The organism is Bradyrhizobium sp. CCBAU 53340 (assembly GCF_015291645.1).
Taxonomy (GTDB): Bacteria; Pseudomonadota; Alphaproteobacteria; order Rhizobiales; family Xanthobacteraceae; genus Bradyrhizobium.
Map to the genome: position 1 here is coordinate 57,672 of NZ_CP030055.1, position 57,270 is coordinate 114,941.

Here is a 57,270-nt window from a genome sequence, read left to right on the forward strand (position 1 = left end):
CGCAGGCCGTTGCCGTGCTCAAGCGGCTGTTCAACGCCAAGCGCGCGGGCCATGCCGGCACGCTCGACCCGCTCGCCTCGGGCGGCCTGCCGATCGCGCTGGGCGAAGCCACCAAGACGGTTCCTTTCGTGATGGACGGCCGCAAGCGCTACCGCTTCACCGTGTGCTGGGGCGAGGAACGCGACACCGACGACATCGAGGGCCAGGTCACCGCGACCTCGGACCAGCGCCCGACCCGCGAGGCCATCGAAGCCCTGCTGCCCCGCTTCACCGGGGTGATCGAGCAGGTCCCGCCGCGTTATTCGGCGATCAAGGTCCAGGGCGAGCGGGCCTATGACCTCGCCCGCGACGGCGAGGTCGTGGAACTGGCGCCCCGGCCGGTCGAGATTCACCATTTAACCCTTGTAGATCAACCAGATAACGATCGGGCCGTGTTCGAGGCAGAATGCGGCAAGGGCACCTATGTCCGGGCGCTGGCCCGCGATATGGGCCGGATTCTCGGCACTTACGGCCATATCTGCGCGCTCCGGCGGACCCTGGTCGGCCCATTCAGCGAAAATGACATGATTCCGCTGGATCAGTTGGAGGCTTTGTGCGATAGAGCCGCGTCCGGCGAGGGAAGCCTCGCCGACGCGCTGATGCCCGTTGAGACCGCGCTGGACGACATCCCGGCACTGGCCGTCACTCGGGCTGATGCGGCAAGGCTCCATAGGGGCCAGGCCGTTTTGTTGCGCGGACGGGATGCGCCCACAAGTAGCGGCACAGTCTATGTCACGGTGGCAGGCCGTCTTTTGGCGCTTGCTGAAGTTGGCAATGGCGAAATCATCCCCAAGCGTGTGTTTAACCTGACCGGCTTGACTGCCTCAACCGGTCGCAACGAGAGAAATTGACGATGTCGATTGCCGCAGAACGCAAAGCGGAAGTCATCAAGACGAATGCCACCAAGGCCGGGGATACCGGCTCGCCAGAGGTTCAGGTCGCGATCCTGTCGGAACGCATCAACAACCTCACCAACCATTTCAAGACCCACGTGAAGGACAACCATTCGCGTCGTGGCCTCTTGAAGCTGGTCTCGACCCGCCGCTCGCTCCTCGACTACCTTAAGAAGAAGGACGAGGCGCGATACAAGGCGCTGCTCGAGAAGCACAACATTCGTCGTTAAGAGTTCTTGCGCGCGCCACTGGCGCGCGTTTTAGCGCGTGGTTTCGAGCGAAAGCGCTTATTTCAGGGTTTTTGATCGAGGCTCACGCGTACGTCCGGTGCGGGCCATGACGCTTCGCATCCGGGGGCATGAGGCGAGAAGACCGCGGTTCGGTGTTCGCGCTCGTGCCGACTGACAGTCCAGCAGCAATCCGGCGGCTGGGCGCAACGGGCAAGGTGCCCGTATGACCCGAAAGGATGGACGCCATCCGACATCCAAAAACCATGGCAGGATCGCAGGACGCTGATCGCCCGCTCCGATCAGCGTCCTGCAATCTTGACATGGTTTTTGTTTTTCGAGCCGTCCCTTCTTTCGAGAACCCATGAAAGAAGACCTCTATGTTCAATAAGCATTCAGTCGAGATCGACTGGGGCGGACGCCCTCTCAAGCTCGAAACCGGCAAGATCGCTCGCCAGGCCGACGGCGCCGTCATCGCCACCTATGGCGAGACCGTGGTGCTGGCCACCGTCGTCGCGGCGAAGGCGCCGCGTGAAGGCGTCGACTTCCTGCCGCTGACCGTCGACTACCAGGAAAAGACCTACGCAGCCGGCCGCATCCCCGGCGGCTATTTCAAGCGCGAGGGCCGTCCGACCGAGAAGGAGACGCTGGTCTCCCGCCTGATCGACCGTCCGATCCGTCCGCTGTTCGTCGACGGCTGGCGCAACGAAACCCAGGTGATCGCCACCGTGCTGTCGCACGACATGGAGAACGATCCTGACATCGTCGCTCTCGTGGCCTCCTCGGCTGCGCTGACCCTGTCCGGCGCGCCGTTCAAGGGCCCGATCGGCGCCGCCCGCGTCGGCTTCGCCAATGACGAGTTCATTCTCAACCCGACGCTCGACGAGATGGTCGACACCCAGCTCGACCTCGTCGTCGCCGGCACCGCCGACGCCGTGCTGATGGTGGAATCGGAAGCCAAGGAGCTGAACGAAGACATCATGCTCGGCGCCGTGATGTTCGGTCACCGCCACTTCCAGCCGGTGATCAACGCGATCATCGAGCTCGCCGAGAAGGCCGCCAAGGAGCCGCGCGAAGTCACCGTGATCGACAACGCCGCGCTCGAGAAGGAAATGCTCGGCCTCGTCGAGACGGAGCTGCGCGCCGCCTACGCCATTCCGGTCAAGCAGGATCGCTACGCCGCGGTCGGCAAGGTCAAGGAAAAGGTGATCGCCCACTACTTCCCCGAAGGGCAGGAGCCGAAATACGACAAGCTGCGCGTCGCCGCCGTGTTCAAGGAGCTCGAGGCGAAGATCGTTCGCTGGAACATCCTCGACACCGGCAAGCGCATCGACGGCCGTGACGTCAAGACCGTGCGCAACATCATCGCCGAAGTCGGCGTGCTGCCCCGCGCCCACGGCTCGGCGCTGTTCACCCGCGGCGAGACCCAGGCGATGGTCGTGACCACGCTCGGCACCGGCGAGGACGAGCAGTACATCGACGCGCTGTCGGGAACGTACAAGGAGACGTTCCTGCTGCACTACAACTTCCCTCCCTACTCGGTCGGTGAGACCGGTCGCCTCGGTGGCACCAAGCGTCGCGAGATCGGCCACGGCAAGCTCGCCTGGCGCGCGATCCACCCGGTGCTGCCGCCGCATCACGAGTTCCCCTACACCGTGCGCGTGGTCTCGGAGATCACCGAATCCAACGGCTCCTCGTCGATGGCTTCGGTCTGCGGCGCCTCGCTCGCGCTGATGGACGCCGGCGTGCCGATGAAGCGGCCGACCGCGGGCATCGCGATGGGCCTGATCCTCGAGGACAAGCGCTTCGCGGTTCTCTCGGATATCCTCGGTGACGAGGACCATCTCGGCGACATGGACTTCAAGGTCGCAGGTACCGAAGCGGGCATCACCTCGCTCCAGATGGACATCAAGATCGAGGGCATCACCGAAGAGATCATGAAGGTCGCTCTCGGCCAGGCCAAGGAAGGTCGTATCCACATCCTCGGCGAGATGGCCAAGGCGCTCACCAACGCCCGCGCCGAGCTCGGCGAATACGCGCCGCGCATCGAGACCTTCAAGATCGCCACCGACAAGATCCGCGAAGTGATCGGCACCGGCGGCAAGGTGATCCGCGAGATCGTCGAGAAGACCGGCGCCAAGGTCAACATCGAGGACGACGGCACCGTGAAGGTCGCCTCCAGCGACGGCGAGGCGATGAAGGCCGCGATCAAGTGGATCAAGTCGATCGCGTCCGATCCGGAAGTCGGCCAGATCTATGACGGCACCGTCGTCAAGGTGATGGAGTTCGGCGCCTTCGTGAACTTCTTCGGTTCGAAGGACGGTCTGGTTCACATCAGCCAGCTCGCGGCCAACCGCGTGCAGAAGACCTCCGACGTCGTCAAGGAAGGCGACAAGGTCAAGGTCAAGCTGCTCGGCTTCGACGATCGCGGCAAGACCCGCCTGTCGATGAAGGTGGTCGACCAGACCACCGGCGAAGACCTCGAAGGCAAGGACAAGGGCGGCGAAGGCGAGAAGGCCCCGCGCGAAGCGGCGGGCGAGTAATCGCTTTAAGCCACGTCAGAAACACGAAGGGCGGCCGAGAGGCCGCCCTTTTTGTTTGTCGCTTGCTTCGGGCGATCCGCGCCCCCTCTCCCGCTTGCGGGAGAGGGTTGGGGAGAGGGTGCTTCTGCGACGAAGATCCCCCAAGAGGAGAGAGCCCTCACCCGGATCACTGCGCGATCCGACCTCTCCCGCACGCGGGAGAGGTGGAGCAACACCGCGTCAGGACGCCGCGATGTCGAACCGGTCGAGATTCATCACCTTGGTCCAGGCCTTGGCGAAATCAGCCACGAACTGCTGCTTGGCATCCGACGAGGCATAGACCTCGGCGAAGGCACGGAGCTGCGAGTGCGAGCCGAAGATCAGATCGGCGCGCGTGGCGGTCCACTTCACCGCGTTGGTCTTGCGGTCGCGGCCCTCGTAGGAGCCGTCGGCCGCCGGCGTCCATGCCGTGCTCATGTCGAGCAGGTTGACGACGTAGTCGTTGGAGAGCGTGCCCACCTTGGAGGTGAAAACGCCGTGCTTCGACCCGTTCGCATTGGCGCCGAGCACGCGCAGACCGCCGACCAGCACGGTCAGCTCAGGCCCCGTGAGCTTGAGAAGCTGCGCGCGATCGACGAGCGCCTCTTCCTGCTGCAGGAACTGCTGCTTCTTGCCGACATAGTTGCGGAAGCCATCGGCCCGCGGCTCGAGCGGAGCAAAGGAGGCCGCATCAGTCTGCTCCTGCGAGGCATCCATGCGGCCCGGCGTGAAACCAACCTTGACGTCGACGCCGGCGTCCTTGGCGGCCTTCTCGACCGCGGCTGTGCCACCGAGAACGATCAGGTCGGCTAGCGAGACCTTCTTCGCACCGACGCTGAACTCCTTCTGGATCGCTTCCAGCTTGCCGAGCACCTTGGCGAGCTGGGCCGGCTGGTTGACCTCCCAGTCCTTCTGCGGGGCAAGACGGATGCGCGCACCGTTGGCGCCGCCGCGCTTGTCCGAACCACGGAACGTCGAGGCCGACGCCCACGCGGTCGAGACCAGCTCGGACACCGACAGGCCCGAGGCCAGGATCTTGCTCTTCAGCGCCGCGATGTCCTGATCAGAGACCAGCTCGTGATTCACGGCCGGGATCGGATCCTGCCAGATCAGCGTCTCCTTCGGCACCAGCGGACCGAGATAGCGCTGGATCGGGCCCATGTCGCGATGGGTGAGCTTGAACCAGGCGCGGGCGAATGCGTCCGCGAACTGATCCGGGTTTTCGAGGAAGCGACGCGAGATCTTCTCATAGGCCGGATCGAAGCGCAGCGAGAGATCGGTCGTCAGCATCGTCGGCCGATGCTTCTTCGACTTGTCGAACGGATCAGGAATGATCGCGTCGGCGCCCTTGGCGGTCCACTGGTTCGCGCCGCCCGGGCTCTTCGTCAGCTCCCATTCGTACTTGAACAGGTTCTCGAAGAAGTTGTTGCTCCACTTCGTCGGCGTCGTGGTCCAGGTCACTTCAAGACCGCTGGTGATGGAATCACCGGCAAGACCCGAGGCGTGCTTGCTCTTCCAGCCGAGGCCCTGATCTTCCAGCGCGCCCGCTTCCGGCTCCGGACCAACCAGCGACGGATCGCCCGCGCCATGGGTCTTGCCGAAGGTGTGGCCGCCCGCGATCAGCGCGACGGTCTCTTCGTCGTTCATCGCCATGCGGAAGAAGGTCTCGCGGATGTCCTTGGCCGCGGCGAGCGGATCCGGCTTGCCGTTCGGGCCTTCCGGATTGACGTAGATGAGGCCCATCTGCACGGCGCCGAGCGGCTCGGCGAGCTGGCGTTCGCCGCTGTAGCGCTCATCGCCCAGCCAGGTGCCTTCGGGACCCCAATAGAGCTCTTCCGGCTCCCAGACATCGGCACGACCACCGGCGAAGCCGAACGTCTTGAAGCCCATCGACTCCAGCGCGACGTTGCCGGCGAGCACCATCAGGTCGGCCCAGGAAATCTTGCGGCCATATTTCTGCTTGATCGGCCAGAGCAGCCGGCGCGCCTTGTCGAGGTTGGCGTTGTCGGGCCAGGAGTTGAGCGGAGCAAAACGCTGCTGACCGGCTCCGGCGCCGCCGCGGCCGTCGGTGATGCGATAGGTGCCGGCGCTGTGCCAGGCCATGCGGATCATGAGACCGCCATAGTGACCGAAATCGGCGGGCCACCATTCCTGCGAATCCGTCATCAGGGCGGTGAGGTCCTTGATGACCGCGTTCAGGTCGAGCGTCTTGAATTCCTTGGCGTAATCGAACGCCTCGCCCATCGGATCGGACAGGCTGGAATTCTTGTGCAGCATCTCGATGCTGAGGTTGGTGGGCCACCAGTCGCGGTTCGCTGGCACGCGTTTGCCGCCCGAAAACGGGCACTTCGAAGTGTCGTCCATGAATACCTCCTCTGGTGGCGTCGTACTCGCGCCTTTGACCAGGTGGAATCACTCTAGGCGCCGCCTTCGATCAGGGGAAGTTGACTTTAATGATCGCTGCGATAGGTTTTTCTGATGATCAATCTCACACTGCGCCAGCTCCGCTATTTCGACGCATTGGCGCGCCATGGTCATTTCGGCCGCGCCGCGGAGGCCTGTTCCATCTCGCAGCCGGCGCTGTCGATGCAGATCAAGGAACTGGAGGAAGCGCTGGGCGGGCTGCTGCTCGAGCGCAGCGCCCGGCAGGTCGCGCTGACGCGCTTCGGCGAGGAGCTCGCGCAGCGCGTCCGTGACATCCTGCGTTCGGTCGATGAGCTCGGCGATTTCGCCCGCGCCTCGCAGGACCGGTTTGCCGGGCGGTTGCGCATCGGCATGATCCCGACGATTGCGCCCTATCTGCTGCCCAAGATCACCAAGAATCTGACGCGCATGCACCCGGAGCTCGACATTCGCGTGCGCGAGACGATGACGCCGCGGCTGATCCAGGAGCTGGTCGAGGGCCGGCTCGACACCGCCATCGTGGCGCTGCCGGTATCCGAACCCTCGCTCACCGAGGTCGCCCTGTTCGAGGAGAAATTCCTGCTGGTGCGGCCGGGCACGGATGCGGGCACGCCAGCGCCCTCGCGCGAGATGATGCGCGAGATGCGGCTGTTGCTGCTCGAGGAGGGCCATTGTTTCCGCGACCAGGCGCTGTCGTTCTGCAACATGCAGTCGGCGCCGCCGCGCGAGATGCTGGATGCGAATTCGCTGTCGACGCTGGTGCAGATGGTCAGCGCAGGCATCGGCGTCACGCTGATTCCGGAAATGGCGGTGTCGGTGGAGACGCGATCGGCGTCCGTCTCGCTGTCGCGCTTCCGTGACCCCGAGCCCTCGCGCACCATCGGCATGGTCTGGCGCAAGACCAGCCCGCTGGCGCGGCAGCTGCTGCAAATCTCCGAAGTGGTCTGCCTGTCGGCCGGCAAGGCGCGCCCGCGACAGGCTGCGCGCAGCCAGAAGGTTTGAGGCCGCGGTGTCAGATCCCATCATCCGCCCCGCCCGCACCGACGAATATGACGAGATCGGCCGCGTCTGGATGGAGAGCTGGGTCTCGACCGGCCTCGCCGAGGCCAGCAACTTCCTGCTGGCGAATTTGCGTGCCCGCATCCGGCGCGAGATCGAGGACGGCTGGAGCCTGTTCGTCGCCGACGATCAGGGCGCCATCGCCGCGATGTTGGCGCTGCATCTGCCAAAGCTCTATCTAGATCAGCTCTTCGTCGCGCCCAGCTATCAAGGGCGATCGATCGGTCGGCAACTGCTCGCGTTCACGCGAACTCAATTGCCTGACGAGATAGAACTGCGCTGCGTCCGTGAGAACGAGAAGGCCTGGCGCTGGTACGAGCGCGAGGGATTTGAGTTCGAGCGGGAGGAGATTTCTCCGGTGACCGGCTTCACGATGAAGTGCTACCGGTGGCAGAGACGCTAGGCGCGATCACGCGCGAAGGCGGAGCAAAGCGACATTGACCGACATGTCGCCTCGAACGCTCTCGATCGCCTGGGCGTAGTGCGTTGCTTATCCGAGGAAGACGCGCAATAAATCCGATCTACGCTTCCTGGCAATGAAAGGTTCGCTCCCGTCATGATCAAGCTCTATTGGTCGCCTCGCTCGCGTTCGTTCTCGACGCTCTGGCTGATGGAAGAGAGCGGGCTGCCCTATGAGCGCGTGCTGACCGACATTTCGACGGGCGCGCAGAAGGCGCCGGACTATTTGAAGATCAATCCGATGGGCAAGGTGCCGGCGCTCGCCGACGGCGATGCGGCGCTCGGCGAGGCCGCTGCGATCTGCGCTTATGTCGCCGATCGCTATCCGGAGACGAAGCTGGCGCCTGATGTGACCGACCCGCGTCGCGCACGGTATCTGCAATGGCTGTTCTTCTCGCCGAGCTGTATCGAGCCCGCGATCATCCAGATCTTCACCAAGATCGAGGTGCCGACCTCGACCGCGGCCTGGGGCAGCGCGACGCAGGTGTTCGACGTGCTGGAGGCTGCGCTCGAAAAGGGGCCGTGGATTCTCGGCGAGGAATTTTCCGCAGCCGACATCACGATCGGCGCGGGGCTGAATTTCGCGGTGCGCCTGTTCAAGATGGTGCCGTCGCGCCCGGCCTTCGACGCCTATATCGCGCGCTGCATGGCGCGGCCGGCGTTTCAGCGCGCGGAGAAGATCGCGGCGGGTTGACTATTCCGGGGTCTTCAAATCGTCCGGCCGCGGCATCAGCACGATGTTGTAGCCGGAATCGACATAGTGGATCTCGCCGGTCACGCCGCCCGAGAGATCCGACAGCAGATACAGCGCCGAACCGCCGAGCTCGTCGAGCGTGACGCCGCGGCGCAGCGGCGAATGCTTCTGCATGAACGCGAACATCGCTCGCGCCTCGCCGATGCCGGAGCCGGCGAGCGTGCGGATGGGGCCGGCGGAGATGGCGTTGACGCGGATACCGCGCGGCCCGAAATCGGAGGCGAGATAGCGCACCGAGGCTTCCAGCGCCGCCTTGGCTACACCCATCACGTTGTAATTCGGCATCGAGCGTTCCGAGGCGCCGAAGGTCAGCGTGATCATGCTGCCGCCATCCGTCATCAACTCGGCCGCGCGCTTTGCGACCTCGGTAAAGGAGAAGCAGGAGATCACCATGGTGCGCGAAAAATTCTCGCGGCTGGTGTCGGCGTAGCGGCCCTTCAGCTCGTTCTTGTCGGCAAAGCCGATGGCGTGGATGACGAAGTCGAGTTTGCCCCATTTTTCGCGGAGCACATCGAAGGTCGCATCGACGCTGGCGATGTCCTCGACGTCGCACGGCAGCACCAGCTCGACGCCGAGCTGCTCCGCCAGCGGCTTGACGCGCTTGCCGAGCGCCTCGCCCTGGAAGGTGAAGGCAAGCTCGGCGCCGTGGGCATGCAGCGTCTTCGCCATGCCCCAGGCGATCGAATGATCATTGGCAATGCCCATGATCAGACCGCGCTTGCCCTTCATTAGACCTTCCATTGCAAGACTACCTTCCGCAAAACGTGGATGGCCGGGACAAGCCCGGCCATGACGAGAAATTCAATGGTGTGTCAACGACGCCGTCACACGTCCATCCGGCTGAACACCAGCGTGGCGTTGGTGCCGCCGAAGCCGAACGAGTTCGACAGCACGGTGCCGATTTTGACGTTATCGATGCGCTTGCGTACGATCGGCATGTCGGCGAATACGGGATCGAGTTCCTGGATGTGCGCGCTCTCGCAGATGAAGCCGTTGTTCATCATCAGCAGCGAGTAGATCGCCTCCTGCACGCCGGTCGCGCCCAGCGAGTGGCCGGTCAGCGCCTTGGTCGCCGAGATCGGCGGGCACTTCTCGCCGGTGCCGAACACCTTGCGGAGCGCCTCGATCTCGGGCGGATCGCCCGCCGGCGTTGAGGTGGCATGTGGATTGATGTAGTCGACCTTGGTCTTCACCGTCGACATCGCCATGCGCATGCAGCGCTCGGCGCCTTCGCCCGACGGCGCGACCATGTCGTAGCCGTCAGAGGTCGCGCCATAGCCGACGATCTCGCCATAGATGCGCGCGCCGCGCGCCTTGGCATGCTCGAGCTCTTCCAGGACGAGGACTCCCGCGCCACCGGCGATGACAAAACCGTCACGGTTGACGTCGTAGGGACGCGAGGCGGTGGCAGGCGTGTCGTTGTACTTGGAGGACATCGCGCCCATGGCATCGAACAGCACCGATAGCGACCAGTCGAGCTCCTCGCAGCCGCCGGCGAAGATCACATCCTGCTTGCCGATCTGGATCGTTTCATAGGCATTGCCGACGCAGTGGTTCGACGTCGCGCAGGCCGAGGAGATCGAATAGTTCACGCCCTTGATCTTGAACCAGGTCGCGAGCGTCGCGGAGGCCGTCGACGACATCGCCTTCGGCACTGCAAACGGACCGACGCGCTTCGGCCCCTTGGTGCGGGTGATGTCGGCGGCTTCAACGATGGTGCGCGCCGACGGGCCGCCGGAGCCCATGATGATGCCGGTGCGGATGTTGGAGACTTCGTCGGGCGAGAGACCGGAGTCCTGGATCGCCTGCTCCATCGCGACGTGATTCCACGCCGCGCCCTGACCGAGGAAACGCATCGCGCGCCGGTCGACCACCGTCGAAGGATCGAGCGTCGGCGCACCTTGCACCTGCGAACGGAAGCCGAGCTCGGCATATTTCTCCGCCCGCGAAATGCCCGACTTCGCCTCGTGAAGGCTCGCAAGCACTTCCTGGGTGTTGTTTCCGATCGACGAGACGATACCCATCCCGGTGACCACAACCCGCCTCATGACAGCCTCGCCTAAATCGTTGTCTTCTTGGTGATGCGCGTTAGCCCAGGTTCACGCCCTGCTTGAACAGGCCGACCTTCAGATCCTTGGCGCGATAAATAATCTGGTCGTCGACCGAAAGCCATCCGTCGGCAATGCCGAGCACCAGCTTTGAACGCATCACGCGCTTGATGTCGACGTTGTACACAACCTTGCGGGCCTCGGGCAGCACCTGGCCGCTGAACTTTAATTCGCTGAGGCCAAGCGCTCGGCCGCGACCCTCGCCACCGGTCCAGCCCAGATAGAAGCCGACCATCTGCCACAGCGCATCGAGGCCGAGGCAGCCGGGCATGACGGGGTCGTTCTTGAAGTGGCAGCCGAAGAACCAGAGGTCCGGCTTCACGTCGAGCTCGGCGCGCACCAGCCCCTTGCCGAATTCGCCGCCATGGTCGTTAATTTCCGTGATGCGGTCGAACATGAGCATCGGCGGCAGCGGCAGCTGGGCGTTGCCCGGGCCGAACATCTCGCCGCGGGCACATGCCAGCAGATCTTCGTATTCGTAACCATTGCGCCTGTTGAGCATGCGGAAGCCTCTGTTCTAACCCCGATTGAGCGGCGTTTCTGGCAAAAATGGGCTCCGTTTTCGTTCGGAAAGCAACGCCTTTTGCCTCGTCAGCAGGCGCGAATGCCGAGTGCCCGATGGACCTGCGAACATGGGCTTGAGGACAAGGGCTTGCGACCCTGGCCTCAATGCCCGGCCGCCACATCAGGGCTAAGCGGAACCGCGCGCTCTCTAACACAGGCCTTTTCGGTGGCAAAGCGATCTCATGAAGGTAAAATGACGTGGCCTCAGGCCGGGTTCCTCTGCTAATTAGAACCACTCTAGTTGCGAGAAACTTGCATCTGCATCTACCTGTCCATATATTGCAGGTAGATAGTGTCCACGCGTGCCCAAATTTTGGAAATGAGCGAGAACAACGCGCCCCGTCACGATGAAGACGTCCAAGCGGCCCTTCTGTCCGGCCGCCAGCCGGCCCTGACCGGCTGCCCCTGGCACGACGTCAACGAAATGCTCCAGTCCGCCGGCCTGCGCCCGACACGCCAGCGCATGGCGCTCGGCTGGCTGCTGTTCGGCAAGGGTGCACGCCATCTCACGGCTGAAATGCTCTACGAGGAAGCGACCCTGGCCAAGGTCCCGGTCTCGCTCGCGACCGTCTACAACACGCTGAATCAGCTGACCGATGCCGGCCTGCTGCGTCAGGTCAGCGTCGACGGCACCAAGACCTATTTCGACACCAACGTCACCACCCACCACCATTACTACCTCGAGAACAGCCATGAGCTGGTCGATATCGAGGATCCGCATCTGGCGCTGTCCAAGATGCCGGAGGTGCCGGAGGGGTACGAGATCGCCCGCATCGACATGGTCGTGCGGTTGCGCAAGAAGCGCTGAGATCAGTCCTCAATTGTCAACTTGATCGTCATGGCCGGGCCTGTCCCGGCCATCCACGTTCTTGCACCACGCTAGGAAGTTCGTGGAGCCCGGGACAAGCCCGGGCATGACGACTGGGCTTGCCTCCCTATCAGGCCGTCAGTTCACCTGCTCGTCGGCGTAGACGCCCCAAAGGCGCTCCTGCTGGATCCAGCCGTCAAAACCGTTGCCGGTGACGTGGCACCAGCTGGTGGTGCATTTTTTCACCTGCGTGACGACGCCGGCCTGGAGTTTTGCGGCCACCGCACTGTCGGGATCGGCACGATCGTAGATCGGCGCGAGGTCGTCCTTGTGCTTCATGGTGACCACCGCAGTGCGGCGGCCCGACAGCAGCGAGTGATAGACCCAGCCCTCGGCACCTTCGGAATCGCGCACGCGGCGCCAGTTCTCGAACTCGGCGGTGATTTCGACCGGCAGGCCGGCGCGGGTATAGACCCAGGCCACGTCATTGTCCTTGGTCGGGCCGGCGCGGACGTTCACGTGGTCCGATTTCAGGCTGACATAGCGCGGCACCGGCAGACCGCTGGCGGTCTGGGGGGTGGTGTCCTTGGCCGAATGCGAGGGGCCCACCGAGGCGCTCCACCAGGTGCAAACGAGCGCCATCACCGAACAAAAACGCCCCAACGCCATTAACCCGTCTCCTGTCGAAGGCCCGGCTAAACCGCGCCCCCACCCCAAATTCCAAAACGCTGCCGCACCCCCTGACCCGCCCCACGCGGGATGTTCCATCAGCCTTGGCCCTGGTTCTTGTCTTGGCCCGGCCTTCTGCTAGAGAGGACGGACGCTTGAACAACCAGTTTGCCCCGATTTTCCAGCCGGAAATTGGGGGGAAAGCTTGAAGGAAACGCCGGGGACGACGCGGCAAGGCCAGTGTCGAACAACCGGGTTAATGAGGCCTCAACGGCCGGCCTTTGGCGACAGAGGCGGCCTGCAGCGCCTCATGAGGGCAGGACATGTCGGTGAAGAAGAAGCCCCTCGTCGTCGTGACGCGCAAATTGCCGGACTCGATCGAAACCCGGATGCGCGAGCTGTTCGACGCACGCATCAATCTCGACGACACGCCGATGTCGCCCGAGCAGCTCGCCGAAGCCGCGCGCAGCGCCGACATCCTGGTTCCGACGGTGACCGATCACATCAGCGCCGACATCGTCAACCAGCCGGACTGCAAGCTGAAGCTGATCGCGAATTTCGGCAACGGCGTCGACAATATCGACGTCGCGGCGGCGCATGCCCGCGGCATCACCGTCACCAATACGCCGAAGGTCCTCACCGAAGACACCGCCGACATGACCATGGCGCTGATTCTGGCGGTGCCGCGCCGGATGATCGAAGGCGCCTCGGTGCTGACGGAAGGAAAACCCTGGGCCGGCTGGTCGCCAACCTGGATGCTCGGCCATCGCATCGGCGGCAAGCGCCTCGGCATCATCGGCATGGGCCGCATCGGCCAGGCGGTCGCACGCCGTGCCCGCGCCTTCGGCCTGCAGATCCACTATCACAACCGCCGTCCCGTCGCCCCGAAGATCGCCGAAGAGCTAGGGGCGACCTATTGGGAGAGCCTCGACCAGATGCTGGCGCGGATGGACATCATCTCGGTGAACTGTCCGCACACCCCGGCGACCTATCACCTGCTCTCGGCACGGCGGCTGAAGCTGATCCGCAAGGACGCCTACATCGTCAACACCGCGCGCGGCGAAGTCACCGACGAAGACACGCTGATCAAGCTGATCGAAGGCGGCGAGATCGGCGGCGCCGCCCTCGATGTCTACGAGCACGAGCCCGCGGTCAATCCGAAGCTGGTCCGGCTTGCGAAGGCCGGCAAGGTGATATTGATGCCGCATATGGGCTCGGCCACGATCGAGGGCCGCGTCGAGATGGGCGAGAAGGTCATCATCAACATTCGCACCTTCCTCGACGCCCACAAGCCGCCGGATCGCGTGCTGCCCAGCATGCTGTGAGGATTATTTCGCGCGGGTCTCGCGCTTGCGGCTGTCAGCGACGAAATCGATGAAGGCGCGCAAAGCGGGCGGCGTTTGGCGCCGGCTTGGATAGTACAAGAACGGGCCCGGGAAAGGCTCGCACCAGTCCTCCATCAAACTGACAAGCGCGCCGGATTTTAAGGCATCACCGACATAGCCATCGAGCGTGGCCCAGATGCCGACGCCGTCGAGCGCGGCGCGCATCGCAAGGGCCATATTGGTCGAGATCAGCTTTGCGGGCGGATCGACTTTCACGAGCTGGCCGGCTTTCTCGAACTCCAGATCATGCATGACGCCGCTCGAGTAGCGGGCGCGGATGCAATCATGATCGAGCAGATCCTTCGGATGTTTTGGCCGGCCGCGGCGCGCGACATAGGCAGGCGAAGCGACGACGACATAGCGCTGCGGACCGCTCAGCGGGATCGCGATCATGTCCTGCGCGAGATGTTCGCCATAGCGCACGCCGGCGTCATAGCCCCCACTGACGATGTCAACGAAGCCGCTCTCGGAGATGATTTCGAGATCGACCTGCGGATGCTCGCTGAGAAACGGACCGACCATTGGCGCCAGCACCAGATCCACCGCTGGCGGTGGCGCATTGATGCGTAGGCGACCTGAGGCGACTTCGCGCAAGCCCCGGACCTGATCCAGCGCATCGCCGACATCGCGCAGCGCCGGCGCCACCTTTGAGAGCAGCAGTTCGCCCGCCTCGGTCAGGGCGACGCTGCGGGTGGTGCGGTTCATCAGGCGGACGCCGAGACGCTCCTCGAGGTCCCGCAATCTCTGGCTAAGGCTCGACACCGACACGCGAATTTCAACCGCCGCGCGGCGAAAATTGCGGCTGCGGGCGATCGCCACGAAGGCGTCGAGATCGCGCAAATCGGGATCGGACATTGTTCGATATGATGAACAAGGCATTCCACATTGTCCAGCTTATCGCGGCAATGGAGCAGGCGCATATCAGGCCCGTCACGCGGCACCGTCTGCCGCCTTTTTAGGGAGAGCCATCATGGAACAGCGCAAACTCGGGTCGAGCGGCCCCAATGTCTCCGCCCTCGGCCTCGGTTGCATGGGCATGTCCGAGGTCTATGGGCCCGCCGATCGCGGCGAGGCCATCGCCACGGTTCACGCCGCGCTCGATGCCGGCATCACGCTGCTCGACACCGGCGATTTCTACGCCATGGGCCACAACGAGATGCTGCTGCGCGAGGCGCTGAAAGAAGTGTCGCGCGAAAAAGTGCAGATCAGCGTGAAGTATGGCGCGCTGCGTGGTCCGGCCGGCGACTTCATCGGAATGGACACGCGGCCAGCCGCGACGAAGAACTTCCTCGCCTATTCGCTGCAGCGGCTCGGCACCGACTACATCGACGTCTACCGCCCGGCGCGGCTCGATCCCAACGTGCCGATCGAAGAGACGATCGGTGGTCTCGCCGATCTCGTGAAGGCCGGCTACATCAGGCAGATCGGCCTGTCCGAGGTCCGCTCCGACACCATCCGTCGCGCACACGCCGCGCATCCGATCGTCGATCTCCAGATCGAATACTCGCTGATCGAGCGCGGCATCGAACGCGATATTTTGAAGACCTGCCGCGAGCTCGGCATCGCCATCACCGCCTATGGCGTGCTGGCGCGCGGCCTGATCAGCGGCCATTGGTCGAAGGAGTCAGGCAAGGTCGGCCGTGACTACCGTCTGATGACGCCACGCTTCCAGGGATCGAACCTCGATACGAATCTCGCGCTGGTGGAGCAGCTGCGCGCGATCGCCGGCGAGATCGGCGCAACGCCGGCACAGGTCGCGATCGCATGGGTCGCCGCGCAGGGCAAGGAGATCGTACCGCTGGTCGGCGCCCGCACGCGCAATCGCCTGACCGAAGCGCTCGGCGCGACCAGGGTGACGCTGACACCGGCGCATCTGGCCACGCTGGCAAAAGCCTTCCCGCCGAACGTTGCCGCCGGCACACGCTACGCGGCGGAACAGATGGCGCATCTCGACAGCGAGAAGCCGGCTATGACATAGCCGGCTTCCATCAGGTGCGATGGGCACTGAGATCGATGACCACCGGCCCGTCGCCATTGAGCGGATTGGCCGGATCGCGCGCGTAACGCAACGTCTCGAAGCGCATTGCGCGCGCATCGATCATCAGCAGGCGGCCGACCAAACCCTCGCCGAATCCGACGATCTCGCGGATCGCCTCCAGCGCCATCATCGAGCCCATCACGCCTGCAAGCGCGCCCATGACGCCGGCCTCGGCGCAAGCCGGCACGGTGCCCGGCGGCGGCGCCTCCGGAAACAGACAGCGATAGGTCGGATTGAATTCACCCTGCTCGTTCTTTTCGTGCGCGCGGATGGTGGTGAGCGAGCCGTCGAACGTGCCGAGCGCCGCCGTGATCAGCGGCCGCTTGGCGAAGAAGCAGGCATCGGAGGCCAGATAGCGCGTCGAGAAATTGTCGGAACCATCGAGCACGAGATCGTAATCGCCGATCAGCGAGAGCGCATTGTCGGCATTGAGCCAGGTCGCGTGACCGACGAAGGAGACGTGCGGATTGAGTTCTGCGATCCGCTCGGCTGCGCTCTCGACCTTGTGCCGGCCGATATCGGGCGTCGTATGGATTACCTGGCGCTGCAGATTGGATAACGACACCACGTCGTCATCGACCACACCGAGCGTGCCGACGCCGGCGGCCGCCAGATACATCAGGGCGGGCGCGCCGAGCCCGCCGGCGCCGATCACCAGCACCGAGGCCCGCTTCAGCGCGGCCTGGCCGGGACCACCGACATCGCGCAGCACGATATGGCGGGCATAGCGTTCGAGTTCGTCCGGGCTCAGCATCGTCGTACGTTCCTCTAAAACCTCATGGTGAGGAGGCGCGCAGCGCCGTCTCGAACCATGCAGGCCCCGTTGCGACAGCTCGGCCTTCAAGCTTCGAGACGCCGCTCCGCGGCTCCTCAGGATGAGGGTCAACACCTGAACCACCGCAACATTGTTCGCGACCAACGAGATGTGCTTCAATGGCAGCGCGTTCAATGGGCTGGCTGGATTTGTCATGAGATCGATGCTTGCGGCAACACTGATGTTGGCGTCTGCCACAGGCGCCAGCGCCCAGATGACGGCGCCACAGGTCCCCGGCGCCAGGCCGAAAGTGGTCCAGACTGTTCCGATCAAGCCGCCCGCCGTGCAAACGCCGTCGGAAACGGCCGATGCGGTGGCGCAGGCGGAACGGCTGTCACTGCAGTCCGACCTCGCCTGGGTCGGCGAATATAACGGTGCCATCACCGGCGACGTCAGTTCGCGCATGGTCGATGCCATCAAGGAATACCAGAAGGCCAAGGGCGGCAAGCCGACCGGCGTGCTCAATCCGCAGGAGCGCGCCGCGCTCGCCGAGACCGCACGGCGCAAGCAGGACAGCGTCGGCTGGAAAATCGTAACAGAAATGACCAGCGGCGCGCGGCTCGGCATCCCCTCAAAGCTGGTGCCAAATCAGGCCACCGACGCCAATGGCTCGAAATGGACCTCACCGACCGGAACCGTGCAGGTGGTGCTCAGCCGCCGCAAGGAGGCGAGCCCGACCACAGCGAAACTCGCTGATACGGAGAAGAAGGAGCCAGCCGGGCGCAAGGTGGACTACACCGTGGTGAAGCCCGACTTCTTCGTGCTTTCAGGGTTGCAGGGCCTGAAGAAGTTTTACGTGCGTGGCACGTTCAAGGGCGACGAAGTCCGCATCATGACGATCCTGTATGACCAGGCCATGGAGAACACGGTCGAGCCGGTCGTGATCGCGATGTCGAGCGCGTTCACTGCGTTTCCGGCGGGACCACAAGCGGGGCCGCCGCCGCGCAAGACCGTCGAATATGGCACCGGTGTTGTCGTCAGCGACGATGGCGCGATTCTCACTGACCGCCTCGTCACCGATTCCTGTCTTGCCATCACGATCGGCGGCTATGGCAACGCCGATCGCCTCGCCGAGGACAAGGAGCACGATCTCGCGCTGCTGCATATCTATGGCGCGCGTGGCCTCAAGCCGCTCAGTCTCGCGAGCGGCGCGGCGAAGACGAGCGTCGATGCCGTCGGCATCGCCGATCCCCAAAGCCAGGGCGGCGCGGCCGGCGTGTCGAGCGTCAAGGGTGCGCTGGCACCGGTCACGGCGAGCGACTCTGCCCTGTCGCCGCCACCTGCCGTCGGCTTCTCCGGCGCCCCGGCCATCGACGGCGAGGGCAAATTCGCCGGTATCGCGCTGCTGAAGCCGGCGATGGTTGCCGGACCAGCGACCACTTTAGCGCCGTCACAAGCAGTGATAGTTTCCGCAGAGACAGTGCGCGATTTCCTGAAGGCAAACGCCGTCACCGCGAATGGCACGTCGAGCGATGCGAAGGCCGCCGTCGTTCGCGTGATCTGCGTGCGGAAGTAGCATGTTGCGGCGTCCACTATTCCTCTGCGCTGCAATTTCGACTGCGCTGCTGAGCTTTGCGGCCTGGGCACAATCGCCCGCGCTGCCGACGCCGAAGGTGGAGGAGGTGATGGTGAAGGTGGCGCTGCTGACGCTCAACGACGCCAATCTCACCGGCAACTACAACGTCCTCTATGCGAAAATGGCGCAACCATTTCGCGAACGCTTCTCCGCTGACACGTTGAAGCGGGCGTTCAGGGATTTCTCCGGACATCACATCGATGTCATCGCCGGCATGCCGATCGTGGCGACGGAGGATCCCAGGATCGCCGACAACGGCACGCTGTTGCTGCGCGGCTATTTCGACACGACGCCTTCGCGACTGAGTTACGAGTTGGACTACGCCATGTCGGAAGGTGAATGGAAGTTGATCACGATCGACGTCAAGGTCCGATCAACGCAGACCAATGCGAGCGCAACCGATCTGGTTGCGCGCGCCGCCGCCGATCTCGAAGGCGGCGGTGCGCGAAAATAGCAGACGTCAACTCAGCCTGAACCTGATCCCGCTCTTCGCAAGACCACCCGATATCCCGATCGGCGTCCCGTCCGCGCGCCAGCAGGCGGCGCCGGTCATGGTGCCGTCGTCGTGGAAGGCGATGCCGTTCATGCCGCCGGCGACAGTTGCGACCGGCTGGACCTTGTGACCGAGCGCGGTGAGTCTTGCGCGCACGGCCTCCGGCACGGCCTGCTCGACCTCGAGCGCATTGCCTTCGGTCCATACCCGCGGCGCCTCGACCGCTTCCTGCAGGCTCATGCCATGGTCGATCAGATTGACTAGGGCCTGCATCGCGCTCGGGAAGATGCGCTTGCCCCCGGGCAGGCCCAGCGCATAGCGCAGCTTGCCGTCGCGGAGCGCCATCATCGGCGACATCGAGGTCGTCACGCGCTTGCCCGGCGCCAGCGACAGCGCATGACCCGGACGCGGGTCGAACAGGTTCATGTAATTGTTGGCGATGGCCCCTAAGCCCGGGATCATGATCTTCGCGCCAAACAGATTGTTGATGGTCTGCGTGGTCGCGACCACGTTGCCAAAACTGTCCGCCGCCGTCATGTGCGTGGTGTGCGCACTTTCGAGCTGCGTCACGCCGGCGCCAAAAGCCTGGGCGCGCGCCGGATCGATCGCGCGACGGCGCTCCTCGGCATAGGCCTTCGAGGTCAGCTTCTCCACGGGCACGCCGACATAATCAGGATCGCCGCTGGCCGCGGCGCGATCGGCGAAGGCGATCTTCAGGACCTCGGCGAGGTAATGGATGGTCTCTGACGTGCCGAAGCCGAGACCGCCGATGTCGTAGCCTTCGAGAATGTTCAGCATCTGCGCGATATGCACGCCGGAGGCCGCAGGCGGCGGCGGGCCCAAAATGGTCCACCCGCGATAGTGGGTGCGGATCGGCTGCCGCTCGACGGTCTTGTAGCTGGTGAGGTCGGTGCGACGAATGAAGCCGCCTGATTTCTCCATGTAGTCGACGAAGATGTCGCCGAGTGATCCTTCGTAAAGAGCCTTCTCGCCGTGGTCGGCGATGTAGCGAAGAGTCTTGGCATATTCCGATTGCACCACGCGCTCGCCGACCTTGAGCGGCTCGCCATCAGGCAAATAGATCGCCGCGATCGGCTTGTCCTTGCGCATCTCGGCGGCGCTCTCGCTGATGCATTCGTGCAAGTAAGGCGTCGCCGCATAACCGCGCGCGGCATGCTTGATCGCGGGCTGCATCACGTCGGCGAGGCTCATGGTGCCGAACCTTTGCAGCGTCTCGCACCAGGCTTTCAGCGAGCCCGGCGTTGCGACCGCCTTCGGGCCGTTGAGGTTCTCGTTGCCGATAGTGTCGAACACGTCGTGAGCCGAGCCCGGCTTCGACGTATAGGTGGTGTCGCGCACCGAAGCGGGCACGGTGCTCTGGCCGTCGATGACGCGATGGCTGCCGTCGGCGAGGCGGATATGCGCCATGCCGCCGCCGATGATGCCGACCATCATCGGCTCGACCACGGTCAGCGTGAACAGGGTCGCGATCGCGGCGTCGATCGCGTTGCCGCCGGCGGCCAGCATCTCGGCGCCGGCACTTGATGCGAGCGGATGGTTGCTCACCACCATGCCGCGGCTCGAGACCGCCGGCATCTTCTGACATTCAAAGATCGTTGCCGTTCGGTCGCGCCAGTTTCCACCCATGCCTGATGTCCTTTTTGTTCACGATAGCGAGCACATCACACGCAGGATTACGGGTCCAGTAATGGTACGGATTAGCTGGCATTCCTGATTCTGCCATCATCGTTAGCGTTGATTCGGACATCCGCGGTCCCCTTTGGATCGGGCAGGGCACGTCCTGAGCGAGAAGGGCTCAGCATCGAAGAAGCGATGCACGTTCGCGTGGCGTTTTTCCCGAGACCCAGGCACTCCAAAGGATTGATCTTCAAATGCACACGATCGTACTGGCCACCCAAAAGGGCGGCAGTGGCAAGAGCACGCTCGCCATCGGCCTCGCGCTGGCTGCCAAGCAGGCCGGTTTCACCGTCCGTCTGATCGAGACCGACCCGCAGGGCACCCTCTCCAACTGGGCGCGCCGCCGCAACAACGATGACGTCGTCGTCGAGCCGATCTATCACGCCGCCGATTTCGCGCCGCGGCTGAACATGCTGGCCGACAGCGGTCTGCAGCTCGCGATCGTCGACACCGCCGCCGGCCTTTCCGCCACGACCACCGCTGCGATCCGTCATTCCGATCTCTGCCTGATCCCGGCCCGCCCGAGCGTCGCCGACATCGAGGCGACCGTCTCCACCGTCAGCGTCGCGCGCGCCTGGAAGCGTCCCTACAGCTTCGTGCTGAACCAGACGCCGATCCGCGGCCAGCGCATCGACAACGCCGCCAACAGCCTCGCCGAGGAAGCCGCGCTCGATCTCGTCGAGGTGCTGGCGCGCCCGCTGATCGTGATGCGCAACGACCACCAGGACTCGCTCGCCTCGGGCCTCGCCGTCAGCGAGTTCGCGCCGAACGGCAAGTCGACCGAGGAGGTCCGCGGCCTCTGGCGCTGGATCGAGACCCGTCTCGAGCTCGAGGCCACCAATGTCCTGATCGACCAGGTGATGTCGGCGGCGGACGGCATGCTGCACGCCGCCACCGAGCTTGCCGCGGACGAAACCACCACCCTGGCGTCCTGAGCGGGGCGATCGCTCAAGGCCCGGACGGGCTCTTCGCCATCCGGTGAATGAGCCCCAGCGACGAAGCGATCCGGCCACCAGCCCGGCCGGATTGCTTCGCTTCGCGTTTTCAGGCGAGGGCGAACGCGCCTCCGCCAAAGATCTCCAAAACAACCCCATGCACAGTAGGACCGCGTCCAGCCGCGTTTATCGCTGCGACGGCATGCAGACGTCTGACTTGTCTGGCAAAACGGCTGTTCGCGAGCGACGGCGCTCTATCCCCGTCATTGCGAGCGCAGCGAAGCAATCCAGAGTCTTTCCGCAGAGGGATTCTGGATTGCTTCGCTGCGCTCGCACTGACGTGGTGAGGCCGTCGTCTTCGCCGAGACTCACGCCCGGTCGCGCAGCCAGGCCTCACGCCGCACGATCCATCGCTCGGATTTCGACTGTCCGCCGTGATGCGGCAGCTCAATGAAGCCGACGAACTCAGCGCCGGTCTTCTGCTTGACCCTGCGCGAGGCCGCATTGGTGGCGGCGTTGCAGACGTAGAAATGATCGAGGCCGAGCGTGAGAAAGGCAAAGTCGTTCACCGCAGTGATGGCCTCCGTCATCAAGCCCCTACCCCAATAGGGCTCAGCCAGCCAGAAGCCGCGACTGCCCTTCGCGCCGTCGGCACGGGGACGGAAATGAATGTTTCCGATCGCCCCGCCATCGCTGCCCTTCAACACCAGCACCCAATGGTGGATCTCTTCGCCGGCCGCGATCTTGTCGAGCTGCAAGCGGACGAAGGTCTCCGCGCCATCAGCCGGGTATGGCCAGGGCACTACGGTCGCGAGATGCCGGATGATGTTCCAATTGTCGAAATGCCGCTGGATCGCCGGCGCGTCGAACAGCGCGAGCGGACGCAGGATCAATCGTTCGGTCTCAAGCTGCGGCGTCTGCATGGCCTGCTACTTCTGACATTTCGAACACCAGAAGGTCGAGCGGCCGTTCTGGGTGAAGCGCTTGATCGTGCCGCCGCATCGGGGCGTCGTGCATTTCTCGCCTTCGCGGTCATAGACCTTGAAGGAATGCTGGAAATAACCGAGCTCGCCCGAGGTCTGGCGATGGTCGCGCAATGACGAGCCGCCGGCCTTGATGGCGTCGTTCAGCACGGTGTGGATGGCACCGACCAGTCGCTTGGCGTGATCGGTTGCTTCGCCCTTCTTCGTCGACAGCGTCGCAGCGATCCGCCGTGGCGACAAATGCGAGCGATGCAGGGCTTCGCAGACATAGATGTTGCCGAGGCCGGCGACCACACGCTGATCGAGCAGCGCCGCCTTCAGGCTCGTGGTCTTGCCCGCGCAGGCACTCGCCAGCATCGCTGCGTCGAACTCATTGCCGAGCGGCTCGGGGCCGAGGTCGCGCAGCAGCGGCTCGTCCTCGAGCGCGTTGCGCGCGATCACTTTCATGTAACCGAAGCGGCGCGGATCGTTGAAGACGATGTCGGCACCCGAGGACATCCGAAACAGCACGTGGTCGTGCGCGGAGTCCTTGCCCTTGGGATAGTGAAACTCACCGGGCGCAGCCTCGTTGTCCGGCTTGATGACGCGGAATGAGCCCGACATGCCCAGATGCATCAGCAACACGTCGCCGGAGCCGAGATCAGCCATGAGATATTTTGCCCGGCGGCCGAGCCCCGTGACGATCTGTCCCTGCAGCCGGGCCACGAAATCGGGCTGGAACGGAAAGCGCAAATCGGGCCGGCGGGCCTCCGCGACCACGATTTTCGCACCCTCCATGACGGGCTGAAGACCGCGGCGGACAGTCTCGACTTCGGGCAATTCAGGCATGGTCAGGCATTCACCTTATGAGGGCGGTGTGATAGCGCCATTGCGCCGGCCGCGCTATGGTCGGCGTCGCGGAGTAGAGTAATGGATCGGCCGGGCGAAACCACGCATTTTGGCTTCAAAGACGTTCCCCTGGGGGACAAGCAGACGCTGGTGAACGATGTGTTTCACAGCGTGGCGTCGCGCTATGATTTGATGAACGATTTGATGTCCGGCGGCCTGCACCGGGTCTGGAAGGACATCATGATCACCGCGCTGGATCCGCCGAGGTCCGATCGGCCGTTTGCGCTGCTCGACGTTGCCGGCGGCACCGGGGATATCTCGTTCCGCGCCGCCAAGGCGGCAGGTCCGGGCTTCCATGCCACCGTCTGCGACATCAATTCCGACATGCTGGCGGTGGGCCGCGAGCGGGCCGCCAAGCGCCATCTCGAGAGCCAGGTTGATTTCGTCGAGGGCAATGCCGAAGCGCTCGCCTTCGCCGACCGCAGCTTCGACGCATATACGATCGCTTTCGGCATTCGCAACGTGCCGCGGATCGACCTTGCGCTGCGCGAGGCCTATCGCGTGCTGAGGCCCGGCAGCCGCTTCCTGTGCCTGGAATTCTCCACCGTCGAGATGCCCGGGCTCGACAAGCTCTATGATTTGTTCTCGTTCAAGGTGATCCCGCCGCTCGGCCGCATGGTCACGGGCGATGCCGAATCCTACCAATATCTGGTCGAATCGATCCGCAAGTTTCCGAAGCCCAACGCTTTCGCCGACATGATCCGCGAGGCCGGCTTCTCCCGCGTGAGCTGGCAGACACTGTCCGGCGGCATCGTCGCACTGCATTCGGGCTGGCGTTTGTGATTTCTGCCTTCACCCACATTTCGCGCCTGATCCGCGCCGCGTTCGTGTTTGCCCGCGAGGGCGTGTTCGGCGCCGTCGATCCGAGCCTGGTGCCACCGCCGGGACAGCTCGCGCTGAAGCTGGCGCGCCTCGTCGAGCGTCGCGGCGCCAAGCACGGCCCGCGGATCTCGCGCGCGCTGACGCGGATGGGCCCTGCCTATCTCAAGCTCGGGCAATTCCTGGCGACGCGTCCTGACGTGGTCGGCGTCATCATGGCGCGCGATCTCGAAAGCCTGCAGGACCGCCTGCCGCCGTTCTCGCAGGCCGAAGCGGAAGCTGCGATCACGACGTCGCTGGAGCGACCGCTGACGGACGTGTTCGCAAGCTTCGGACCGCCGGTCGCGGCCGCCTCGATCGCGCAGGTGCATCGCGGCGAGGTGCTGCGCGATGGCATCCGCAGGCCGGTCGCGATCAAGGTACTCAGGCCCAACGTCGCCGCGCGCTTCCGCCGCGACCTCTCCGATTTCTTCTACGTCGCACACAAGGCCGAGGCTTACTCGGCCGAGGCGCGGCGCCTGCGGTTGATCGAAGTCATCAACACCATGTCGCGCTCGGTCGCGATGGAGATGGACCTGCGGCTGGAGGCTGCGGCGCTGTCGGAGATGGCGGAGAACACGGATGGCGATCCTGACTTCCGCGTGCCCACCGTCGACTGGGATCGCACCACGCACAACGTGCTGACGATGGAGTGGATCGACGGCATCGCGCTGAACGATCACAAGCGTCTGGAAGAAGCGCAGGTCGACCTGCCCGATCTCGGCCGCAAGGTGATCCAGAGCTTTCTGCGCCACGCGCTGCGCGACGGCTTCTTCCACGCCGACATGCATCCGGGCAATCTTTTCCTCGACGATGCCGGCCGCCTCGTCGCGGTCGATTTTGGCATCATGGGCCGGCTCGGCATGAAGGAGCGGCGCTTCCTCGCCGAGATCCTGCTCGGCTTCATTACCCGCGATTACCGCCGCGTCGCGGAGGTGCATTTCGAGGCGGGCTACGTGCCTTCGCACCATTCGGTCGAGAATTTCGCGCAAGCCATCCGCGCCATCGGCGAGCCGATTCACAACCGCACCGCCGAGGAGATCTCGATGGCGCGGCTGCTCACGCTGCTGCTCGAGGTCACGGGCCTGTTCGACATGACGACGCGGCCCGAGCTGATCCTGCTGCAGAAGACCATGGTGGTGGTCGAGGGCGTGGCGCGCGGCTTCGATCCCAAGCTCGACATCTGGAAGGTCGCCGATCCCGTCGTGCGCGAATGGATCGAACGCAATCTCGGACCGATCGGCCGGGTGCAGGGTGCGCTGGCCGGTGGCGGCGATCTCGCCAAGGTGCTGATGCGCCTGCCTGACATCGCGCAGCGCTCGGTCGCGGTGCTCGAGCAGCTCGAGACCATGACGCGAGAGGGCATCCGGCTGTCGCCGGAGAGCATCGCCGCGATGGGCCGCAGCGAGGGCCGCAAGAACCGCTGGCGCACCGTGGCGGTCTGGATCATCGCCGTGACCTTCATCGGCATCCTGATCGCGGTCCGGAATCTGTGATTGCACTGCAATCACGTGGATGATAGCATCGCTATCATTCCGTGCTGGAGAGCGTCATGGCAAGCCTGACCATCCGTAAGCTCGACGACGCCGTCAAAACCTATTTGCGGCTGCGCTCGGCCAGGAATCGCCGGTCGGTCGAGGAAGAGGTCCGGGTCATCCTGCGGGAGCTGATCGAGGGCCGCGAAGAGCCGCTGACGCCGTTTGCGGTGCCGCCCGAGGCATCCCCAGCCCCCGCGTCTTCGCGCACCAGCGCCGTCCCTGAGGCCAGCGTCACCCTGATCATCGGCGGCGGCATTGCCGCCTTCAAATCGCTCGACCTGATCCGCAGGCTGAAGGAGCGGCGCATCGAGGTGCGCTGCGTGCTGACCAAGGCGGCCGAGCAATTCGTCACGCCGCTCTCGGTCAGCGCGCTCTCCCATGAGCGCGTCTACAACGATTTGTTCGATCCCCAGAGCGAGTTCGACGCCGGCCATATCCGCCTCGCGCGCGACTGCGATCTGATCGTGGTGGCGCCCGCCACCGCCGATTTGATGGCGAAGATGGCGAACGGCCATGCCGACGATCTCGCCAGCGCGATCCTGCTCGCGACCAATCGAAAAATCCTGCTGGCGCCGGCGATGAATCCGCTGATGTGGAACAACGCCGCGACCCGCCGCAACGTGGCGCAGCTCCAGCGCGACGGCGTGCTGCTGATCGGCCCCAATTCCGGCGAGATGGCCGAAGCGGGCGAAGCCGGCGTCGGCCGCATGTCGGAGGCCATCGAGATCGCCAATGCAGCCGAGAAACTGCTGCGACCGCCGGTGCCGCGCCCGCTCGCGGGCAAGCGCGTGCTGATCACCGCGGGTCCGACGCATGAGCCGATTGATCCGGTGCGCTACATCGCCAATCGTTCTTCGGGCAAGCAGGGCTTTGCCATTGCTGCCGCAGCCCAAGCGGCCGGTGCTGAAGTGATTTTGGTCAGCGGCCCGGTCGATCTCGACGATCCCGCCGGCGTGACGGTGAAACATGTCGAATCAGCGCGGCAGATGCTGGAGCAGGTGCAGGCGGCGCTTCCCGCCGACATCGCGATCTTCGCCGCCGCGGTCGCCGACTGGCGCGTCGCCAATGAAGGCGAGCAGAAGCTGAAGAAGACGGCAGGGAGCAGCATGCCGCCGCTGCAACTGGTCGAGAACCCCGACATCCTCGCCACGATCTCAAAACTCGCCGACAAGCGCCCCCCGCTGGTGATCGGCTTTGCCGCCGAGACCGAGCATCTGATCGACAATGCGAAGTCAAAACTCGCCCGCAAGGGCTGCGACTGGATCGTCGCCAACGACGTCTCGCCCTCGTCAGGCGTGATGGGCGGCGACCGTAATACCGTGCACCTCATCAGCAAGGACGCTGGGAACAACGGCGAGATCTCAGTTGATTCCTGGCCGATCATGACCAAGGAACAGGTCGCCATCGAACTGGTCGCGCATATCGTGAAACGCGTGACGAACAAATCTCTGGAGCCGGCATCTTGAGCAGCAAAGTCACCGTCGAACTGCAACGCCTGCCTCACGCGGACGGCCTGCCGCTGCCGGCCTATCAGACCGCGGAGGCCGCCGGTCTCGATCTGATGGCGGCGGTGCCGGAGGGCGAGCCGATGACCCTCGCATCAGGCCAATATGCGCTAGTGCCGACAGGCCTTGCGATCGCCTTGCCACCGGGACACGAGGCCCAGGTGCGGCCACGCTCCGGGCTTGCCGCCAAGCACGGCGTCACCGTGCTGAACACACCCGGCACTGTTGATGCCGACTACCGCGGCGAGATCAAGGTGATCCTGATCAACCACGGCGCATTGCCCTTCGTGATCAAGCGCGGCGAGCGCATCGCGCAGATGGTGATCGCGCCGGTGCTCCAGGCCACGCTGGTTCCCGTGACGACCTTGTCTTCGACCGATCGCGGCGCCGGCGGTTTTGGATCGACGGGGCGGTAGGCACAATCGGTTGAAGCCAATCGAGTCGATCAACGGCGAGTGCTCTCTCCGTTCCCTCCCCCCTTGTGGGGGAGGGAACGCACCTTCGTTGGAGCGAACAGCGAGTCTCGCCCATATCCACCGCTAACGCGCGACGCCTCCAACCGAAGAATCCGCGGAATTACGTGACGTCGGAACTCCACACCCGGCATTTTTTTTGGGCCACCTTTGCGTTCACGGTCTGGACTCTTACCGGTGGAGTCTCGGTGAGGGTATTGTCGTTTGATTCGCGCACGACGGGGGTCGCAGCGCGTAGATTCGTGCGGTCTTGGGGCAACTATGTCAGGCGTGATCGTGTCGATGCGTCGGACGCTGCTGTCGTGCACATCGTTGGCGCGCAACAGCCTGCTAGGAGGCGCTCTCGCAGCGCTGCTGCCGGCTGAGCCGGCTGATGCCGCCGACCTTGCCGACACACTTTCGATATTGCTGGATTTCAACCGGCAGGAACTGGCGGTGCTGGCCACCGCGCTCGCTTTGCTCGGCTTCACGGTCGTGGCCGCGATCCTGCTGATGCGCACCCGTGTGCGTACCGCAAAGAACGAGGCGGCGCTGCTCGGACGGATCAGGGAACTCCAGCTGCAGGCCGACCGCTTCGGTGCGCTGCTGTTCGCCGAACCGCAGATCCTGATTTCCTGGCCGGCCGGCGATGATCGCGCGCAGATCTCCGGCGACATCTCGATGGTGCTGCCGCGCGATTCGGCACCGCAGCGCGTGCTTGCGTTTGGAACCTGGCTACCGCCGGAACCCGCGCTGCAGATCGATCACGCGGTCGATGGCTTGCGCGAGCGCGGCGACGGCTTCCAGCTCACGCTGACCACCGCCAACGGCCATACGCTGGAGGCGATCGGTCGCGCCATCGGCGGCCAAGCCATCGTCCGGATTCGCGAATTGTCCGGCCTGCGGCGCGATCTGGCCGAAACCAATTTGCGCTACAGGGCGCTATCAGACGAAACCGAGATGCTGCGCGGCTTCGCCACGGCTGCGCCCTGGCCGATCTGGGCCAAGGGCGAGAACGGCGCGCTGAGCTTCGCCAATCCGGCCTATATGCGCGCGACCGAGGCCGCGAGCATCGCCGACGCCCAGGAGCGCAAGCTGGAGCTGCTCGACAGCGCCGATCGCACCGCCATGGAGCGCGGCCTGAAGGACGCCGCGGGCTTCACCTCACGGCTGCCGATCGTGATCGGCGGCGAGCGGCGCATGTACGACGTGCGCGCCGTCAATGTCGGCAACGGCAGTGTCGGTGTCGCGATCGACGCATCCGAGGCGGATGCGCTGAGCGCCGCGCTGGTGCGGATGGCCGAGGCGCATCGCCGCACGCTCGACCAGCTTTCGTCTGGTGTGGCCGTGTTCGACGGCCAGCGCCGGCTCGCCTTCTACAATGATTCCTACCGGCGGCTGTGGGACCTCAACCGCAATTTCCTCGACACCCACCCCGACGATTCCAGCGTGCTAGACCAGCTCCGCGCCGCTCGCAAATTGCAGGAGCAGCCGGACTTCCGCGCCTGGAAGGCCAAGCTGCACGAGGCCTATCGCGCGGTCGAAGCAGCGAAAGACACCTGGTACCTGCCCGACGGCCGCGCGCTCTCCGTCGTCACCACGCCGAATCCCGAAGGCGGCGTCACCTATCTGTTCGACGACGTCACCGAGAGCCTCGAGCTGGCCCGCCGTTTCGACGGCATGATCCGGGTCCAGCGCGAGACGCTGGACAGCCTCGCCGAGGGCGTCGCCGTGTTCGGCAGCAACGGCAAGGCGCAGCTGTTCAATCCGGCTTTCCTGCGGATGTGGAAGCTCTCCAACGATGCCATGCGCGAGGAGCCGCACATCCAGACCGTCGAGGGCTGGTGCCATCAGCTGTTCGACGACGCGGTCGTCTGGCGCCAGATCCGCGAGGCCATCACCTCGATCGAGAACCGCGTCGACGTGCCGCTGAAGCTGGAGCGCAAGGACGGCAGCGTGCTCGACGGCATGATCCGTCCGCTGCATGACGGCGCGACCATGCTGACCTTCCTCGACATCACCGACACCGAGAATGTCGAGCGTGCGCTGCGCGAGCGCAACGAGGCGCTGGAAGCCGCCGACCAGATGAAGGTGGATTTCGTCCACCACGTCTCCTACGAGCTGCGCTCGCCGCTCACCACCATCATCGGCTTCGCGCATTTCCTCAGCGACCCCTCGACCGGACCGCTGACGCCAAAGCAGGCCGAATATCTCGACTACGTCACCAAATCGACCAACGCACTGCTGGCGCTCACCAACAACATCCTGGATCTCGCCACCATCGATGCCGGCGCCATGAAGCTGGAGCTCGGCCCGGTCGATGTCTCCAAAACCATCGAGCTCGCCGCGGAAGGCATCCAGGACCGGCTCGCCACCGACCGCATCCGCCTCAAGGTCGAGATCGCGCCCGATGTCGGCAGCTTCATCGGCGACGAGAAGCGGGTGGTGCAGGTGCTCTATAACCTGCTCGCCAATGCCGTCGGCTTCTCGCCACAGGATTCCACCGTCGGGATCAGCGCACGCCGCACCGAGCACAGCGTGGTCTTTATTGTGACAGATTCCGGACCTGGAATACCCGCCGACATGAAGGACAAGGTGTTCAACTGGTTCGAAAGCCGCTCGCAGGGCTCGCGTCATCGCGGCGCCGGGCTCGGCCTGTCGCTGGTGCGCTCCTTCGTCGAGTTGCATGGCGGCAAGGTGCAGGTGGATTCGGCCGCGGGAAAAGGCACGGTCGTGATCTGCGATTTCCCGACCGACCAGGCGGCGCATCGCGACGCCGCCGAATGACCGAACCCGCCAAACTCTCCGTCGCACTTCACAACGAGGCGGCCACCGCGCAATTGATGGCCGATCTCGCGCTGCTGGTCGGCCCGGGCGATACCATCACGCTGTCAGGCGATCTCGGCGCCGGCAAGACCGCGGCCGCCCGCGCCATGATCCGCTACCTCGCCGGCGACGAGGAGCTGGAAGTGCCGAGCCCGACCTTCACCCTGGTGCAGGGTTACGAGCTGCCGGCCTTTGCGGTGATGCATGCCGACCTCTATCGCGTCGAGGACGAGAGCGAGCTCGAGGAGATCGGACTGTCGCCGCTTCCCGAGGCGACGCTGGTGCTGATCGAATGGCCGGAGCGATCGCCGTCGGCGATGCCTGAAGACCGCATCGACATCGCGCTGACGCATCGGCCGGCGCTGGGATCGAATGCGCGCGCCGCCGACATCACCGGCTACGGCAAGGGCGCCGCGACGGTCGCGCGACTGCAGGCGTTGCGCCAATTCCTCGACGCATCCGGCTACATCGACGCCGGCCGCAGGCGCATGGCCGGCGATGCCTCGACGCGCTCCTATGCGCGACTGATCCGCGACGATGGCATCGTCATCCTGATGAACTCGCCGCAGCGCCCCGATGGCGCCGCGATCTACAACGGAAAATCCTACAGCGCCGCGGTGCATCTCGCCGAGAACATCAAGCCGTTCGTCGCCATCGACGAGGGCCTGCGCGCGGCAGGCGTATCGGCGCCTGCGATCCATCATGTCGATCTCGACCACGGCTTCCTGATCTCGGAGGATTTCGGCAGCGAAGGCGTGATCGAGGGCGATCCGCCGCGGCCGATTCCAGAACGCTATGAGGCCGCGACCGACGTACTGGCCGCACTGCACGGCAGGACGCTTCCGGAGACGCTGCCGCTGGACGGGCAGACCTACACGATTCCTGCTTTCGACACTGAGGCGCTGCTGATCGAGATCGGGTTGATGCCGGAATGGTATCTGCCGGATCGCAACGCGCCGCTGAGCGCTGAGAAGCGCGTGGAATTCTTCGCGATGTGGCGCGAGCTCCTGAAGAAGCCGCTCGCCGCGCCGAAGACCTGGATCATCCGGGACTACCACTCGCCGAATCTGATCTGGCTGGCGGACCGCACCGGCATCGCGCGCATCGGCGTGATCGATTTCCAGGACACCGTGCTCGGACCGCATTCCTATGACGTGGTGTCGCTGCTTCAGGACGCGCGCATCGACGTGCCTGAAGCGCTCGAGCTGACGCTGCTGTCGCGCTACATCAAGGCGCGCCGCATCGAGGATGCGAGCTTCGATCCGGCCGGCTTTGCCGAGCTCTATGCCATCATGTCGGCGCAGCGCAACACGCGCCTGCTCGGCACCTTCGCCCGGCTCAACCGCCGCGACGGCAAGCCGTATTATCTGCGCCACCAGCCGCGGATCTGGACCTATCTCCAGCGTTCGCTCGCGCATCCGGCGCTCGCTCATCTGCGCGACTGGTATCTCGCCAACGTCCCGCCGCCGCGCCCCTGACGAGGGGCTGGTTTACCGGCTGTTAGCCATCGCACCGGTATCCTCGCCCGCGGGCAGCCGGATAAATACGGGCTGGAGCAAGGGCAAATGGCGGTCAAGGCGGACCATCGCGGGAACAGCAGGGTTGTTTTCGAACGTGGGGTACCGGCCCAGATGATGGGTATCGACGGCACCTGGCGGCGCGAATGCACCATGGAGGACGTCTCCGAGAGCGGCGCCAAGCTGACCATCGACGGCTCGGTCGAGGGCCTGCACCTGAAGGAATTCTTTCTGCTGTTGTCGTCGACCGGGTTAGCGTACCGGCGCTGCGAACTGGCCTGGGTGAATGGCGACCAGATCGGCGTCAATTTCCTGAAGGTCGGCGACAAGAAGAAAAAGGCGCGTTCCACAGCCGTTGGGGCATGACAGCAACACACGTCGCACAACCGTCACGGCGGCTGGCTAAGGCGATCAAGACGCGGTGCGGCTGACCGGGGCGCGTGCTAGGGTTGCCGCGACACAGAGATTTTCGGGGTCTGAGAAAGCGCAAGGATGTCCGTCAAACCGACCAAAGCCATGGTGCTCGCCGCAGGATTCGGCCTGCGCATGCGTCCGCTGACGGACAAGATGCCGAAGCCGATGGTGCCGGTGGCCGGCCAGCCGCTGCTCGACCACGTGCTCGACAAGCTCGCAACGGCCGGCGTCACCGATGCGGTCGTCAACGTGCACTATCTGCCCGACCAGATCATCGAGCACACCGCAACGCGCCAGCATCCGCGCGTGATCATTTCGGACGAGCGCGACCAGGTGCTCGGCACCGGCGGCGGCGTGGTCAAGGCGCTGCCGCTGCTCGGCGATGCGCCGTTCTTCCACGTCAATTCCGACACGCTGTGGATCGACGGCGTGCGCTCCAATCTGGCGCGGCTCGCGGAAAATTTCGACCCCGCCAGCATGGACATCCTGCTGCTGATGGCGCCGACCGCGACCAGCATCGGCTATAGCGGCCGCGGCGATTACGGCATGCTGCCCGATGGCGCCTTACGCAAGCGCAAGGAAAAGGAGATCGTGCCGTTCGTCTATGCCGGCGCTGCGATCCTGTCGCCGAAGATCTTTGAAGGCGCGCCGCAGGGCGAGTTCTCGCTGACAAAGATGTTCGACCGTGCCAATGAGCAGGAGCGTCTGTTCGGCCTGCGTCTCGACGGCGTCTGGATGCATGTCGGCACGCCCGACGCTGTGCACGCCGCGGAAGAGGCGTTTCTGGAGAGCGTGGCGTAGGGCCGCTCCAAGCACGGTGCCGTAGGGTGGGCAAAGGCGCCCTGCGCCGTGCCCACCATCTCTCTCCATCGCGAAAAATGCGTGGGCACGCTTCGCTTTGCCCACCCTACGAGACCTGTTCCTGGTCTCGCGAACAGCGGGGACTAACCCTTCCCCACCGATGACCATTTGGGCCCGCCTCCCTATATTGCCTGATCGTTCGAATCAGGCAGCCCATGCGCGTTTTCAGCGTTCCTCTCTCAGTTCCGTTCCTGCGCACCATCGTCGCAAGCCTGGTCGACGGCCGGCTGGTCGCGGGATTCGAGGCGCGCAGGGAACCGGCGCGGCTGGCGGACGCCACGCTGTATCTGCCGACGCGGCGCGCCATGCGCGTGGTCCGCGAGATCTTCCTCGAGGAGATGAAGACAGATGCCGTGGTGCTGCCGCGCATCGTCGCGCTCGGCGACATCGACGAGGACGAGCTCGCCTTCGCCGATGAAGCCGAGCAGTTTTCCGGCGCAACGCCGCTGGAGATTCCGCCGCGGCTCGGCGAGCTCGAACGGCGGCTGACGCTGGCGCAGCTCGTCGCGGCCTGGGCCAAGGGCCCGGTGCTGGCGCCGCTGGTGGTCGGCGGCCCGGCCTCGACGCTGGCGCTGGCCGGCGATCTCGCCCGGCTGATCGACGACATGGTGACGCGCGGCGTCGACTGGAGCGCGCTCGATGGCCTCGTGCCTGATATGCTCGACCGTTACTGGCAGCATTCGCTCGACTTCTTGCGGATCGCGCGCATCGCCTGGCCGAGCCATCTCGCCGAGATCAACCGCATCGAGCCCGCGGCGCGGCGGGATCTGTTGATCGCGGCGGAAGCGAAGCGGCTCACGACGCATCCCCATGGCCCCGTGATCGCGGCCGGCTCGACCGGTTCGATGCCGGCCACCGCAAAATTCCTCCATGCGGTCGCCTCGCTGCCGCATGGCGCCGTGGTGCTGCCCGGTCTCGACACCGATCTCGATGACGATGCCTGGCGCAGCATCGGCGGCAGCAGGGACCTGCTGGGCATCACCGAGAATCCCACCTCGAACCATCCGCAATATGCCATGCATGCGCTGCTGGATCGCTTCGGCATCAAGCGCAGCGATGTCGAGATCCTCCATCCGCCCGCGGAGGGCGGCCGCGATCTGCTGGCGTCGGAATCGATGCGCCCCTCCGCCAAGACGGAAGTCTGGCACGACCGGCTGAAGCAGCCCGAGGTCGCCGCGAAAATCGCAGGCGGCATGAAGAATCTCGCGGTGGTCGAAGCGCCCAACCCGGAAATGGAAGCGCTCGCGATCGCGATTGCCATGCGCGAGGCCCGGCATCTCGGCAAAACGGCGGCGCTGGTGACGCCCGATCGCGCGCTGGCACGGCGGGTGATGGCGGCGCTGACCCGATGGGATCTCGCCTTCGATGATTCCGGCGGCGACGTGCTGATGGAAACCACGGCCGGCGTCTTTGCGCGCCTTGTCGCGGAAGCGGCGACCAGGGGATTGGAGCCGCCGACGCTGCTGGCGATGCTGAAGCATCCGCTGTGCCGGCTCGGCCGGGCGCCCGGCGCCTGGAAGGCCGCGATCGAGGATCTCGAGCTCGCAATCTTGCGCGGCACGCGCCCGCCGCCGGCGACCTTCGGGCTGCTGCGCGAGTTCAACCGCTTTCGCGAGGAGCTGGCAAAGCTGGGACGTGGCGCGATCTCCGCGCTCCACAAGTCCGAGCCGCGCGCGCGACTCGAGGCGGAGGATGTCGATCGCATCCAGGAGCTGATCGAGGCGTTGCAGAAGGCGTTGGCTCCGATCGAGAGTCTCGCGTCATCAAGACCGTTCGACTTCGCCGAGCTCGCGCACCGGCATCGCGAGATCATGATCGAGCTGTCGCGCGACGAGCAAGGCATTCCGCTCGCCTTCGAGGACCGCGAAGGCCTCGCCCTCGCCAGCGCCTTCGACGATCTCCTGCGCGGCGGCACCACCAGCGGCTTGATGGTGACGCTGCCTGACTATGCCGAGACGTTCCAGACCGCGTTCAGCGATCGCGCCGTGCGACGCCGCGACAAGCCGGGCGCGCGCCTGCAGATCTACGGCCCGCTGGAATCGCGCCTGATGCAGGCCGACCGAATCATCATCGGCGGTCTCATCGAAGGCGTCTGGCCGCCGGCGCCGCGGATCGATCCCTGGCTGAGCCGGCCGATGCGGCATGAGCTCGGCCTCGATCTGCCGGAGCGGCGTATCGGCCTCTCCGCGCACGACTTCGCGCAACTGCTGGGCGGTGACGAGCTGATCCTCACCCATTCTGCCAAGGCCGGCGGCGCGCCTGCGGTGGCCTCGCGCTTCCTGCACCGGCTGGAGGCCGTCGCAGGCGACGAGCTCTGGAAGGCGGCTGTTCGTGCCGGCGAAAAATACGTGCAGTTCGCAGGCGCGCTCGACCAGCCGGCCGAGGTCGCGCCGATCAAGCAGCCCGAGCCGCGGCCGCCACGCGCCACGCGGCCGCTGCAAATGTCGGTGACTGCGATCGAGGATTGGCTGCGCGATCCCTACACGATCTACGCAAAATACATTCTGAAGCTCGCTGCGCTCGATCCCGTCGACATGCCGCTGTCGGCCGCCGACCGCGGATCGGCGATCCACGACGCGCTCGGCGAATTCACGGAAGTCTACGCCGCGCATCTGCCCGACGATCCCGCCCGCGTGCTGCACGACATCGGCAAGAAATATTTCGAGCCGCTGATGGAGCGGCCCGAGGCGCGCGCGCTGTGGTGGCCGCGCTTCCAGCGCATCGCGCGCTGGTTCGGCGAATGGGAGACGGCGCGGCGCGACGCGATCGAGGCGATCACCGCGGAGACTTACGGCAAGATCTCCATTCCCCTCGACAACAAGCGCAGCTTTACGCTCTCGGCGCGCGCCGACCGCATCGAGCGGCGCCAGGGTGGCGGCTATGCCATCCTCGACTACAAGACCGGCCAGCCGCCGACCGGCAAGCAGGTCCGCATGGGCCTGTCGCCACAGCTCACGCTGGAAGCCGCGATCCTGCGGGAGGGCGGTTTCCCTGATATCGACGCCGGCGCGTCCGTGAGCCAGCTCGTCTATGTCCGCCTCAGCGGCAACAATCCGCCGGGCGAGGAGCGCATCCTCGAGCTTAAATACAAGCCGGGCGACGAACCGCAGCCGCCGGATACAGCAGCCGCGGAAGCGCGCGCCAAGCTGGAAGCGCTGATCCGCGCCTTCGACGATCCGAACCAGCCCTACACCTCGCTGAACCTGCCGATGTGGACCAACCGCTACGGCGCCTATGACGACCTCGCCCGGATCAAGGAATGGTCCGCAGCCGGCGGCCTGGGGATCGAGGAATGGTGAAGCCGCCCCGCCCCATCCCCGACGAAGTGCGCGCGCGACAGGCGCGCGCGTCGGATCCGACCGCGTCGGCGTTCGTCTCGGCCAATGCCGGCTCGGGCAAGACGCATGTGCTGGTGCAGCGCGTGATCCGCCTCTTGCTGTCGGGCGTGCCGCCGGAAAAGATCCTCTGCATCACCTTCACCAAGGCCGCCGCCGCCAACATGGCCGAGCGCGTGTTCACGACGCTTGGCCATTGGGTAACGCTTGACGACGCCGGGCTCGATGCCGCGATCCGCGCCGTCGGCATCCCGCATCCCGGCGCGAAGCTTCGACGCGAGGCGCGAAAGCTGTTCGCTTGCGCGCTGGAGACGCCCGGCGGCTTGAAGGTGCAGACCATTCACGCGCTCTGCACCCGCCTCCTCCAGCAATTCCCGTTCGAGGCCAATGTGCCGGCGCGGTTCGCCGTGATGGACGACCGCGACCAGACCGACATGATGGAGCGCGCCAATCTGAAGGTGTTTTTGGAGGCCGCGCGCGATCCTGACAGCGTCACCGGCCGCGCGCTGCAGACCGCGATGGCGAACGCCGCCGATGTCACCTTCAAGGAGGTCGTGCGAGAGGCCTGCCTCAGCCGCGACCATTTCATGGCCTGGACCGATGAAGCCGGCAATGCCGGGGCCGCGGCCGAACAAATGGCGGCCGTGCTGGGCGTCGATGCGAGCGAGCGCATCGAGGACGTCGAGACCGAGATCCTCGACGGCCCGTTCCTGCCGCGGTCGCGCTGGGACGATATCGCCTTTGCGCTGGAGGACGGCAGCAAATCCGACAACGACCAGGCGAGCCGGCTCCGCGAGGCCAAGGTGTTTTCCGGCGCGGCGCAGGTCGATGCTTATCTGTCCGTCTTCCTCACCGACGAAAAGCTGCCGCGCAAGGCGGTGCTGACCAAGAAGTTCGGCGAACACAATCCGTCGGTCTCGCGCCTGTTCGAGAATGAAGCGCTACGGATCAGCGGATTGGTCGAGAAACGCCGGGCGGTGACCATGCGCGACCGCACCGCGGCACTGCTGCACATTGCGACCGCCGCTGCCGCGAATTACCGCCGCGAGAAGCAGGAGCGCGGCCTGCTGGATTACGACGACCTCATCGACAAGACGCTGGCGATGCTCGACCGCATCTCATCTGGCTGGGTGCATTACAAGCTCGATCGTGGCGTCGATCACGTGCTGATCGACGAAGCGCAGGACACCAGCCCGCGACAATGGGATATCGTCGCGCACATCATCTCGGAATTCACGGCCGGCGAAGGCGCGCGCGAGGGGCTGAATCGCACGGTCTTCGCCGTCGGCGACGAGAAGCAGTCGATCTTTTCGTTCCAGGGCGCCGCGCCCCACGAGTTCGACGCGCGCCGGCGCGAGCTGCACCGCAAGTTCACCGCGGCCGGGCTGAAGTTCGATCCTGTTGCCTTCACCTATTCGTTCCGCTCGGGTGCGACGATCCTGCACTCGGTCGACCACGTCTTCCGCGACCCCGCGATCTACAAGAGCATCCATTCGGTCGAGATCGGTCATCCCCTGCACAATGCGCTGGCCGATGCCGGCCCCAGCGTGATCGAACTGTGGGATCTGGCCGAGGCAGATGACCGGCAGGAGATCGAGGGCTGGCGCGCGCCATTTGACGGCGTCGCCGTGACCAGCCCCGAGGTCAAGCTCGCCCGCCGCATCCAGGCCGAGATCAAGCGGCTGGTCGAGAGCGGCACGCTGACGGGACACGAGGGCGAGCGACGTCCGCTGCGCTATGGCGACATGCTGATCCTGGTGCGCAGGCGCGGCAATGCGTTCGACGCCGTGATCCAGGCGCTGAAGCACGCCAACGTACCTGTCGCTGGCGCCGACCGGTTGAAGCTGACCGAGCACATCGCGATCATCGATCTGATGAACCTCGCGGATGCGCTGCTGCTGCCGCAGGACGACCTTGCGCTGGCGGTGGCGCTGAAGAGCCCGCTGTTCGGCCTCGATGACGACGATCTGTTTCAGATAGCCCACGACCGCAAGGGTTCGCTGCGCCGCGCCCTCGGCGAGCATGCGGCGGACAGCGAGAAGTTTACGACCGTGCTGCGGCGCCTCGAAGCCTGCGAGATGCGCGCGCGCGAGGAGACGCCGTTCGCATTCTACGCCTGGCTGCTCGGCGGCGATGGGGGTCGCGCGCGCATCCTGCGCCGGCTCGGCCATGAGGCCAATGACGCGCTCGACGAATTCCTGGAACTGGCGCTGAATTGCGAGCGCAAGGCACCCGCCTCGCTGCAGGGCTTCATGGCCTGGCTGCGTTCGGCCGACACCGAGGTGAAGCGCGACATGGAGATCACCCGCGACGAGGTCCGGGTGATGACGGTGCACGGCGCCAAGGGCCTGGAAGCCTCGGTCGTGTTCATGGTCGACACCACGTCGTCGCCCGCCGACTCGCAGCGGGTCCGGTTGATCCACGTGCCGCGCGGCAATGGCGGCGAGGTCGTGGTCTGGGCCGGCCGCAAGGCTGACGATCCCAAGCCGGTCGCCGACGCGCGCAAGGCGATGCTCGAGGAGACCGAGGACGAATATCGCCGCCTGCTCTATGTCGCGATGACGCGCGCGGCCGACCGGCTGATCGTCGGCGGCTGCATGCCCGGCAATATGAGAACGGTGCGCAAGCTGAGCTGGTACGACCTGATCGACACCGGTCTATCAGGCTCGGGCCTCACGAAAGAGACGATCGAGACGCCGCACGGCAAGGTGACCCGATTCGCCCGTCCCGAGGATGTCGCGGCGCTGGGAACGCCTGCGACAAGCGTTGACCAGACCATCACGCTGCCGGACTGGCTGCGGCTGCCGGCGCCGCGCGAGATGATCGAGGACGATGCGGTTCGCCCCTCCGGCCAGCCGGCCGAGGAAGGCCGTTCCGTTCGATCAGGCGAATCGGTGCAGTCGCGCGCGCTGGCTCTGCAACGCGGCACGCTGGTGCACCGGCTGCTGCAATCCCTGCCCGATATCGCCACCGAGCGCCGGCGCGAGGCCGCGCTCGGCTTCATGGCGCGCAACGCCGCGGACTGGACCGAGACCGACCGGACCGCGCTGGCTGACAAGGTGCTCGCCTTGATCGCCGAGCCGCGCTTTGCAGCCGTGTTCGCCGCAGGCAGCCGGGCGGAGGTCGCCATCGTCGGCAAGCTTGATCGGCCGGGGCGGCCGCCGGCACTGGTGTCAGGGCAGATCGACCGGCTGGTCGTTCGCCCCGAGGAGGTTTTGATCGTCGATTTCAAGACCAACCAGGCCGCGCCCAGGAGCGTCGCTGAGGCGCCCACCACCTATGTCCGACAGCTGGCGCTGTACCGGGCGGTGCTGTCGCGGCTTTATCCCCAAAAGCCCATCCGGGCCGTCCTGCTCTGGACCGAGGCCCTTGAATATATGGAGATTTCAGCCCCCGCGCTGGACGCGGCGCTGGCATCCCTTCATCTCAGCGTGAGCGTCCTTGACCCGGCAAGAGGCCGTTCATAGGTTGGGACCATGATCCCGGGCGCGATTCCACGTCGCGCCGATTCTCTTTCAACCGAGTGAGGTACTCCAATGGCCGTTGGCAAGGTTTCCGATACTGATTTCGAAGCCGAAGTGCTCAAGGCGAACGGCCCCGTCGTCGTCGATTTCTGGGCCGAATGGTGCGGCCCCTGCCGCATGATCGCACCCGCGCTCGACGAGATCGCCGGCGCGATGGGCGACAAGGTCAAGATCGTCAAGCTCAATGTCGACGAGAGCCCGAAGACCGCCTCGAAATACGGCGTGATGTCGATTCCGACCCTGATGATCTTCAAGGGCGGCGAGATGGCCTCCCGCCAGGTCGGCGCGGCGCCGAAGGCGAAGCTCCAGCAGTGGATCACCTCCGCGGTCTGATCGACCTCGCGAGCACCAGCGAATTCTGCAACGGCCGGCTCATCGCCGGCCGTTTTATTTTTGGTCGCCCTCATTGCCCTCGACGAGCGCCTGGAACATCGCAACCAGCCGCTTGGTGTCGGGCGCCACCGGCTTGAAGAACGCGGCGTCGGCATCCTCAACAGCAACCACGGCCTTGCGGGCGAGATCACGGCCCATCTTTGTGACCGTGATTGCCTTGGCGCGCGGGTCCTGAGGATGATCGATCCGCTCGACCAACCGCGCCGCCTCCAGCGCGCGCAACACCTGCGACGTGGTCATCGGATCGATGCCGCTGAGTTGAGAGAGCCGCGCCTGGGTCAGCGTTTCCTCCGCGCCGAACCAGGTCGCCGTCGCCAGCAGCACGAACTGGGAATGGGTGAGCTCGTAAGGCTGCAGCGCCACCCGCAACCGGCGCTGCCAGGCATTCGAGATCTTCCAGAGCAGGAAGCCCGGGCTTTCGGCGGGGCCGGACAGCCGGGTCGGAAGCGGTGGCTTGGTCATCGCCTTTCCTCAGCCAGTTTGGTCAGGCTCGCGAGCACCTCGGGGAAATCGGCGGAAACGGCCGGACCAATCTCGGCCGCCTGCGGGCCGTGGGCATCGACGGCGTAAACGATGCGCGTGCGCGCCGGGCCGAGCGGCTCGATGCGATGCGCGACAAGGATGGCGAGATCGCCCACCCGCGTTTCGTCGACGAAGCAGACGTTCTCGCGAACGTCGACCAGCTGCGAGCGCAGCGCCTCCTCGCCCGGCGGCTTCATCGTGAACCAGGTGCCTGATGCAAACGGCCCGTCGATGTCGATCTGCTCGATGCCTGCATTCCAGTTCTTCCAGGCCGGGACATCGCGAAAGATGCTCCAGATCGTCTCCGGGGTTGCCACCGTCTCGATGCTGTATTCGCTCCGCCAGATGTTTTCGTCGCCCATGACAAACCCTCCATTTAATATGTGCGCTTATAATAAGCGCGCATATTAAATCCGTCAAGTCCCGCGATAGGAGCCATTTGGCGGCCTTGGCGTTGAAAGGCACGTGTTGTGTCCAAGAGCGTTCCTCGTGCCCTCCCCTCGCCCAGCAACCCAGCGAAAGCCTGCCACACTGACCGCCATGGAGGCGCGTTCCGTCGATGCCATACCGCGCGGCAAGGAATGGCAGTACGAGCCGAAATGGGACGGCTTCCGCTGCCTGCTGTCGCGCCACGGCAACAACGTTGATCTGCGCTCCAAATCCGGCGAGGACCTCACGCGGTATTTCCCCGAGATCGTCGCCGCTGCGCTGAAGCTGAAGGCGGACCGGTTCACGCTCGACGGTGAGATCGTCGTTCCGCTGGGCAAAGGCTTTTCCTTCGACGCGCTGCTGCAGCGGATTCATCCTGCCGCAAGCCGGGTGAAGAAACTGTCGGAGGAGACGCCGGCGCTCTACCTCGTGTTCGATCTGCTGGCGTCGGCGAGACAGAAGCTGCTTGCGGGCGAGCCGCTTGGCAAGCGACGGCCAGCGCTGGAAGCCTTCGCGAAAGCCAATCTGAAAGGCAGCACGTTCCGTCTCTCGCCGGCGACGATGAGCTACGCCACCGCGAAGAAATGGCTGGCGCAGTCGGGCGGTGGCTCGGACGGCGTCATCGCCAAGCGCGTCGATCTGCCTTATCAGGCCGGAAATCGCGACGGCATGCAGAAGATCAAGAAATTCCGCAGCGCCGATTGCGTGGTCGGTGGCTTCCGCTACGCCACCAACAAGCAGGCCGGCCGCAAAGTCGTCGGCTCGCTGCTGCTCGGGCTTTATGACGACAAGGGCCTGCTGCACCATGTCGGCTTCACCTCTGCAATCAAGTCAGAGCAGAAACCCGATCTGACCGACAGGCTGGAAGCCCTGATCGGCGAGCCGGGCTTCACCGGCAACGCGCCGGGCGGACCGAGCCGCTGGTCGACCGAGCGCTCGGCAAAATGGTGTCCGCTCAAACCGAAGCTGGTGATCGAAGTCTGCTACGACCATTTCAGCGGCGAGCGCTTCCGCCATGGCACCTCGATCCTGCGCTGGCGCCCCGACAAAGCGCCACGGCAATGCAATTTCGAGCAGTTGAAGCAGAAAGTGGCCGATCCGATGAAGCTGCTGAAGTGATATCCGGCTCGTGCCCCGGACGCAGCGCGAAGCGCTGCAGAGCCGGGGCCCAGAGGCCGCAAGCCTGGGTCCCGGCTCAGCGGCGCAGCGCTTCGCGCCGCACCGCGTCCGGGACACGAGCATCCTACTTGATCCACCCCATTGCCAGCGCGTTCGCCAGCTCCGGCTGGTTGTTGCGGCGGGCGAGTGCGGCCATCGCTTCATGGTCATAGGCGATCTGGCGGAACGTCACCTGCCAATCGCCGTCAATCAGTTCGAGGATCGCGTAGCGCGCGTGCGGTGTGCCGGCTTCGACGACATGCGGGAACGGATGGATGTCGCGGTAGCCCGGGCTGCCGACGCTGCCGGGATTGACGATCAGGCGGCCATCGCGCAAGCGCACGGCGCGGGCGAGATGAGTGTGGGCGCAGAGGATCAGCGACTGCGTGATGCCTTCTGCGAACTGCTCGATGCGATCAAGTGGCGACAGCGCGACGGTGCCGTCAGGATGCACGGTGTCGAGCCAGTAGATCTCGTCATCCTTAGGCGTCGCGTGACAGAGGAAGACCTGATCCTGAAACACGCGCGTCATCGGCTGTGCGCGGAGCCAGTCAAGCTGCGTGGCGTTAAGCTGCGCGTGCGCAGGACGGTCCCACGAGCCCATCTTCTCCGGGGGACGATCGAGCAAATAGCGGTCGTGATTGCCGAGCACGTGTACGGCATCGAGCGGCATCAGGATTTCGATGGTGCGGCGCGCATCGAGCGGGCCGCTCAGCATATCGCCGAGATTGACGATGTCGTCGATCCCAAGCGCGCGGATGTCGGTCAGCACCGCCTCCAGCGCGAGATAGTTTCCATGGACGTCGGCAATCGCAGCAAAACGCATCGGGATTCTCTCTCGTGCCCCGGACGCAGCGCAGCGTGAAACGGTGCGCTGCTGAGCCGGGGCCCATCTATGTGGCTCCTGGGTCCCGGCTCTGCGCAGCAACGCTTACGTGTTGCAGCGCGTCCGGGACATGAGACCGACTATGCAGGAGGCGTGCCGTTGAGACCGAGCACGTGGCCGGCGAGATAGAGCGAGCCCGTGATCAGGATGCGCGGCGGCACCTCATAGGCGAGCTTCGATAGTGCACGCAGCGCGGCCTCGATGCTGGGCGCGATCTCGACGCGCATGCCGAGGCTGCGGACGGCATCCGCAAGGCGATCCACCGGCATCGCATTCTCGGTATCGGGGATCGGCACCGCGATGATGTGACGGGTGAGGCCCGCGAAATTGGCCAGAAAGGCCTTCGCATCCTTGTTGGCCATCATGCCTGCAATGACGACCAGCGGCCGCGACACGCGTTCTTCGAGATCGCCGAGCGCGGCGGCGGCGACGCGGCCGCCTTCGGCATTGTGGCCGCCGTCGAGCCAGATCTCTGACCCCTGCGGTCCGAGAGCGAGCAACTCGCCCGAGGTGAGGCGCTGCATCCGCGCCGGCCATTCGGCACCGACGATGCCGGCCTCGAACGCCGCCTGGTTGACCTTGAATGTCGGAATCGCGCGCAATGTCGCAATCGCAAGGCCGGCATTGTCGAACTGGTGGCGGCCGAACAGGCGCGGCGCCGCGAGATCCATCAGGCCGCGCTCGTCGGAATAGACCAGGCGGCCGTGCTCGACATTGACGTGCCAATTTTCGTTCGCGGCAAACAGCGGCGCGCGCATCTGCTTGGCCTGCGCCTCGATCACGGCCATCGCCTCGCCCGTCTGCTCGGCACAAATCAACGGCACGCCGCGCTTGATGATCGCGGCCTTCTCGCCGGCGATCGAGGCCAGCGTGTCGCCGAGGAAATCCATGTGATCCATGCTGACTGGCGTGATCACGCAGGCCGCGGGCGTATCGACCACATTGGTCGAATCAAGCCGGCCGCCGAGGCCGACTTCGAGCAGCACCGCATCGGCAGGATTTTGCGCGAACAGATGGAAGGCGGCCGCGGTCTTCAGCTCGAACACGGTCGCGGGCTCGCCGGCATTGACGCGCTCGACCTCTTCCAGCGCCGCGCGCAATTCGTCATCGGAGACGAGCACACCGCCGCCGACGCGGCCAAGGCGGAAACATTCGTTGATGCGGACGAGATAGGGCGAGGTGTAGGCGTGCACGCGCAGGCCCGCGGCCTCGAGCGTGGCGCGCAAGTACGCCACCGTCGAGCCCTTGCCGTTGGTGCCGGCGACATGGATCACCGGCGGCAGCTTGCGTTCGGGGTGACCAAGCCGCTCAAGCAGGCGGTGCATCCGCTCGAGCCCGAGATCGATGCGCTTCTGATGCAGGGCCGACAGCCGCCCGATCAGTTGATCGAGCGACGCCTTTGAGCTGTCGGGAGATGCGTTCACGCGTGGGGCGCGGCCGGCGCCGTTTCAGCCGCCGAGACGATCTGCGCCGGGGTCGTCACCGGCTGGACCGATTTCGAGGCTCCATCAAGCGCCGGCGCCTTGGTCAGCAGGCGGCACAGCCGCGCCAGGGTCGGACGCAGCTCGTGGCGGTGCACGACCATGTCGACCATGCCGTGCTCTTTCAGATATTCGGCGCGCTGGAAACCTTCAGGCAGCTTTTCGCGAATGGTCTGCTCGATCACGCGCGCACCGGCAAAGCCGATCAGCGCGCCGGGCTCGGCGATCTGAACGTCACCGAGCATCGCGTAGGACGCGGTGACGCCGCCGGTGGTCGGGTTGGTGAGCACGACGATGTAAGGCTGCTTGGCTTCACGCAGCATCTGCACGGCAACGGTGGTGCGCGGCATCTGCATCAGCGACAGAATGCCTTCCTGCATGCGCGCGCCGCCCGAGGCGGCGAACACGATGAAGGGCGACTTCTTCTCGACGGCAAGCTCGAGCCCACGGACGATGGCTTCGCCTGCGGCCATGCCGAGCGAGCCGCCCATGAAGTCGAAGTCCTGCACGGCGACGACGACGCCGGCACCTTCGAGCTTGCCGTAGCCGACCTTGATCGCATCGTTCAGATTGGTGCGCGCCCGCGCATCCTTGATGCGATCGACGTACTTCTTCTCGTCGCGGAACTTGAGCGGATCGGGCGTGACCTCGGGCAGCGCGACATCGAACCAGGTTTCGTTGTCGAAGATCGACTTCAACCGCGCCACCGCGCCCATGCGCATGTGGTAGTTCGAGCCGGGAATGACGAACTGGTTGGCCTCGACGTCCTTGTAGAACACGAGCTGTCCGGAATCCGGGCACTTGATCCACAGGTTCTCCGGCGTCTCCCGCCGCAGCATGTTGCGGATTTTCGGCCGGACCACATTGGTAAGCCAGTTCATGGTTTGCTCCGATGTGCGACCCCGCTGGGGACCGCCTGAAAGGATATATGGCGGCCGGGCCTTTGCCCGGCAAGCCGCCGTGTCGTCCGCGTTAGAGCATGATCCGGAAAAGTGTGAAGCGGTTTTTCCGACAAGATCATGCTCAAACTAGAGAGCTAAAGCGGAATTATGGCCTATTCGGCCGCTTGTTTCGCAGCCTTGACGCCCTGGGCCAGAGCCGCCGTCAGCTCAGCCACGGCGTTAACGGTTTTGGCGGTCGCGCGGCCCTCAGCGTCGAGGCTGTTCTTGAGCGCATCGACCAGGGCCGTGCCGACCACCGAACCATCGGCCTTCTCTGCAATGGCGCGCGCCGCCTCCGGCGTGCGGATGCCAAAACCGACGCAGACCGGCAGCTGGGTGTGCCGCTTGATGCGCGCGACGGCTTCACCGACGGCATTCGCATCCGCTGCCGCCGCACCGGTGATACCGGCGATGGAGACGTAATAGACGAAGCCCGACGTGTTCGAGAGCACCGCAGGCAGGCGCTTGTCGTCGGTGGTCGGGGTCGCCAGACGAATGAAGTTGAGGCCGGCCTTCATCGCGGGCAGGCACAGCTCATCGTCTTCCTCCGGCGGCAAATCGACGATGATCAGGCCGTCGACGCCAGCGCTCTTGGCATCGACGAGGAATTTATCGACACCGTAGATGTAGATCGGATTGTAATAGCCCATCAGCACGATCGGCGTCGCATCGTCGTCCTTGCGGAAGCCACGCACGAGCTCGATCGTCTTCTTCAGCGTCATGCCGGCCTTGAGCGCGCGAAGCCCCGCGGCCTGGATCGACGGGCCGTCGGCCATCGGATCGGTGAAGGGCATGCCGATCTCGATCACATCGGCGCCGGACTTCGGCAGCGCCTTGACGATCTCAAGCGAGGTCGCGGGATCGGGATCACCGGCCATCAGGAAGGTCACGAAGGCCGAGCGGCCCTGCTTCTTCAGCTCGGCAAAGCGGGTATCGATACGCGTGGTCACTTCTTGCCCCTCAGGATGTCGCCGACCTGCGGGACGTCCTTGTCGCCGCGGCCGGAGAGATTGACGACCATCAGGTGGTCTTTCGGCCGCTTCGGCGCGAGCTCCATCACTTTGGCGATGGCGTGCGCGGGCTCGAGCGCGGGAATGATGCCTTCGAGCCTGGAGAGCTGCTGGAACGCGGCAAGCGCCTCGTCATCGGTCGCGGAGAGATAATTGACGCGGCCGACCTCGTGCAGCCAGGAGTGCTCGGGGCCGATGCCGGGATAGTCGAGGCCTGCCGAGATCGAATGCGCGTCCTGGATCTGGCCGTCGGCGTCCATCAAGAGATAGGTGCGATTGCCATGGAGCACGCCGGGACGGCCGCCGGCGATCGAGGCCGCATGCAGCTGCGTGAGCCCGTGACCCGCCGCTTCGACGCCGAAGATTTCGACGCTGGGATCATCGAGGAACGGATGGAACAGGCCCATCGCGTTGGAGCCGCCGCCGATGCAGGCGACCAGCGAATCCGGCAGGCGACCTTCGACCTCCTGCATCTGCGCCCTGGTCTCGTTACCGATGATCGACTGGAAGTCGCGCACCAGCGTCGGATAGGGGTGCGGACCCGCCACCGTGCCGATGCAGTAGAACGTGTTATGCACGTTGGTGACCCAATCGCGCAGCGCCTCGTTCATGGCGTCCTTCAGCGTGCGCGTGCCCGACTGCACCGGGAACACCTTTGCGCCCAGCATCTCCATGCGGATCACGTTGGGCTGCTGCCGCTCGACGTCGACGGCACCCATATAGACCACGCATTCGAGGCCGAAGCGCGCGCACAGCGTCGCCGTGGCAACACCGTGCTGGCCGGCGCCGGTCTCGGCGATGATGCGCTTCTTGCCCATGCGCCGCGCCAGCATGATCTGGCCGAGCACATTGTTCACCTTGTGCGAGCCGGTGTGGTTGAGCTCTTCGCGCTTGAGGTAGATCTTGGCGCCGCCGAGATGCTCGGTGAGGCGTTCGGCGAAATAGAGCGGCGAAGGCCGGCCGACATAGTTCTTCAGATACCCGTTCATCTCGGCCTGGAAGGCCGGATCGGCCTTGGCCGCGGTGTAGGCCTTCTCCAGATCCAGGATCAGCGGCATCAGGGTTTCGGCGACGAAGCGTCCGCCGAAAATGCCGAAATGGCCGCGCTCGTCGGGGCCGCTGCGATAGGAATTTGGTTTGGCGATGTTCATCGAACGCTCAACTCTTGAGTGGCGCGCGCGGCGCGAATGAAGGCCTTGATCATTTCCGGGTCTTTCACACCGGGAGCGCTCTCGACGCCGGAGGACACATCGACGCCGCCGGCGCGGGTGACGCGGAGGGCTTCGGCAACGTTGTCGGCGTGAAGCCCGCCCGAGACCATGAAGGGCAGTTTGAGATCGAGATTTTCGAGCAGGTGCCAGTCGAAGGGTTCGCCCAGGCCACCGGGGCGGGTCGCATCCTTTGGCGCACGCGCATCGAACAGGATGCGGTCGGCGACCGCGGCATAGCCGGGCAGCACGGCGAGATCGGTTGCGGTCGCAACCGGCACGGCCTTCATCACCGGGCGGCCGAACTTCTGCTTGATGTCGCGCAGGCGCGCCACGCTCTCCTGGCCGTGGAGCTGGAAGAGGTCAGGCGACAGCGCATCCATGATGTTGTCGAGCGTGGCATCGTCGGCATCGACCGTGAGCGCCACTTTGAGCGCGCGCTGCTTCACCTGCCGGCCGAGATCGCGCCCGGTCTCCAGCGAGACGTGCCGCGGCGAGGGCGGAAAGAACACGAACCCCACCATGTCGGCGCCCGCGTCGAGCGCCGTTTGAAGCGTCTCGGGCGTGGACAGGCCGCAGATCTTGACGAGCAGGGACATGGTCTCAAAGCAGATGGAGGCCGCAAGTGGCGGCCGGGAAACGGGCTTTTCGGTTGGGGCCGCTTCTACAACGTCGCGCGCTGCTTGTCTCGCCCGATGGGCCCGTAAAGGCCCACCCCGGAGGGAACGGGGAGCCGCTGGGCCTCGGGCTTGGCTGCGGCCGCCTGAGCCCGGAGTCCGGCCGCCTCGACCCGGGCAGCCCGTGCATCGGCCTCATGCCGGCGCGCGGCGCGGCGCCAGTGCCGCTGGCCGAACCAGACGGCGCAGCCGCCGACAATGACGCCCAGGGCGGCCGTCAGGATCAGCAGCAGGAACAACGGAATGTCGCGGGACAGCGCCGGGTCCTTCGCCATGAAGGGATCGAAGGAGACGGTGACGTCATGCCGGTTGGCGGCCGCGAAAGTCACCAGGATCAGGACCAGCGGAGTCACGAACAGCCAGGTCAGAAACTTTCGCATTGCGTGTCGCTCGCCTTGAATCACCTGCCGCCGCATCAAATGGCGGTTCGGCTAAGCCCGGACGACAATAGTCCTAGTAGTCCTAGTCCGGCGCGCCCGGATCCGGATGGTCGCGGTTGAGCCGCTCGCGCATTTCCTTGCCGGTCTTGAAGAACGGAACGCTCTTCTGATCGACCGGGACATGGGCGCCGGTGCGCGGATTGCGGCCGGCGCGGGCGGGGCGATGCTTGACCGAGAAAGCGCCGAAGCCGCGCAGCTCGACGCGGTCGCCGCGCGCGAGTGCCGCGACGATCTCTTCGAGAATCGCGTTCACAATGTTCTCGACATCCCGCTGGTACAGATGCGGGTTGTGCTCGGCGATACGCTGAACAAGTTCGGATTTGATCATCGAGAGATAGGACCCGGAAGCGTGCGGATGACCATTTCCGTGAAAATGCGTTGATCTGTCAAGACGCTAAATGAACGTCGAGCGTCGTGAAAATGCGTGACAAATGCCGAAAAAGCAGGCTGCACGGCTACTCGCCAGACGCGAAAAAGGTCCGGAACTCGCGTTGTTCCGGCCGTTCCGGTCAATTCGAAGCAGCCGGCTGCCACAACGCCAGCATTCCATCCAACCCGGCGCGATCGACCGCCTGCACCATGCCGGTTTGCGCGATTTGATGGGCAATCGAGCCGAATCCAAGCGCTTCCAGCGTCACCGCGGCGGCCGTCTTCAGGAACGGCAGATCGCCAAAACGCGGCTCGAGCTTGTAGTCGCGCACCGAAAGGCCCTTCTTGACGCCCTTCTGCTCCTCGAGCCAGGTCACCGCGGTTTTCTCATCGCCGAGCTGATCGATCAGCTTGAGATCGATCGCCTGGCGGCCGGTGAAGACGCGGCCATCGACGACTTTTTCGAGCTGCGTGTCATCCATGCCACGGCGCTGCTTCACCAGATCCTTGAACCAGGCATAGGAATCCTTCACCAGCGCGTCCAGCGCGGCCCGTGCCTCGGGGCTGGTCGGCTCAAAACCGTTGGGGGCGGCCTTCAGCGGCGTCGACTTCACTTCCTCGACCTTGACGCCGATGGTCTTCAGGAGCTCGGAGACGTTGGGAAACTGGAAGAGGACACCGATCGAGCCGACCAGCGAGCTCTGCTGGGCGATGATGTGGTCGCTCGCAATCGCGGTGATGTAGCCGCCGGAGGCCGCAAGGCCTTCGACCACGACGACCAGCGGCTTCTTGGCCTTCAGGCGGGTCAATGAATCATAGAGCTGCTCGGAGCCGGCGGTGGTGCCGCCGGGCGAGTTGATGTGAACGATCACGGCGGCGGCCTGCGAATTCTCCAGCCGCTCCAGCGAGCGCGTGCGTTCGGCATCGCTGCGGATCAGGCCATCGATCTGCACACGTGCGATCGAGCCTGCGGAGACGAAGCTGCCGCGTGCGCCGGGCGTTGCGATCAGCGCAAAGCCCGCGATCGCGGCGATCGCGATCAGCGCCGCCATCACGCGCCAGAACGTCAGCTTGCGGCGGATCCTGCGGCGATCGACGATGATGTCCGAATCGAGCGACATCGAGATATCTCCAAATGAAAGGCCGCTGGCGTTGTGCAGGTCACGACGTGACCATCAGCTTGTCTGGATACATCAATTGCGGCGCAATTTGAAGAAAGCAAGGCCTCGTAAAGGGCGAGAAAGCTACCAAACACTCACTCGTCCTCCCCGCGAACGCGGGGATCCATAACCACAGGGCGGGATGTGACGCGAGGCGCCCACTCCGAGTCTTCGTCAAACCACTCCCTGTGGGTATGGGTCCCGGATCTGCGCTGACGCTTGTCCGGGACGACAATGGAGTTTGCCGCCGGCAACAAAAAAGCCCCGGCTTGCGCCGGGGCTTCAATGTCAGCGAAAACTCAGCGTTTCGCTTACTTGCTGTCGCGGTTCTTGAGCGCGGTGCCCAGGATGTCGCCGAGCGTCGCACCCGAATCCGAGGAGCCGTACTGCGCGATGGCTTCCTTCTCTTCGGCGACTTCGAGCGCCTTGATCGACACCTGGACCTTGCGGGCCTTCTTGTCGAACTGGATCACGCGGGCATCGACCTTCTCGCCGACGGCGAAGCGTTCGGCACGCTGGTCGTTGCGGTCACGCGCGAGCTCCGAGCGCTTGATGAAGGTCGAGAAGTCGGTGCCGGCGATCTTCACCTCGATACCGCTTTCCTTCACTTCGAGCACTTCGCAGGTCACGACCGCGCCCTTCTTGACATCGCCCGGCTCGGCGAAGGGGTCGCCTTCGAGCTGCTTGATGCCGAGCGAGATACGCTCCTTCTCGACGTCCACATCGAGCACCACGGCCTTCACCATGTCGCCCTTCTTGTAGTTGTCGATCACCTGCTCGCCCGGAAGCTTCCAGTCGAGGTCGGAGAGGTGGACCATGCCGTCGACGTCGCCCTCGAGGCCGAGGAACAGACCGAACTCGGTCTTGTTCTTGACTTCGCCCTCGACCACCGAACCGGTCGGGTGACCTTCGACGAAGACCTCCCACGGGTTGCGCATGGTCTGCTTGAGGCCGAGCGAGATGCGGCGCTTGACGGAATCGACTTCCAGCACCTGCACGTCGACTTCCTGCGAGGTCGACACGATCTTGCCGGGGTGCATGTTCTTCTTGGTCCACGACATCTCGGAGACGTGGATCAGGCCTTCGATGCCCGGCTCGAGCTCGACGAACGCACCGTAGTCGGTGATGTTGGTGACGCGGCCGGTGAAGCGGGCACCCAGCGGGTACTTGGCTTCGATGCCCTGCCACGGATCGTCCAGCAGCTGCTTCATGCCCAGCGAGATGCGGTGCGTCTCGTGGTTGATCTTGATGATCTTGACCTTCACGGTCTGGCCGATCGAGAGCACCTCGGTCGGGTGATTGACGCGGCGCCACGCGATGTCGGTGACGTGCAGCAGGCCGTCGATGCCGCCGAGATCAACGAACGCACCGTAATCGGTGATGTTCTTGACCACGCCGTCGATGACCTGACCCTCTTCGAGGTTCTGCACCAGCTCCTGACGCTGCTCGGCGCGGGTCTCTTCGAGAACCGTGCGGCGGGAGACGACGATGTTGCCGCGGCGCCGGTCCATCTTGAGGATCTGGAACGGCTGCGCGTTGTTCATCAGCGGCGCAACGTCGCGGATCGGACGGATGTCGACCTGCGAACGCGGCAGGAAGGCAACGGCGCCGTCGAGGTCGACGGTGAAGCCGCCCTTGACCTGGTTGAAGATGACGCCCGTGACCTTCTCGTTGTTCTGGAACGCCTTCTCCAGCTTGCCCCAGCTCTCTTCGCGGCGCGCCTTGTCGCGCGACAGCACGGCCTCGCCGAGGGCGTTCTCGATGCGATCGAGGAACACTTCCACCTCGTCGCCAACCTTGATCTCGCTGTCACGGCCGGGGCCGGAAAATTCGCGCAGCGCAACGCGGCCTTCGGTCTTCAGGCCGACGTCGATGACGGCCATGTCCTTTTCAATTGCAACCACCTTGCCCTTGACGACCGAGCTCTCCTGCAGGTTGCCACCAGCGAAGGACTCGTCGAGCATCGCGGCGAAATCGTCACGCGACGGGCTATAGGTATCAGCGGAAGTCGAAGCCATTTGTTCTCCAGTTGCGGATGTCTTGCCGGCCGTTGGGTTCATGGGCGTATCGCGCACGCAGTGTCGGAAGGCCCGCAAGACCTTCGAGCGACCGCTCGCTGCTCCGGCCTCGAGCCGAAACAGCGGAAGCGGGCCGGCAGAGGCCCGCGCGTTCGATACGTGGAAATCGTTGTGTCCGGAGCCTGGATCGCGTCGATCCCAAACAGGGACCGAGAGTATCGACCTCAAAGAGCGGGAGCGGGCACTTCCTCCAATGACGGCTGCGGCTTAACCCCGCGACCGGCCCGCTCGGACAGCCTCGATAATGTCGATGGCGGCCCGGACGCCGCCTTCTATATCCAGTTGGGAGTTATCTAGCAAGTAAGCATCCGCGGCTGGTTTTAAAGGCGCAATCGGCCTGTTCTTGTCCCGTTCGTCGCGCCGGATGATGTCGGCGAGCACGGCCGCCTCGTCCGCCTCCTCGCCTCGCGCCTTGGCCTCCATGGTGCGCCGGCGAGCGCGAACCTTGGGGTCAGCGACGACGAAGATTTTCACGTCGGCATGGGGGCAAATCACGGTTCCAATGTCCCGGCCGTCGAGCACAGCGCCGGGCGGATCGGCGGCAAATTGGCGCTGAAAATTGACCAGGACCTCGCGAACCCTCGGGATCGCAGACACAATGGAGGCGCCCTCGCCAGCCTCCTGGGTCTTCAGGGCGGGATTGCCGAATTTTTCGGGATCGAGCTCCAGGGCGGCCTGCACCGCGGCTGCCTCATCCCTGAGATCATGGCCCGCCTCCATCAGGGCGTAGGCGACCGCGCGATAGATCACGCCGGTATCGAGATGACGATAGCCATAGTGATGGGCGAGGCGCTTGCCCAGCGTGCCCTTTCCCGAAGCCGCGGGTCCGTCGATGGCGATAATCATGAAAACTCGGCCCCAAGCGAACGCATCATCGGAATGAAGTCCGGGAAACTGGTGGCGATGAAGGCAGTGTCGTCGACCGTCACCGGCTGGTCCGAAGCGCAGCCCATCACCAGCGCGGACATCGCGATGCGATGGTCCATATGCGTGGCGACAGTGCCGCCACCGGGGACATGGCCGCGCCCCTCGACGATCAGATCGTCGCCGGACACCTCGACCTTGACGCCGTTGACGCGCAGCATCGCCGCCGTGGCCTCGAGCCGGTCGGATTCCTTGACGCGCAGCTCCTGCAGGCCGCGCATGATGGTGGTGCCTTCGGCGAAGGCGGCCGCCACCGCCAGCACCAGATATTCGTCGATCATCGAGGGCGCGCGCTCCGGCGGCACCTCGACGCCGCGCAGCTTTGAGGCACGTACGCGCAGGCGCGCCATCGGCTCGCCGGCATCGGCGCGGACTTCGCTTTCTTCGATGAAGGCGCCCATTTCACGCAGCGTCGTGAACAGGCCGGTGCGCAGCGGATTGGTCATGACGTCGGAAAGGACGACATCGGAGCCTTCGACGATCAGTGCCGCGACAACAGGAAAAGCCGCTGACGAGGGATCGGCGGGCACGATAACGGTCGCGCCATGCAGCTCGGGCTGGCCGACCAGCGTGATGCGGCGGCCGTGAGCCCCCTCGGCGACCGAGGTGATGTCGGCGCCGAAATGCTTCAGCATCAGCTCGGTGTGGTCGCGGCTGGCCTCGTTCTCGACCACGGTGGTCGTGCCCGGCGCAGCCAGGCCCGCCAGCAGCACAGCCGATTTGATCTGGGCCGAGGCGACCGGGGTCTTGTAGGTGATCGGCAACGGATCGCGCGCGCCCTGGAGGGTCAGCGGCAGGCGGCCGCCCTCGCCGCCGGAGACGACCTTGGCGCCCATCTTTTCGAGCGGATCGAGGATCCGGCGCATCGGGCGGCTGCGCAGCGAGGCGTCGCCATCGAAAACCGCCGAGATCGGGCAGCCGGCGACGGCGCCCATGACCAGCCGGCAGCCGGTGCCGGAGTTGCCGAAATCCAGCGCCGCCTTGGGCTGGGCAAAGCCGCCGACACCCACGCCGTTCACTTTCCAGGCGAAATCGCCGGTCCGCTCGACCTTGGCGCCGAGCGCCTGCATGGATTTGGCGGTGTTGAGGACGTCCTCGCCCTCGAGCAGGCCGGTAATCCGGGTCTCGCCGACCGCCAGCGCGCCCAGGATGAGGGCCCGGTGGGAGATCGACTTGTCCCCGGGCACCCGTACTTTCCCGGTCAGGGGACCGCTTGAGCTCGACTTCAGGGGTGTCGGCTTGTCGGAATGGGGCAAGATTGTGTCCTTGAATGCGCCTCGGAGGCTGGCGGGCACCTACCACATGGTCTCCCCGCCGTCACGAGCATGTCTTTCTCTCGTAATGCGCTATTGACAGCAGGCCGCCAACTAGCCAAGTGAAACACCGCTTTTCAGACATTCCCAGGATTCCTCTGCCGTGGCCAAGTCCGAACTCGGAACCAAACGTATTTGCCCGACCACGGGCAAGAAGTTCTATGACCTCAACAAGAATCCGGTGATCTCGCCCTATACCGGCGAAGTCGTGCCGATCGCTCCGATCGCGCCCGCCCGCGCGACACGCGGGGCCGAGGCCCGCCACGCCGCAGCCGCGGACACGACGCCAGAGCCGGCGGAGTCGGAAGAGTTGGTCTCGCTCGAGGAGGCCGATGCCGAGGAGAACACCGGCAAGGTCAAGGCCGTCGTCCCCGAATCCGAGGACGATATCGAGGTCGACGAGACCCTCGACGACGACGATGACGATGATTCGACCTTCATTGCCGACGAAGAAGAGGGCGATGAGGACGTGACCGACATCATTGGTGATGTCGGAGGTGATGAAGAGACTTGAGATCAGTCCTGATCTGTGAAAAAGGGTGCACCGCGCGAGTCGGAAGGCTCGTCGGTCGGGAGTGATCCCCCAGGATCATCCCAAGGTTAAGGGGCCATAGCTCAGCTGGGAGAGCGCTTGCATGGCATGCAAGAGGTCGGCGGTTCGATCCCGCCTGGCTCCACCACGCTTCGCCCTTCGGGCTACGCGTGGCGCAGCCGCGACGGAGCCTGAAGGGCGAAGCGTGGTGTCCGGCGAAGCCCGAAAGGGCGAAGACGGACTGGTGAGACCCCCACCCTAACGACTGCCCAGACACGAGTCGTCAATGTGGTACGTCTACATCCTCCGCACCATCGAATTTCCGGATCAGGAATACATCGGCGCCACGGAAGATCTGAAGCGGCGGATTCCGGAGCACAACGCAGGCAAATCCGCTCACACCGCCAAGTTCAAACCGTGGAAGCTGGTCTGGTATTGCGCTTTCCCGGACAAGATGAAGGCCTTGGCATTTGAGAAATATCTCAAATCACACTCAGGCCGCGCCTTCTCAAAGAAGCAACTCTACTAACTCCCCCTACCCCCCAATCACCGCATTCAGCCGATCCCGTAGCGCGACGATCTCGTCCTTCATCGCCACCAGCTCCGAGACCGTGCAGTTCGACGCCGCCAGGATCGATTGCGGGACGCTGCGCGCCTTCTCTTTCAGCGCTTGCCCCTGCGCCGTCAGCGCGATCAGCACCTGGCGCTCGTCCTCGCTGCTCCGCGTGCGCTTGACCAGATGCGCGGCCTCCAGCCGCTTCAGCAGCGGCGTCAGCGTGCCGGAGTCCAGAAACAGCTTCTCGCCGATCTCCTTCACCGGCACGTCGTCGCGCTCCCACAGCACCAGCATCACCAGATATTGCGGATAGGTCAGGCCGAGACGGTCCAGCAGCGGCTTGTAGACGCGGTTGAAGGCGTGCGCGGCCGAATAGACCGCGAAGCAGATCTGGTTGTCGAGGCGTTGCGGGTCGAGGGTCGATAATTTCCGGGCCATTGGAGAATCTCTCGGGATTTGCCCCATTCTGGGGCCGGCCGGCCGGACATTCAATTGCGGACAATTAAATGTGAGGCACGCAAATATCAATTGCGCACAATCTAATTGTTTGCGATATAAGCGTCACCCCAACCCGACGACCCCCAAGGGAGACGAAAATGTCCGTGAACGTCCTGTACAAGACCAGCGCAAAGGCCACCGGCGGCCGCGACGGCCATGCTGCGACCCTCGATGGCGCGCTCGATGTCAAGCTCACCACGCCGAAGGAGCTCGGCGGCGGCGGCGGCGCCGGCAACAATCCCGAGCAGCTGTTTGCGGCCGGCTATGCCGCCTGCTTCATCGGCGCGATGAAGTTCGTGGCCTCGCAGGGCGGCCCGAAGGTTCCCACTGACGCCTCCGTGACCTCGACCGTCGGTATCGGCCCGCGCTCGGCCGGCGGCTTCGGACTCGACATTGACCTCGCCGTCTCGCTGCCGGGCCTGTCCCGCGCGGATGCCGAGGCGCTGGTCGAGAAGGCGCACCAGGTGTGCCCGTACTCCAACGCGACGCGCGGCAATGTCGACGTTCGCCT

52 protein-coding genes and 1 tRNA gene (2 of these 53 running past the window's edge) are annotated in these 57,270 nt (G+C 64.9%); 28 read left to right on the forward strand and 25 right to left on the reverse strand.

Annotation, left to right across the window (positions count from 1 at the left end):
* The 3 genes from truB to pnp form a co-directional block, all read left to right on the forward strand.
* Positions 1–890, forward strand: partial view of a tRNA pseudouridine(55) synthase TruB gene (gene truB / locus XH89_RS00250; RefSeq protein ID WP_194465166.1) — the 3' portion only. 229 nt of this gene lie to the left of the window's left edge; 890 of the gene's 1,119 nt are visible here — the last part of the coding sequence; its start codon lies off the left edge, out of view; it ends in the stop codon at positions 888–890.
* Between the two features lie 2 nt (positions 891–892).
* A complete protein-coding gene (gene rpsO / locus XH89_RS00255; protein WP_008540131.1) occupies positions 893–1,162 on the forward strand; it encodes a 30S ribosomal protein S15 in 270 nt (89 codons plus the stop codon).
* A 377-nt stretch (positions 1,163–1,539) separates the two neighbouring features.
* Complete coding sequence (gene pnp / locus XH89_RS00260; protein ID WP_194465167.1) at positions 1,540–3,702, forward strand: polyribonucleotide nucleotidyltransferase; 2,163 nt, start codon at positions 1,540–1,542, stop codon at positions 3,700–3,702.
* 219 nt (positions 3,703–3,921) lie between these two features.
* On the opposite strand, the gene katG is transcribed toward pnp, so the two are convergent.
* Positions 3,922–6,084: a catalase/peroxidase HPI gene (gene katG, locus XH89_RS00265; RefSeq protein WP_194465168.1), complete on the reverse strand. Its 2,163-nt coding sequence runs from the start codon at positions 6,082–6,084 to the stop codon at positions 3,922–3,924.
* Positions 6,085–6,198: 114 nt separating this feature from the next.
* On the opposite strand from katG, the gene XH89_RS00270 reads away from it, so the two are divergent.
* The 3 genes from XH89_RS00270 (at position 6,199) to XH89_RS00280 (ending at position 8,335) form a co-directional block, all read left to right on the forward strand.
* Positions 6,199–7,125: a hydrogen peroxide-inducible genes activator gene (locus XH89_RS00270; protein ID WP_194465169.1), complete on the forward strand. Its 927-nt coding sequence runs from the start codon at positions 6,199–6,201 to the stop codon at positions 7,123–7,125.
* 7 nt (positions 7,126–7,132) lie between these two features.
* A complete protein-coding gene (locus XH89_RS00275) occupies positions 7,133–7,585 on the forward strand; it encodes a GNAT family N-acetyltransferase (protein WP_194465170.1) in 453 nt (150 codons plus the stop codon).
* Between the two features lie 153 nt (positions 7,586–7,738).
* Positions 7,739–8,335 (forward strand): glutathione S-transferase family protein, encoded by a 597-nt coding sequence (locus XH89_RS00280; protein WP_194465171.1) that lies wholly within the window; start codon positions 7,739–7,741, stop codon positions 8,333–8,335.
* Here XH89_RS00280 and fabI read toward each other — a convergent pair whose 3' ends face one another.
* From fabI to fabA, 3 genes are all read right to left on the reverse strand, one after another.
* On the reverse strand, positions 8,336–9,136 hold the full coding sequence (gene fabI, locus XH89_RS00285) for an enoyl-ACP reductase FabI (RefSeq protein WP_194465172.1): 801 nt from the start codon (positions 9,134–9,136) through the stop codon (positions 8,336–8,338).
* 83 nt (positions 9,137–9,219) lie between these two features.
* Positions 9,220–10,443, reverse strand: a complete 1,224-nt coding sequence (gene fabB, locus XH89_RS00290) for a beta-ketoacyl-ACP synthase I (RefSeq protein ID WP_194465173.1) — start codon at positions 10,441–10,443, stop codon at positions 9,220–9,222.
* A 40-nt stretch (positions 10,444–10,483) separates the two neighbouring features.
* The gene (fabA, locus tag XH89_RS00295) at positions 10,484–11,005 is read right to left on the reverse strand and encodes a bifunctional 3-hydroxydecanoyl-ACP dehydratase/trans-2-decenoyl-ACP isomerase (protein ID WP_194465174.1); all 522 of its coding nucleotides are present in this window, start codon (positions 11,003–11,005) and stop codon (positions 10,484–10,486) included.
* Between the two features lie 381 nt (positions 11,006–11,386).
* On the opposite strand from fabA, the gene irrA reads away from it, so the two are divergent.
* Positions 11,387–11,875: an iron response transcriptional regulator IrrA gene (irrA, locus tag XH89_RS00300; protein ID WP_194465175.1), complete on the forward strand. Its 489-nt coding sequence runs from the start codon at positions 11,387–11,389 to the stop codon at positions 11,873–11,875.
* A gap of 138 nt (positions 11,876–12,013) precedes the next feature.
* On the opposite strand, the gene XH89_RS00305 is transcribed toward irrA, so the two are convergent.
* Positions 12,014–12,544, reverse strand: coding sequence for an SH3 domain-containing protein (locus tag XH89_RS00305; RefSeq protein ID WP_194465176.1), 531 nt, complete (start codon positions 12,542–12,544; stop codon positions 12,014–12,016).
* Positions 12,545–12,867: 323 nt separating this feature from the next.
* On the opposite strand from XH89_RS00305, the gene XH89_RS00310 reads away from it, so the two are divergent.
* Positions 12,868–13,869 (forward strand): D-glycerate dehydrogenase, encoded by a 1,002-nt coding sequence (locus XH89_RS00310; RefSeq protein ID WP_194465177.1) that lies wholly within the window; start codon positions 12,868–12,870, stop codon positions 13,867–13,869.
* A gap of 3 nt (positions 13,870–13,872) precedes the next feature.
* On the opposite strand, the gene XH89_RS00315 is transcribed toward XH89_RS00310, so the two are convergent.
* Entirely contained in the window at positions 13,873–14,784 is a 912-nt protein-coding gene (locus XH89_RS00315) for a LysR family transcriptional regulator (RefSeq protein WP_194465178.1), read from the reverse strand.
* 115 nt (positions 14,785–14,899) lie between these two features.
* Between XH89_RS00315 and XH89_RS00320 the strand changes: the two genes are divergently transcribed.
* On the forward strand, positions 14,900–15,907 hold the full coding sequence (locus XH89_RS00320; RefSeq protein ID WP_194465179.1) for an aldo/keto reductase: 1,008 nt from the start codon (positions 14,900–14,902) through the stop codon (positions 15,905–15,907).
* 10 nt (positions 15,908–15,917) lie between these two features.
* On the opposite strand, the gene XH89_RS00325 is transcribed toward XH89_RS00320, so the two are convergent.
* On the reverse strand, positions 15,918–16,721 hold the full coding sequence (locus XH89_RS00325) for a molybdopterin-synthase adenylyltransferase MoeB (RefSeq protein WP_194465180.1): 804 nt from the start codon (positions 16,719–16,721) through the stop codon (positions 15,918–15,920).
* 214 nt (positions 16,722–16,935) lie between these two features.
* Between XH89_RS00325 and XH89_RS00330 the strand changes: the two genes are divergently transcribed.
* Together XH89_RS00330 and XH89_RS00335 are read left to right on the forward strand one after the other, a co-directional pair.
* Entirely contained in the window at positions 16,936–18,297 is a 1,362-nt protein-coding gene (locus XH89_RS00330) for a serine protease (protein WP_194465181.1), read from the forward strand.
* Position 18,298: 1 nt separating this feature from the next.
* Entirely contained in the window at positions 18,299–18,811 is a 513-nt protein-coding gene (locus XH89_RS00335) for a hypothetical protein (RefSeq protein ID WP_194465182.1), read from the forward strand.
* A gap of 6 nt (positions 18,812–18,817) precedes the next feature.
* Here the strand turns inward: XH89_RS00335 and ggt are convergent, their stop codons facing one another.
* Positions 18,818–20,497, reverse strand: a complete 1,680-nt coding sequence (gene ggt, locus XH89_RS00340) for a gamma-glutamyltransferase (protein WP_194465183.1) — start codon at positions 20,495–20,497, stop codon at positions 18,818–18,820.
* 245 nt (positions 20,498–20,742) lie between these two features.
* Here ggt and XH89_RS00345 point away from each other — a divergent pair, with 245 nt between their 5' ends.
* Positions 20,743–21,483: a ParA family protein gene (locus XH89_RS00345; protein ID WP_194465184.1), complete on the forward strand. Its 741-nt coding sequence runs from the start codon at positions 20,743–20,745 to the stop codon at positions 21,481–21,483.
* Between the two features lie 368 nt (positions 21,484–21,851).
* Here XH89_RS00345 and XH89_RS00350 read toward each other — a convergent pair whose 3' ends face one another.
* The gene (locus tag XH89_RS00350; protein ID WP_194465185.1) at positions 21,852–22,406 is read right to left on the reverse strand and encodes a GNAT family N-acetyltransferase; all 555 of its coding nucleotides are present in this window, start codon (positions 22,404–22,406) and stop codon (positions 21,852–21,854) included.
* 6 nt (positions 22,407–22,412) lie between these two features.
* Positions 22,413–23,294: a bifunctional DNA-formamidopyrimidine glycosylase/DNA-(apurinic or apyrimidinic site) lyase gene (mutM, locus tag XH89_RS00355; protein WP_194465186.1), complete on the reverse strand. Its 882-nt coding sequence runs from the start codon at positions 23,292–23,294 to the stop codon at positions 22,413–22,415.
* 81 nt (positions 23,295–23,375) lie between these two features.
* On the opposite strand from mutM, the gene ubiE reads away from it, so the two are divergent.
* The 11 genes from ubiE (at position 23,376) to trxA (ending at position 40,517) form a co-directional block, all read left to right on the forward strand.
* Entirely contained in the window at positions 23,376–24,137 is a 762-nt protein-coding gene (gene ubiE, locus XH89_RS00360) for a bifunctional demethylmenaquinone methyltransferase/2-methoxy-6-polyprenyl-1,4-benzoquinol methylase UbiE (protein WP_194465187.1), read from the forward strand.
* Positions 24,134–25,708 carry a 2-polyprenylphenol 6-hydroxylase gene (gene ubiB / locus XH89_RS00365; RefSeq protein ID WP_194465188.1) on the forward strand — a complete coding sequence of 525 codons (1,575 nt, stop codon included), beginning with the start codon at positions 24,134–24,136 and terminating at the stop codon, positions 25,706–25,708. Before ubiE ends, ubiB begins: the two co-directional genes overlap by 4 nt.
* 56 nt (positions 25,709–25,764) lie before the next feature.
* A complete protein-coding gene (coaBC, locus tag XH89_RS00370; protein ID WP_194465189.1) occupies positions 25,765–27,216 on the forward strand; it encodes a bifunctional phosphopantothenoylcysteine decarboxylase/phosphopantothenate--cysteine ligase CoaBC in 1,452 nt (483 codons plus the stop codon).
* A complete protein-coding gene (dut, locus tag XH89_RS00375; protein WP_194465190.1) occupies positions 27,213–27,671 on the forward strand; it encodes a dUTP diphosphatase in 459 nt (152 codons plus the stop codon). The genes coaBC and dut overlap by 4 nt, the downstream gene beginning before the upstream one ends.
* 318 nt (positions 27,672–27,989) lie before the next feature.
* A complete protein-coding gene (locus tag XH89_RS00380; protein WP_194465191.1) occupies positions 27,990–30,494 on the forward strand; it encodes a PAS domain-containing sensor histidine kinase in 2,505 nt (834 codons plus the stop codon).
* Positions 30,491–32,011, forward strand: coding sequence for a tRNA (adenosine(37)-N6)-threonylcarbamoyltransferase complex ATPase subunit type 1 TsaE (tsaE, locus tag XH89_RS00385; protein ID WP_194465192.1), 1,521 nt, complete (start codon positions 30,491–30,493; stop codon positions 32,009–32,011). The genes XH89_RS00380 and tsaE overlap by 4 nt, the downstream gene beginning before the upstream one ends.
* 87 nt (positions 32,012–32,098) lie before the next feature.
* On the forward strand, positions 32,099–32,416 hold the full coding sequence (locus XH89_RS00390) for a PilZ domain-containing protein (RefSeq protein WP_194465193.1): 318 nt from the start codon (positions 32,099–32,101) through the stop codon (positions 32,414–32,416).
* Between the two features lie 126 nt (positions 32,417–32,542).
* Complete coding sequence (locus XH89_RS00395; RefSeq protein WP_194465194.1) at positions 32,543–33,265, forward strand: nucleotidyltransferase family protein; 723 nt, start codon at positions 32,543–32,545, stop codon at positions 33,263–33,265.
* 215 nt (positions 33,266–33,480) lie between these two features.
* A complete protein-coding gene (gene addB, locus XH89_RS00400; RefSeq protein ID WP_194465195.1) occupies positions 33,481–36,624 on the forward strand; it encodes a double-strand break repair protein AddB in 3,144 nt (1,047 codons plus the stop codon).
* Positions 36,618–40,127, forward strand: coding sequence for a double-strand break repair helicase AddA (gene addA / locus XH89_RS00405; RefSeq protein ID WP_194465196.1), 3,510 nt, complete (start codon positions 36,618–36,620; stop codon positions 40,125–40,127). The genes addB and addA overlap by 7 nt, the downstream gene beginning before the upstream one ends.
* 69 nt (positions 40,128–40,196) lie before the next feature.
* Positions 40,197–40,517: a thioredoxin gene (gene trxA, locus XH89_RS00410; protein ID WP_007598398.1), complete on the forward strand. Its 321-nt coding sequence runs from the start codon at positions 40,197–40,199 to the stop codon at positions 40,515–40,517.
* 54 nt (positions 40,518–40,571) lie between these two features.
* Here trxA and XH89_RS00415 read toward each other — a convergent pair whose 3' ends face one another.
* Together XH89_RS00415 and XH89_RS00420 are read right to left on the reverse strand one after the other, a co-directional pair.
* The gene (locus tag XH89_RS00415; RefSeq protein WP_194465197.1) at positions 40,572–41,039 is read right to left on the reverse strand and encodes a MarR family winged helix-turn-helix transcriptional regulator; all 468 of its coding nucleotides are present in this window, start codon (positions 41,037–41,039) and stop codon (positions 40,572–40,574) included.
* A complete protein-coding gene (locus tag XH89_RS00420) occupies positions 41,036–41,461 on the reverse strand; it encodes an SRPBCC family protein (protein ID WP_194465198.1) in 426 nt (141 codons plus the stop codon). The genes XH89_RS00415 and XH89_RS00420 overlap by 4 nt, the downstream gene beginning before the upstream one ends.
* Before the next feature lie 178 nt (positions 41,462–41,639).
* On the opposite strand from XH89_RS00420, the gene XH89_RS00425 reads away from it, so the two are divergent.
* Positions 41,640–42,647 (forward strand): ATP-dependent DNA ligase, encoded by a 1,008-nt coding sequence (locus XH89_RS00425; protein ID WP_194468326.1) that lies wholly within the window; start codon positions 41,640–41,642, stop codon positions 42,645–42,647.
* A 124-nt stretch (positions 42,648–42,771) separates the two neighbouring features.
* Here XH89_RS00425 and XH89_RS00430 read toward each other — a convergent pair whose 3' ends face one another.
* From XH89_RS00430 to aroA, 12 genes are all read right to left on the reverse strand, one after another.
* Positions 42,772–43,512 (reverse strand): metallophosphoesterase, encoded by a 741-nt coding sequence (locus XH89_RS00430; RefSeq protein WP_194465199.1) that lies wholly within the window; start codon positions 43,510–43,512, stop codon positions 42,772–42,774.
* A 140-nt stretch (positions 43,513–43,652) separates the two neighbouring features.
* Positions 43,653–44,996, reverse strand: coding sequence for a folylpolyglutamate synthase/dihydrofolate synthase family protein (locus XH89_RS00435; protein ID WP_194465200.1), 1,344 nt, complete (start codon positions 44,994–44,996; stop codon positions 43,653–43,655).
* The gene (gene accD, locus XH89_RS00440) at positions 44,993–45,934 is read right to left on the reverse strand and encodes an acetyl-CoA carboxylase, carboxyltransferase subunit beta (protein WP_194465201.1); all 942 of its coding nucleotides are present in this window, start codon (positions 45,932–45,934) and stop codon (positions 44,993–44,995) included. The genes XH89_RS00435 and accD overlap by 4 nt, the downstream gene beginning before the upstream one ends.
* 173 nt (positions 45,935–46,107) lie before the next feature.
* On the reverse strand, positions 46,108–46,944 hold the full coding sequence (gene trpA, locus XH89_RS00445; RefSeq protein WP_194465202.1) for a tryptophan synthase subunit alpha: 837 nt from the start codon (positions 46,942–46,944) through the stop codon (positions 46,108–46,110).
* The gene (trpB, locus tag XH89_RS00450) at positions 46,941–48,155 is read right to left on the reverse strand and encodes a tryptophan synthase subunit beta (protein WP_194465203.1); all 1,215 of its coding nucleotides are present in this window, start codon (positions 48,153–48,155) and stop codon (positions 46,941–46,943) included. Before trpB ends, trpA begins: the two co-directional genes overlap by 4 nt.
* Complete coding sequence (locus XH89_RS00455) at positions 48,152–48,811, reverse strand: phosphoribosylanthranilate isomerase (protein WP_194465204.1); 660 nt, start codon at positions 48,809–48,811, stop codon at positions 48,152–48,154. Before XH89_RS00455 ends, trpB begins: the two co-directional genes overlap by 4 nt.
* 65 nt (positions 48,812–48,876) lie before the next feature.
* A complete protein-coding gene (locus tag XH89_RS00460) occupies positions 48,877–49,269 on the reverse strand; it encodes a lipopolysaccharide assembly protein LapA domain-containing protein (protein ID WP_194465205.1) in 393 nt (130 codons plus the stop codon).
* Positions 49,270–49,351: 82 nt separating this feature from the next.
* Entirely contained in the window at positions 49,352–49,657 is a 306-nt protein-coding gene (locus XH89_RS00465; RefSeq protein WP_007598410.1) for an integration host factor subunit beta, read from the reverse strand.
* Positions 49,658–49,838: 181 nt separating this feature from the next.
* On the reverse strand, positions 49,839–50,819 hold the full coding sequence (gene sppA / locus XH89_RS00470) for a signal peptide peptidase SppA (RefSeq protein WP_194465206.1): 981 nt from the start codon (positions 50,817–50,819) through the stop codon (positions 49,839–49,841).
* 350 nt (positions 50,820–51,169) lie between these two features.
* Positions 51,170–52,876, reverse strand: coding sequence for a 30S ribosomal protein S1 (rpsA, locus tag XH89_RS00475; RefSeq protein ID WP_057752276.1), 1,707 nt, complete (start codon positions 52,874–52,876; stop codon positions 51,170–51,172).
* Positions 52,877–53,143: 267 nt separating this feature from the next.
* The gene (cmk, locus tag XH89_RS00480; RefSeq protein ID WP_194465207.1) at positions 53,144–53,782 is read right to left on the reverse strand and encodes a (d)CMP kinase; all 639 of its coding nucleotides are present in this window, start codon (positions 53,780–53,782) and stop codon (positions 53,144–53,146) included.
* Positions 53,779–55,116, reverse strand: coding sequence for a 3-phosphoshikimate 1-carboxyvinyltransferase (aroA, locus tag XH89_RS00485; protein ID WP_194465208.1), 1,338 nt, complete (start codon positions 55,114–55,116; stop codon positions 53,779–53,781). The genes cmk and aroA overlap by 4 nt, the downstream gene beginning before the upstream one ends.
* A 160-nt stretch (positions 55,117–55,276) precedes the next feature.
* Here aroA and XH89_RS00490 point away from each other — a divergent pair, with 160 nt between their 5' ends.
* The 3 genes from XH89_RS00490 to XH89_RS00500 all read left to right on the forward strand — a co-directional run bounded on the left by XH89_RS00490 (position 55,277) and on the right by XH89_RS00500 (position 56,234).
* A complete protein-coding gene (locus XH89_RS00490; protein ID WP_194465209.1) occupies positions 55,277–55,687 on the forward strand; it encodes a TIGR02300 family protein in 411 nt (136 codons plus the stop codon).
* A 90-nt stretch (positions 55,688–55,777) separates the two neighbouring features.
* Positions 55,778–55,853 (forward strand) — tRNA-Ala (locus XH89_RS00495).
* A 138-nt stretch (positions 55,854–55,991) separates the two neighbouring features.
* Entirely contained in the window at positions 55,992–56,234 is a 243-nt protein-coding gene (locus tag XH89_RS00500; RefSeq protein WP_194465210.1) for a GIY-YIG nuclease family protein, read from the forward strand.
* Positions 56,235–56,240: 6 nt separating this feature from the next.
* On the opposite strand, the gene XH89_RS00505 is transcribed toward XH89_RS00500, so the two are convergent.
* Positions 56,241–56,699, reverse strand: coding sequence for a MarR family winged helix-turn-helix transcriptional regulator (locus XH89_RS00505; RefSeq protein ID WP_194465211.1), 459 nt, complete (start codon positions 56,697–56,699; stop codon positions 56,241–56,243).
* Between the two features lie 158 nt (positions 56,700–56,857).
* Between XH89_RS00505 and XH89_RS00510 the strand changes: the two genes are divergently transcribed.
* On the forward strand, positions 56,858–57,270 hold the 5' portion of the coding sequence (locus tag XH89_RS00510) for an organic hydroperoxide resistance protein (RefSeq protein ID WP_194465212.1). Its footprint extends 13 nt past the window's final position; 413 of the gene's 426 nt are visible here — the first part of the coding sequence; it begins with the start codon at positions 56,858–56,860; its stop codon lies off the right edge, out of view.

Bases quoted from the DNA above. Each gene is read 5' to 3' on its own strand.
- rpsO (WP_008540131.1), top strand. From the start codon at position 893: ATGTCGATTGCCGCAGAACGCAAAGCGGAAGTCATCAAGACGAATGCC.
- pnp (WP_194465167.1), top strand. From the start codon at position 1,540: ATGTTCAATAAGCATTCAGTCGAGATCGACTGGGGCGGACGCCCTCTC.
- katG (WP_194465168.1), bottom strand. From the start codon at position 6,084: ATGGACGACACTTCGAAGTGCCCGTTTTCGGGCGGCAAACGCGTGCCA.
- XH89_RS00270 (WP_194465169.1), top strand. From the start codon at position 6,199: ATGATCAATCTCACACTGCGCCAGCTCCGCTATTTCGACGCATTGGCG.
- XH89_RS00280 (WP_194465171.1), top strand. From the start codon at position 7,739: ATGATCAAGCTCTATTGGTCGCCTCGCTCGCGTTCGTTCTCGACGCTC.
- fabI (WP_194465172.1), bottom strand. From the start codon at position 9,136: ATGGAAGGTCTAATGAAGGGCAAGCGCGGTCTGATCATGGGCATTGCC.
- fabB (WP_194465173.1), bottom strand. From the start codon at position 10,443: ATGAGGCGGGTTGTGGTCACCGGGATGGGTATCGTCTCGTCGATCGGA.
- fabA (WP_194465174.1), bottom strand. From the start codon at position 11,005: ATGCTCAACAGGCGCAATGGTTACGAATACGAAGATCTGCTGGCATGT.
- irrA (WP_194465175.1), top strand. From the start codon at position 11,387: ATGAGCGAGAACAACGCGCCCCGTCACGATGAAGACGTCCAAGCGGCC.
- XH89_RS00305 (WP_194465176.1), bottom strand. From the start codon at position 12,544: ATGGCGTTGGGGCGTTTTTGTTCGGTGATGGCGCTCGTTTGCACCTGG.
- XH89_RS00310 (WP_194465177.1), top strand. From the start codon at position 12,868: ATGTCGGTGAAGAAGAAGCCCCTCGTCGTCGTGACGCGCAAATTGCCG.
- XH89_RS00315 (WP_194465178.1), bottom strand. From the start codon at position 14,784: ATGTCCGATCCCGATTTGCGCGATCTCGACGCCTTCGTGGCGATCGCC.
- XH89_RS00320 (WP_194465179.1), top strand. From the start codon at position 14,900: ATGGAACAGCGCAAACTCGGGTCGAGCGGCCCCAATGTCTCCGCCCTC.
- XH89_RS00325 (WP_194465180.1), bottom strand. From the start codon at position 16,721: ATGCTGAGCCCGGACGAACTCGAACGCTATGCCCGCCATATCGTGCTG.
- XH89_RS00330 (WP_194465181.1), top strand. From the start codon at position 16,936: ATGAGATCGATGCTTGCGGCAACACTGATGTTGGCGTCTGCCACAGGC.
- XH89_RS00335 (WP_194465182.1), top strand. From the start codon at position 18,299: ATGTTGCGGCGTCCACTATTCCTCTGCGCTGCAATTTCGACTGCGCTG.
- ggt (WP_194465183.1), bottom strand. From the start codon at position 20,497: ATGGGTGGAAACTGGCGCGACCGAACGGCAACGATCTTTGAATGTCAG.
- XH89_RS00345 (WP_194465184.1), top strand. From the start codon at position 20,743: ATGCACACGATCGTACTGGCCACCCAAAAGGGCGGCAGTGGCAAGAGC.
- XH89_RS00350 (WP_194465185.1), bottom strand. From the start codon at position 22,406: ATGCAGACGCCGCAGCTTGAGACCGAACGATTGATCCTGCGTCCGCTC.
- mutM (WP_194465186.1), bottom strand. From the start codon at position 23,294: ATGCCTGAATTGCCCGAAGTCGAGACTGTCCGCCGCGGTCTTCAGCCC.
- ubiE (WP_194465187.1), top strand. From the start codon at position 23,376: ATGGATCGGCCGGGCGAAACCACGCATTTTGGCTTCAAAGACGTTCCC.
- coaBC (WP_194465189.1), top strand. From the start codon at position 25,765: ATGGCAAGCCTGACCATCCGTAAGCTCGACGACGCCGTCAAAACCTAT.
- XH89_RS00380 (WP_194465191.1), top strand. From the start codon at position 27,990: ATGTCAGGCGTGATCGTGTCGATGCGTCGGACGCTGCTGTCGTGCACA.
- tsaE (WP_194465192.1), top strand. From the start codon at position 30,491: ATGACCGAACCCGCCAAACTCTCCGTCGCACTTCACAACGAGGCGGCC.
- XH89_RS00390 (WP_194465193.1), top strand. From the start codon at position 32,099: ATGGCGGTCAAGGCGGACCATCGCGGGAACAGCAGGGTTGTTTTCGAA.
- XH89_RS00395 (WP_194465194.1), top strand. From the start codon at position 32,543: ATGTCCGTCAAACCGACCAAAGCCATGGTGCTCGCCGCAGGATTCGGC.
- addB (WP_194465195.1), top strand. From the start codon at position 33,481: ATGCGCGTTTTCAGCGTTCCTCTCTCAGTTCCGTTCCTGCGCACCATC.
- addA (WP_194465196.1), top strand. From the start codon at position 36,618: ATGGTGAAGCCGCCCCGCCCCATCCCCGACGAAGTGCGCGCGCGACAG.
- trxA (WP_007598398.1), top strand. From the start codon at position 40,197: ATGGCCGTTGGCAAGGTTTCCGATACTGATTTCGAAGCCGAAGTGCTC.
- XH89_RS00415 (WP_194465197.1), bottom strand. From the start codon at position 41,039: ATGACCAAGCCACCGCTTCCGACCCGGCTGTCCGGCCCCGCCGAAAGC.
- XH89_RS00420 (WP_194465198.1), bottom strand. From the start codon at position 41,461: ATGGGCGACGAAAACATCTGGCGGAGCGAATACAGCATCGAGACGGTG.
- XH89_RS00425 (WP_194468326.1), top strand. From the start codon at position 41,640: ATGGAGGCGCGTTCCGTCGATGCCATACCGCGCGGCAAGGAATGGCAG.
- XH89_RS00430 (WP_194465199.1), bottom strand. From the start codon at position 43,512: ATGCGTTTTGCTGCGATTGCCGACGTCCATGGAAACTATCTCGCGCTG.
- accD (WP_194465201.1), bottom strand. From the start codon at position 45,934: ATGAACTGGCTTACCAATGTGGTCCGGCCGAAAATCCGCAACATGCTG.
- trpB (WP_194465203.1), bottom strand. From the start codon at position 48,155: ATGAACATCGCCAAACCAAATTCCTATCGCAGCGGCCCCGACGAGCGC.
- XH89_RS00455 (WP_194465204.1), bottom strand. From the start codon at position 48,811: ATGTCCCTGCTCGTCAAGATCTGCGGCCTGTCCACGCCCGAGACGCTT.
- XH89_RS00460 (WP_194465205.1), bottom strand. From the start codon at position 49,269: ATGCGAAAGTTTCTGACCTGGCTGTTCGTGACTCCGCTGGTCCTGATC.
- XH89_RS00465 (WP_007598410.1), bottom strand. From the start codon at position 49,657: ATGATCAAATCCGAACTTGTTCAGCGTATCGCCGAGCACAACCCGCAT.
- sppA (WP_194465206.1), bottom strand. From the start codon at position 50,819: ATGTCGCTCGATTCGGACATCATCGTCGATCGCCGCAGGATCCGCCGC.
- rpsA (WP_057752276.1), bottom strand. From the start codon at position 52,876: ATGGCTTCGACTTCCGCTGATACCTATAGCCCGTCGCGTGACGATTTC.
- cmk (WP_194465207.1), bottom strand. From the start codon at position 53,782: ATGATTATCGCCATCGACGGACCCGCGGCTTCGGGAAAGGGCACGCTG.
- XH89_RS00500 (WP_194465210.1), top strand. From the start codon at position 55,992: ATGTGGTACGTCTACATCCTCCGCACCATCGAATTTCCGGATCAGGAA.
- XH89_RS00505 (WP_194465211.1), bottom strand. From the start codon at position 56,699: ATGGCCCGGAAATTATCGACCCTCGACCCGCAACGCCTCGACAACCAG.